This is a genomic window from Niabella soli DSM 19437 (genome assembly GCF_000243115.2).
Taxonomy (GTDB): Bacteria; Bacteroidota; Bacteroidia; order Chitinophagales; family Chitinophagaceae; genus Niabella; species Niabella soli.
Window position 1 is genome coordinate 519044 of the sequence record NZ_CP007035.1, and the last position, 57237, is coordinate 576280.

Genomic DNA, 57237 nt, shown 5'->3' on the forward strand with positions numbered 1-57237 from the left:
CTTCCATGGCCTCTCGTGTGGACACATATCTTGAAGATGATTAAAATATCCTGCTATTTTTTCATTACCGGAGAAGCAACAATTTAATAAAGAATATTTATTGAAATAAAACAGATGTAGCCCGGAGGGCGTAATGTGAATAACTCCGGGCTAAAGCCCCGGGTGGGAGATGTGTAGAGCAGGCGGCCCCGGAAGGGGTCGAATGTAATGAGAACGGGTTGAAATTTTTAAAATTCAATGTACATTAAAGTTGTCAGAACTGTATTCTATAACCTATGGAATGAATATCATGAGCTACCGCCAGATTTTCTACCAGATTATTTTGGATGCGATTAGAACGTGTAGTGTATAAGAATAAATGCAGAGAGGTGATGGCAGAAAAATAGCCCCTGCTTTATCAGGAGGCCCAATTGTTTTTATGACGTTCTTTTAATTGCAGCCGGTAGGTTTTGGGGGTGATACCGGTGGTCTTATGAAAGATCCGGGTAAAATAGGAGGCCGACTGATAGTTTAATTCGTATGCCACTTCCGAAATTTCCTTGGCCAGGTCCTGCAAAAGGATCTGGCTGTGCAGGATGCTGATCTCCTGTATCCACTGCTTGGGTGGTTTGCCGGTGGTCTTTTTAACGCATTTGTTCAGATAGGTTTCTGAAAGCTGCATTCTTTTGGCGTAGAAGCTGACATCCTTATGAGCAAGATGATGTCGCTGTACTTCGGTCCGGAACTGATAGGTTATTTTAAGCTCTCTTGTTAAGGTATGAGCACCCCGGTTGCCGGATTGCATAATCTTAAGAAGCGTGGCTGAAAACAGCGCCAGGCATATGTCCTGGGTACTGTTAGGAGTGATGCCGTCCAGTTCTTCTTTTAACAGGAAAAATGATTGCTCCAGCCATTTTATTTCCCTGGGAGAAAGCTGAACATAGGGCGCTGTGAAAAAAAAGTCTACTTCGTTATTATTCAAAAATAGATTCGTAATTACATCATTCTCGTAGATCAGGTAAAAACCCTGCAGGTCAGGAGAAAGCTCCAGGGTACGGGTGATACAGCCTTGTTTGATATTGATCGCCTGTCCTGCCGTTACAATATAATTCTGAGTCTCCAGTTGTTGCTGAATATATCCTTTTGTGACCACCAAAAGAAAATTAAAAGAAGTCCGGTAGGGCGGAACAGGAATAAGGATGTCTTTCAGATAAGATTCTATTTTATAAAGCTGGATCTTTGAATGATCGTGTAATACATTTTCCGGAATTTCCGGAAGGAATTGTTTTTTGTATTCATAATTACTGATCATTTTTATGGAATACGCCATACATGTCTATTGGGGTACTTAATATTGCATGTTAAAGGTACTCATAATGATACAGGTTGGGTTAAAATATTTGCATACGTACTACTCAGAGAAACTGATACTGTTGCGGGCAACAAGATACCGGGGGTGCCAATCTGCTATTCAACCGGTGCGACCGCTTTTTGGGGTACAGGGATCCATTTTTTTAACAACAGGGTGACCCAGCTCGCTGCTACAAACGGGAAGGTGAGCACCGACCAATGCACGCGGATCATGGCAATGTCAATAGCTACGGCCAACACTACTGAGAATAGAACAAAAATGCCGTCAACAGGATCTTCGCCCGCAAAGGTGATGGCGCATAGTAAAGCGTTAAAACTGAACAACCCCATTTCAATGTCGGGTGTTGGCTCTGCTAAATGAATAGCAATATACGCGCTAAGCATCGCCCCTGCCAGGCCGTATAAAGCCGCAAGGGGCTTATTGATAAATACGCCCAGGAAGAACAGGAGCCCGCCCACGACGCTGTCCTGGAAAATAACTTCTCCAAATCCGTGCAAACTGGTGGCAAAGTCGTCTTTTTCGGCCAGTTCATTCGCCAGCGTAACAGAGTGGGGCTCGGGAATCACCTGGTGGAACAGGTAAAGCAATATCCAGGTTACCACAATAAAGGGGAAAGTAAAGCCCGGTAATTTTTTTTCGATAAAAAAATGTTGCAGCATAGCCGCCAGTGCGGAGCCTACAATAACGGCGATCCATATTATTGGAGCCGGTCTGAAGTAAAAAATCAGGGCCACACCCACCAGGGTAGCGCTAAAACCATACAGTCCCCGTTCAATTTCCTGCTGGTCATATTTTAGCAGACAGGCGGTAAGCGTACCCACAAGAGTAGAGAGTAACGCAGCGAGGCCTCCTAAAAGAGAACCATAGAAAATGCCGGCCAGGAATAAAAGCCCGGTCCATGCATTTTCCTGCAGCATGATCTGGCCAACGCCTCTGAACAGGGTACGGATAAAAATGAATGATTTTGATTGCATAGTTTTTTTAAATTTATAGCCAATATCTGATTACCATCCTAAGAATACAATGCCAATACCGCAGAGCGTCACCACACCGCCGCCGATGGCATGCATATACCGTTCCAGCCTGCTGGTATTAAAAAAAGAATATCCATAAATGCCGATAAGCACCATAGCCAGCATAGTGATAACGGTACTGATGGTGAATACGGTAATGAGCACGACAATCTCTGTTATCGACCGCTGGGTGCCGGAGTAAAACAGCAACGGTACCAAAGGCTCACTGGGCCCCATCACAAAAATGGCGAAAAGCACCAGTGGCGTTACTTTTACGCGGCCCCCGGGCATAACGGTTTGCCCGTGCGTATGCTCATAAACATACACATCGCCACCCATAACGTCAAAATGCTTATGCGGCTTATTGAGATAGGCCTGGCGGATGCCATATAACAGGTACAGGACACCAAAGAGCAATAGCGCCCATCCAGAAAAGTGGCCTCTTACATCCTGCAGCCAGGTAATTTTAGTCAATTGCCATCCCAGGAAAACGCCCACAAATCCGATCAGCACGGAACTGAGGATATGCCCGATGCCGCAAATAATGGTCAGGAAAATAGTCCGGGAGCGGCTCCATTTCCGCGACCGGGAAAGTACTACAAATGGCAGGTAATGATCCGGGCCGGACGCAGTATGCAGGCAACTGATGGTAATGGCGGTCAACGCCAACGCTATTAATTGGGAATGTTCCATAGAAGCTCCTGTATGTTTTGAAAAAGCGTAAATAATTGTTCGCCGCCATGCCCCAGCACGCGCACCACGAAACCCTTATGATGGAGTTGAGATACCCCGCCAAGAATGTCTTCCTCCCGCTCCAGCAGTTCATTTATTTTGTCTACAAGCTCAGGAACAGGCAGGGCATCAGTTGTGGCGGAATAAATAAGCGTGCCCTGGTGGGTGAAATTTTCCAGCAGGCCCATTGCCTGCAGCGGGTTTTCTTTGGGCTGCAACAGGATGTTATCTTTAAGCACCAGCCTGTCGTTATGGAACACCTCAAAAAGATTGTGGAATTTGGTAAACTCAAAAACCTCTCCATGATGTTTGCGCCCGCAGGTGATGATCTCGCTCATCAGCAGTTCACAATGCTCCGCCATATGAATGCGGCTACGACTGATAAAAGTGGAATTTTTATGCGGCACAATGGGGTGGGGCACATAGAAAAAGGAACTTCCTTTTTCCATAATAACCTCCATTTGCTGTCGGGCACTGGCTTCCATATTATACAACCGCTGGTAGGATTGCGATTGCAATTGAAGGCGGGCGTTTTCCTTTACCCGTATTGAAAGCTCGTGTTCATCTCCGCTGAGGATGCCGGGCGATGAGCTCATGATCATCAGGTAGGCATGGTCATCCGGTTTATGCTGTCCAACAGGGATCACCCGGAACGGCTGTGTAACATACACATCCCTCAGGAACGATCTTTTCTCGTTTTTTTCAACCGTGATATTTAGTGTATTGATCATGCTACCTAACTAATGCAGGTTCTTCAACCGCTTCTAACAATGCATATTTTTTGATCCAGCCGATCACCGCATCTAAGCCTTGCATAGACATTAAATTCGTGAACACAAAGGGCGCGCCCTTGCGCATGCGCCGGGCGTCGTTTTCCATTACTTCAAGACTGGCGCCCACATAGGGGGCCAGGTCGATCTTGTTGATCAGTAAAAGATCGGAACGGGTAATGCCGGGCCCGCCTTTCCGGGGGATCTTTTCTCCTTCAGCCACATCAATTACAAAGATGGTCACATCGGCCAGGTCCGGACTAAAAGTGGCAGAAAGGTTGTCGCCGCCGCTTTCAATAAGGATCAGCTCAATATCAGGAAAACGGCTCACCAGTTCATCCACCGCTTCCAGGTTCATGCTGGCATCTTCCCGGATGGCGGTGTGCGGGCAGCCCCCCGTTTCCACGCCAATGATCCTGGTCTGTGGTAATAAACTGTTCTTGGCCATAAACTCGGCATCTTCTTTTGTATAGATGTCATTGGTGATTACGGCCAGGTTATATTCGTGCAGCAACCGGCGGCTCAACCGCTCCAGCAGGGCCGTTTTTCCCGATCCTACCGGGCCGGCTACGCCTATTTTTACATATTTTCTTTCCATTTGTTTTTGTTTATATTTTATTTTTTATGTTCCCGGCGGAAGAACAGGTCTCAGCCAAGTTGCGTCGCACTCTTCAGCTATAGTGCTACTATCATCGCCGTCACCCCGAGTGAAGTGTAACGGAACCGAGGGGCCTCGCGCTAGCAGCAGATGGTTCGGCTTCGCTGCGCTCACCATGGTGTAGCGGCGACTTACGACATATACAACCTCGAATACAACCGCTCGTGCCGCATACACCGGATGTCAAATGCTACGGCACAAAGGCCCAGCATTTCATCCGGAATATCGACAGTCGTTTCGCTTAACTCTTTTAGCAAAGGCTGGATCTGGAACAGGATGTCCTGCCCGTCCAGTTGCCCCAGCGGCACCAGTTTCACGCTATTGGTGATCATGCCCACAGCGGCATTGTAATAGAATGCAAACAGGGCCTCGGGTAATGGAATATCCAATAGCCGGGCATAGCATCCAAATACGATGCAATAGTGCGGATCGGCTTCTTTTTCCCGTATCGCCCGCTCAAACTGCGTTACCAGCTCAAAGGGCTGCTGGCGCTTAAATATTTTGATCAGCCGCAGTCCCAGTTTAATGCTGGCCTGGCGAATCTCCATCGGCGATTTCAACGCCGTGCATTCCCCGCTCAGTCGTTGCAGTTCCGGGAGGTCCTGCTGCGCGGCGGCCCGGTAGGCGCTTACCATAAAAGCGGCATCGTTGTACAGGATGTTTTGCTGCAGCATATTAACCACAAATGCCTTTGCTGTAACTGCGTTGTTTACGATGCCTTCCTGCACATAGGTTTCCAGCCCGTTGCTGTGGGTGTACCCGCCAATGGGGAGGGTGGGATCGGAAAGATGAAGCAGGGCGCCTAAAAAATAAGATTGCATGAAGTGTTGTTTTTGTTGATCGGCAAAGCCGATAAAATAAGGGTATGAAGCGTGGACGCTTCATACAGTCCATACGTTATTCTTTTGATGCCAGGTTTAAAATTTTTGAGAAAAGCGAATTGTTGTTGCCGTGACTATGCGGCTCTACATTTGATTTAAGTATGCTGAGCAGACGGACCACTTGCTTTTCGGGCCGGTAGCCGCTGCTTTCCAGCCACCGGAACATGGGCATTTCAAAAGGCATCATTACTTTATCATCCTGGATAAAAAGCGGCAGATGCTTGTTGCCGATCTCATAACAGATCGTCCCCATCTCTAAAAGTGTTTGCGGCGCAAGTACAATCGCCTCGCAGGGCTTAATGTCTACGGTTACAATGGAGTTCCCTTCCCTAAACAAGATGTCTCCCTGATGGAGCCGCTGCCCTTCGCGCAAAAATTTTATGGCAATCTCCCTTCCGGCACGGGTATGTTTCCGCTGGATGCGCTTGGTGGTTTCATACCACTCCAGTTCCAGCAGATCCTGCTCCAGGCCGTCCGCGGGCATGTCGGAACTATTACCGATGATTTCTCTTACGATCATGAACTGTGTTTTTTGAAAAGAAATGTTTTATTGAAGATGTTATGCTGTTGCTGTCTGCTCTGCAAAATCAATGTGATGATGAAATCTTTATGTCGTCACCCTGAGCGCAACGAAATGGAGCCGAAGGGTCTCTCGATTATAGAAAAGTTCGATATTACAGAGATGCCTCGGCTGCGCTCGGCATGACGAAAGTATAGTTGACTTCCAATGCATTGATAATTATGAAAGCTATGTGCCTATGTGGTTTTTTATTGAATATTGACGTGATCATTAAAACAGGAAATACCGCTGCCCGAGCGCTACTTCTGCTATTGGTTCGCAGGTGATCTTTTTGCCATCCACCCGTACTTCGTAGTTTTCCGGGTTTACGGTGATCTCGGGCAACCCGTTGTTGTGCACCATATCTCTTTTGGAAATATTGCGGCAGTTCATCACCGGCAACAATGTTTTTTCCAGTCCGTATTCCTCTTTGATATTCTTTTCCAGAGATGCTTTCGACACAAAGGTGAACGCGGAGCGGGTTACGGCCTTGCCATACGCCGCAAACATATTACGGATGATGATGGGCTGCGGGGTAGGGATGGAGGCGTTGGCATCGCCCATTTTACTGGCGATGATCATACCTGCCTTGATGATCATTTCCGGCTTGGCCCCGAAAAGTGCGGGCTTCCAAAGAACCAGGTCCGCAATTTTACCGGTTTCTATCGATCCTACATAGCTGGAAATACCATGGGCAATGGCGGGGTTGATGGTGTATTTGGATACATACCGCTTTGCGCGGAAGTTGTCGTTATTATTCTTCTCGTCCTCCTGCAAATGTCCCTTTTGTTTTTTCATTTTATCGGCGGTCTGCCAGGTGCGGGTGATCACTTCACCCACACGGCCCATTGCCTGCGAGTCGGAGCTCATAATGCTGAATACGCCCATGTCCTGCAGAATGTCTTCTGCCGCGATGGTCTCCGGCCGGATCCGGGAATCAGCGAAGGCCACATCCTCTGGAATGTCCTTGCTCAGGTGGTGGCATACCATCAGCATATCCAGGTGCTCATCAATCGTATTTTTTGTATAGGGGCGGGTAGGGTTGGTGGAAGCCGGCAGCACATTAGGATACATGGCCGCTTTAATAATATCCGGAGCGTGTCCGCCGCCAGCGCCTTCTGTGTGGAAGGTATGGATCACCCTTCCGTTGATGGCGTTGATGGTATCTTCCAGGTAACCTGCTTCATTCAGGGTATCCGTATGGATCGCCACCTGCACGTCATAGGCATCGGCTACTTTTAAGGAAGCGTCAATCACTGCGGGGGTGGCGCCCCAGTCTTCGTGGATCTTTACGCCCAACGCGCCGGCTTCAATCTGCTCGGCTATAGGTGCTTCTGTAGCACAGTTCCCTTTGCCAAAGAAACCAAGGTTCATTGGAAAGGCTTCTGCTGCCTGCAGCATCCGCTGGATATTCCATTTACCCGGGGTTACCGTAGTGGCATTGGTGCCATCGGCGGGGCCGGTGCCACCACCGATCATGGTAGTGATGCCGCTGTACAGCGCTGTTTCTATCTGGGTAGGGCTTATAAAATGAATATGGGTGTCGATACCGCCGGCGGTAAGAATATACCCCGCGCCGCCATGTACTTCCGTAGAAGCGCCAATGATCATATTGGGTGAAATGTTATCGGAAGTATCCGGGTTGCCGGCACAGCCCACCCCCACAATTTTTCCGTCCTTAATGCCCACATCACCCTTTACGATACCCCAGTGGTCAATCACAATTACATCGGTAATAACCAGGTCCAGCACGCCCTGATCGCGCACCGCGGTAGACGATTGGCACATGCCATCCCGGATGGTTTTACCGCCACCGAATTTCGCTTCATCACCGGCGTGTGTAAAATCTTTTTCAATTTCGATGATGATCTCGGTATCCCCCAGGCGTACTTTATCGCCTTCAGTGGGGCCGAATATATTGCTATGCGTTTTTCTGCTTATTTTAAGACTCATAGTGAATCGATTTTTAAATGATAATAGAATGATTATTTCACTTCTTTGTTTTTAAACTGAAGCGTTTCCACTTTCTGCAGGGCCGCCAGTTTGTTTTTGGGCAGGGTGGTATCTCCGTTTACCAGGTTGTTATGCCCGTATACGCGGCGCATGCCTCCAAGTTCCACCAGCTCCACTTCCTTGGTTTCGCCGGGCTCAAAGCGCACAGCGGTACTGGCAATGATGTTTAGCCGCATGCCAAACGTCTTTTCACGGATGAAGGACAGGGCGCGGTTTACTTCAAAAAAATGAAAATGGGAACCTACCTGTATCGGCCGGTCGCCGGTATTCGTTACTTTGATCTTTGTGGTTTTGCGGTCTTTGTTGGCGATAATGTCGCCTTTTTTTATAAAATATTCTCCTGGGATCATGAGTTCAGATTTATATGTTTAACGAATGGGATCATGTACGGTTACCAGTTTGGTCCCGTCAGGAAAGGTGGCTTCGATCTGGATGTCGTGGATCATTTCAGGAATGCCCTCCATAACATCCTTCCGGCCAAGGAGCGTAGCCCCGTACTGCATCAGTTCGGCAACGGTTCTACCATCCCTGGCGGCTTCCAGCAGTTCACTGCTGATATAGGCGATGGCTTCGGGGTAATTGAGTTTCAGGCCACGGGCCTTTCTTTTCGCAGCTAATTCTCCGGCCAGATGGAGCATTAGTTTTTCCGTTTCGCGAGGCGTTAAGTGCATAATAAAAGATTTATGTAATGGTGATTGAAAACCGATAAGGATACCTGTGGTTGTACCCATAGGAGCAGGGCTGATCCGAAGGGAATAACAACAACAGGGTTGATACTACTGCAGCAGTTGCTTAAATGTAGGGTATACGAAGGGTGTGGTGCAATAAATAGATCGGCAGTTTTCGAGTGATTAATTCCGAAAGACGGATCTGGCTTTCATCCGGCTGGACAGCTTGTTGCTGTAGCCGGTAATCCTGATGCAGGCTCCTTAAAAATAAGGCAGGGAAATAAAGGTATTTGTCAATTGAGAAATCATCCTCTGCCAGAAAAAGAAGTGCATCGTCTTCCGCGGGAGCGGCTTTGCTAAAGCCTGCGTTAGCCGGGGCGGTACCTAAAGGGGGATGGTTGTGGATTTTGTTAATGGGCCTGTTGTTGGTCGCCGGATGATGACCTGCAGCATGCGCCGTCAGGATAAAGGAAAAGAAAACAACAAAAATCCACACTAAACGTTTCATACCAATGTTTACACATCAAAATTACTATCATCTGCTATTTAAAAATAGCACAAATCAGGACAAAATTGTTACGTATCTGGTTTTTGTTTTTTGATAACAGGTTTCCGGGAAACAGCGCTTACTTTTTTACAAAGACCAGTGGTGGTAACGGGGTTAAAAAAATAACTGAAATGAAAAGAGGCAACAAATTTAGCGTTTGGAGTAAACGCAATGGCATCCGCAGGAGCCTTCGTTCTCTAAATAGGAAGGGTTTCAAATTGAGTCTTCTTCTAGCTATACGGCCAGCGATTTGTTTGAAATGTAAGCTGATCTGTTGCGATGGTGGGAAGCATACGGTGCAAAATAAATGAGGACCGAGGTACTCTTTTAAAACACGGAGCCACTGATCGACACATCGCTGTTTTCAAATGCTTTTGCTGCCTGCTGTTGCATTTTTGCGGCGCCGCTTTTTTGTCCTTGCTTTTGAAACGCCATAGCCAATCCCAGTAGCGACCATCCATTTTTGGGATTTATTTCCAGGTCGCGTTCGTATACCCGCTGCGCGTCCCCGTAACGTTTGGCTTTCAAAAGGGCCGCACCAAGGTATTGTCGCGCCGGCAGTGCCCAGTCTTTCGGTTCACTGTAAGCCATGTTGTCTTCCTTCTTTACCGCCTGCTCCAGCAGCACTATGGCTTGTTCCAGGTCATTTTGCTCTTCAGCAATAACGCTTGCTAAGATCTTCTCTGCAATTTGTGCACCGTGAATGGCGGGGTTGTTTCCCGGTGAAGCGGGTGCAGTTAATTGCGGATCCGACAGATTTTTTCTGAGTAGCTCCAGTTCACGGCTTGCCATCCGGGTTTGGTATGTTCTGGCATAAGCCATTCCGCGCCCGTAATGGGCTATTATACTGGCATAAATATAAGTATCGGGTACTTCAGGGGCAGAAAGAATGGTTTCCCATTTACCAAAACGGATCATCGTAAGCATTGGGGTCATGTAGATATATTGCGCGAAAACGCCATCGAACCCTGGTTGCTTCAGCGCACTGCTGTCAAAACTTTCCCTGCATTCTTTTGCAATCCGCAAGGCGTCCCCGAACCGGCCGGCCATGTTGGCACAGGCAGCCTGCATATGCAGGGTATGAACCAGGTAAAGGGGACTGGCTTCTTTTACGGCTGCAAACGTATGGGCATAGGTATAATAGCTTTTAACTGCAGCTTCATTCACCCGGTCGCCCTTATCATAATAGCCGGTGCGTATATAAATGTGAGAGGGCATATGTACTAAATGTGCGATACCGGGCATCAGCGCCGGCAATTGGTTGGCGGCCATAAGTCCCCTTTCGGGATGCGTTGAAGCTTCTACTGCATGTATATAATAATGTAGCGCCCCGGGGTGGCGGGGTTCGTTCTTTAAGGCCTTTTCCAATACGTCAATAAGTTCCGGCGTCCAGGGCCGGGGCTGGTAATCTGCGGTGTACAAATCCCAGGGGTGGAGTTGCATCAGCGCATCGGCATATAAAACGCGGACATCAGTTTGCCGGGGATAACGCGTCATTATTTTTTTTAACGCCGTGGCGTAAGCCTGATAAAGTTGTTGCTGTCCGCCCGTTGGGTCTGGCGTATACCGCTGCAGCATGGAGGCGATCAACTCCTTTTCGACAGGGGTGCAATGAGTGCCTAATGCCCTGGCTTTTTGCGCGGCAATGAGCGCATCGGCCGGTGTATTGTAATTTGCCCCGTTTATATTAGGCCCCATAGCCAGTGCCTGCCCCCAGTAACCCATTGCAAAAGAACTGTCAAACAAAGTAGCTTTTGCGAAGGATGCCAGCGCTTCTATGATATGAAATCCATAATACATATTAATGCCCTGGTTAAAATAAATACGGGCGCTGTCATTGGCTGTTGTCACGGGCATACGATAGTTGCCCCAACCTTTCAGCAATGGGATAGCAGAAGCATTGGCGGACCCTTCATTAAAAGACGGCGGAGCACAGCGCAACACCACCCGTTTTTGATGCTGTGCAGAACGGCCACTGGTTTGTGTAACGGACATGCCCGTTATTTTTTTATAAGCCAGACTGGTGGTAATAAGTGCAGCAAAGATTAAAGTGATAAACAGTTTCATAGCACATAGTTTAGTTGTGTTCATTTTCTAAAGCACTGTTAGGAAAAAGTGATAGACGAAGAACCCCGTTAGTATACCTGTGTAAAGTAAGTATAAATGCATGCACCGGCTATCCCTAATTTGAGGTATATAGGTAGGATCGTCCGGATGTATGTGCTGCTCCTGTTATAAAATCCAGTACCCTAAACAAGTTTATTTTCCACGGCAAAGCGGATCAGCATAGCGGTGTTGTTCACTCCGAATTTGGTAAGCAGGTTTTTGCGGTGCGAATCTACGGTTAGCGGGCTTATATAAAGCTGGTCGGCAATCTGGTTATTGGTCAGTCCCGCGGCAATGAGGCCCAGGACTTCTTTTTCACGCCGGGTGAGCACCGGGATCATACCGGGTGCGGCGGCGTTAGGGTGAAGCAGCAGTTGCTCCATAGACAAACTAAGATAAAGCCGTCCGCTCATCACCGTATGGATCGCTTCTTTTATTTCTTCTGCTGAAGCGCTTTTGATCAGGTAGCCCGAAGCGCCATTGTCGATCATGCGGGTGATATAGCCCCGGTCGCTGAAGGTGCTGATGGCAATCACTTTCAGGGCAGGGAATTCTTTTTTAACTTTTTTGCAGAGCTCAATGCCGCTGATGTCTGGCAGGTTGATGTCCATTAAGACCAGGTCGACCGGATTTTTTTTCAGAAAGGGCAGGGCGTCGATGGCGTTGCCGCAGGACCCTGCCACGTTTACTTCGTCTATTTCTTCCAGCAGGCTGCGTAATCCTGCAACGATCACGGGGTGGTCATCAACAATAAAAATAGTGGTCATGTTAATGGTATTTCAATATGAATAGATGTGCCCTGACCGGGTGCTGTATGGATATCCAGCTTGCCACCCAGGTAGGCTGCCCGCGACCGGATATTGGATAAACCCGCGCCGTTGCCGGCCATTGCGGCATCGAGGATAAAACCTTTGCCATCATCTTCTACAGTGAGGTCAAAGCGTTTCGCCTCGCGGATCAGTTGCACCAGCACTTCACGGGCACCCGCATGCTTCAGGATATTGTTGAGCAGTTCCTGGAGGATCCGGTAAATGATGATCTCGCTGCTTTCATCCAGGCGCTGCTCCAGTCCGTACGATTGAAAACGGATCCGGAGCGGACCATTTTGATTGATCTGCGCGCAATAATTTTCAATGGTTTCGCCCAGTCCGAATTTGATCAGCGATTCGGGCATCATATTATGTGACACCCGTCGCAGCTCGGTAATGGACTGATCCAGTTGCTCCAGCACCCGTTCCACTGCCATTGCATTTTTCTCAGATAAAAATACGTTTCCTTTCATGGTGGATAATGATAATTTAACGCCCGATAATAAACCGCCCACCCCATCGTGCAGGTCTTTAGCCAGCCGCCCCCGTTCTTCTTCCTGGCCCTTTAATACAGACTGCATGGCAACCAGTTGGTGCTCTTTTTCCAGCTCGCTGATGCGCCGGGTATGTAATAATTCATTTTGCTTCAGGATATAATGCCGGTGCCGGCTGTTACAGTAGAGGAGGGCACCCATAAGTCCTGACAGTAACAGGCCAGTCAATAAGACAATATTTAAATTTCTTTTTTTGTGCAGGGCCAGTTGCTGTATGTCGTTATCCTTTTGAAGCACCAGAATACTGTCCTGCCTTTGTTTAGCCTGGTATTTGTTCTCAATTTCATTGACCTTTTTTTGTATGTCCGATTCATTCAGGCTGTCACTCAGTTGCACATATCGCTGGTAATATCGTGCCGCCTCATGATCGTTATGTAGGTTCGTTTCCACCCATGCCAGTTTTTTTAATAACTCGGCCTCCAGCCTGTAATTTTTTAATGCTTTAGTCAGTTCCAAAGCGTTTTTTAAGGCAATAGCGCTTTTGGCATAATCCTTCATATCGCGGTAAGCAAATCCCAGCATCCGGTAAGCATTCATGATATCAAACCTGCTGCCTTTCTCTTTTGCATACTGCAGGGATTGTTTAAAATTAGCAACGGCTTTTGGCCGCTGGGCGGATTTTTGATAAAATCTTCCCCACTCATTATACAGGCTGTAATAAAAGCCGGAGGAATGCAATGCTGTTGCTATGGATTCCGCCTGCACCAGGTGCGAGCGGGCCGCTTCCTTTTTTTTTAAACTGGTATAATCGCTGGCTACGTACAGTTCAAGCATGCCCGTGAGTAATAAATTGTCCGGTTGTTTTTTATGCGCTGCCAGCGCTTTTAAATCATAATCGAGCGCTTTTTCAAACTGCGCCATGTCGTGATAAACATTTGCAATATCTGCATAAAAATTACCTATTACCTTCCATTTGTTACCGGCATTGCTTTGGGTCATAATACGGACCCCTTCCATAAAATAACGCATGGCCGTTTCATAATTATTTTGCATCACTGCTATATTGCCCATACTGGCTTTATTGGATGCTTTTGATTCCCTCGCGTTTTCAGAGGGATCCGTTGCATAAAGACTGTCTGCCCGCTGGTAATAATACAGCGCGCTGTCATAGTTGCTTTTTTCGTAGTAGCTGTTGCCTAATCCGCTCAATGCTTCCCCTTTGTAATAATTGCTTTTATTAATTTGCCCGATCCGGTACACTTCCAAAAAGTATTGTGCTGCGGCCGACTGGTCGGAGAGGTAAAGGGTATTTCCCAATTCAAGCAGGAGTTCCACGCGACTGCTATCCGGCAGCGTATTTCTTTGCAATGCTTTCTTCAGGCTGTCTGTATAGCTGTTTTGCGCCTGTGCGAGAGCGGTCGCGCTCCAAAACAAGATCGTTATATAAAAACTGCGCATGCAAAAAGGATAGCCGTTCAAGGTGATAAATTTTTAAACAGTTTGATGATAAAATTCATCAAAAAAAAAGATCCGGCCAAGCCGCTGGTAAAAATTCCCCTTTTTCGGGGATTTTTAAAAAACCCTGTCAGAGCGGGATTGACTCTGATGGTAAGCTGGCAGAACTTTGTAGCCTGGTTATGCCCATCTGAATGCTATTTATAAATCATTAATTCTTATTTGAGATGAAACAACGGTTACTGATACTGCTATTCTTTTTTATTTCGGCTTCCTTACACGCCCAGTTATGGAAGCGGATCGGCAGTGAAGTAAAAAACAGGGTAGCGGACAAAATAGTGCGGCAAAGCGGCAACGCCGCGGAAAAAGCAGTTGACAAGGCGGAAAATAGCGCCGCGGATGCTGTAAAAAATAGCGGCACCGAAAAACGGGCATCCCCCGTTGCGGAGAGCGATGTTGTTACGGCAAGTGGAAGTCCTGCTCCTGCAAATTATAAAAACTATGATTTTGTGCCGGGCGATAAAATTATCTTCCAGCCCGATCTGAGCGGCGAAGCGGATGCCGAGCTGCCGGCGCGGTTTACCATAAAAGCGGGTACGGCCGAAATACAATCTTTTGAAGGGGAGAAGGTGCTGCACCTGGAGCCCAACGCCAGAACGGCAGTGGAGCCGTTAATGCGTTCAGATAAATACCTCCCGGAGCAGTTTACCCTGGAGTTTGATGTGCTCTATGAAAACAGCGAGGCGTATTTTAAGTATGTGAGCAGCTTCAGGGTGGGCTTTAGCAATCAGCATGATCAGAATTATTACAACGGCGGGCTGTACGCATTTGTTATTGACGGCGTTTCCAGGTGCTCTTTTGGTACAGCAAAGGGACAAGATCTTCCCGGAGCCTTGCAGCAATCATTTGGCACCGGCAATACCTGGCACCATATAGCTATTTACGTGCGTAAAAATATTGGCAAGGCCTATATAGATGGTTACCGGGTATGCGCTACCAATGCGCTGCCGGAGGGCGCTGACAAGTTTTATATTAAGGCTGACCGCTACGGTGTCCGGATCAAAAACCTGCGCCTGGCGGCCGGTGGTGATGATAAATACCAGAAGCTGGTTACCGATGGAAAAATCATTACCCATATTTTATTTGACGTGAATAAATCAACGATCAAACCCGAATCCATGGGCACCTTAAATGAGTTGGTTAAACTGATGAAAGCGCACAGCGACCTGAAATTTGAAATAGATGGTCATACGGACAGCGATGGCAATGACGATGCCAATATGAAATTATCACAGGCCCGTGCAGATGCCGTAAGGGCACAACTGGTGGAAATGGGAATTGAGGGAAGCCGTCTGACGGCAAAAGGATTTGGCGAAACAAAACCGATCGACAGCAATGCCACCTCCGAAGGGAAAGCCAATAACCGCCGCGTAGAATTTATAAAAATGTAAAATCGATGAAAGCTTGTTACAGGAATCTATGGATGGCCGCCTGTGTGCTGCTGTTTTGTACGCCCGCCCGTGCACAGGGAAAAATTGAAAACGTACCTGATGCATGGGGTATATTGAAACGGAGCGATAATGTCCGGCAATTTATCAGCAATTTTAAGGCGTTGCCGGCAACAAAAGTCGCCTCGCTGGCACGCACAGCTAATGCGGTAATGGATATTATCTGCCGTTTGCCGCAGGTTAATGCCCCTACAGGATACAATACGCATGTAAATGTCAGTGCGGCAGACCAGGGTATGAAAGAGCGGGCGCCTTCGCTGAATGTGTTTTGTTATTTGCGCAACCTGACCCATGATCCCCGGTATACCGGAATAAAAGAATCGATGGACGGTGCCGACCTTTATTTTAACATAAATGGATTTGACTTTTTTAACCAGTTCGGCAATTTCTGGCAGGATTGTGATAAAGCTAAGGTCCCTTTGTTCTTTGAAGCACCGCTTATAACCGATTCCACCGGTGATTACCTGGAGATCAGGCGTGACGGCACACCGGTTCGTTTTGTTTGCGCCGGCAAAAAGCCTTTGCTGATCCCGCTGACCCGGCGTGAATATGTACAGTTTCTTATCGCCCGGGAGAAATTCTATATCACTGATGATGAAAAAAGTATCCGGGAGCTGGAAAATAATCAGAAAGAAACACAACAAACGCTTGCGCATCCGCCATCCTATCTTACGGCTGATGTACGGACTGCGTTGGCTGCAGGGGCAAAAACACAGGAGCAACAGGAACGCCAGTTTCAGGACCGGGTAAAAAAGGGACAGGAAAAACTGAACCGGTACCAGGAATACCTGAAGAACCTGCAACCCCCTGAGGCGGCAGCTCCCGCGCGACTGGACAAGAACTGGAAAAGCGATGAATTTGGAGGGCTGGAACAACTGTTGCCGGCGGGGCGCAAAGAGGGGATTTTGCTCAATAAGATCAACCCGGACTATTATACCGGGGCACCCGCGGCCCGGATGATCCTGGTCTACTACGCCTGGCCCACGGCAGGATTTGAAAAAGATCCGGATTATGTGCAGCAGGCCGCCCTGGATATTTTTAAAGGCCTGGATTATCATGCGCTGAAACTGAGTATGCAGTAAGTGAAAATAAACCGTTAGAATCTTGTTTGCTATGGTAAGGAATAAATTTTTTAAGGCTTGTATTTTTCTGCTGCTATTGCATACGGCCATACAGGCGCAGCAACCCGGCAGCGTTCATAAATTGCTGGAGCAACAAAAGAAAGAAATTGAAAACGACCCGGACATGGATCCTGCAATGAAAGCGAAGTTCCTTAAAATGATGAACAGCAAAACCACGAAAAATGCAGAAAACTGGATGGATAAGCACCCGGAGGAAATGCAGGCAGCCGCGCAGCGCGATGAAAAAATGACCGGATTGCCGGCGCCGGATCTGAAGCGCCTGGCGGCGTTGCCGGCCAAACCCTTTACCAAAGCACAGATGCTGCAGTACGTACAGACGCTTAACGGAAAGCTTAAAGCGGCTGTCAAAACTGAAGACCGGGATCAGGCAGACGGGATCATAGGGCAGGCACAGGGCAACAGTGGGAACCTGAATGCAGCTTCCGTTGCAGCCTGGTATAACGGCAATCCCCAAGCGGGGCTGCTGTTGTCCGCAAAAGCAGTGGCCCTATCGGCCGATGCCAACGCGATCAATAATCTCAGCGCCATGCTGAACCTCAGCGGGTACCCGGAAAAAGCGATCCCGCTGCTGCAATATGCGCTACAGGTTGATTCGCTAAACACTTCCCTGTACAATAACCTGGGGGAGGCCTGGCTGCAGTTGGGCGAAAAAAAGAAAGCCCGCCAAATGTTCTTAAGCAGTGTTCATTATGCGCCCCATAACCCCGAAGCCAATAATGCACTGGGCTGTTTGTACGAAGCGGAAGGGGATACAAAGCATGCGGTTTCCAGTTTTGAAAATTCCCTGAAAGGCGCGTACAATCAAAATGCAGACGAGCAGTTATCGAAACTGAAACCGGATTATGATCTGCCCAAACTGATGCAATTCCATTATAAAGCGCCGAAATATTTTGATCAATGGCATATTGAAGTGCCGGGGGAATGTATGGAGGTACTGCAGCAGGACTCAATGGGGAAAATACACGATGCCTTCCGGGAAGGACTGGTAAAGCTATCTGATGAATATGTGGCAATGCGGCGGCAGGCAGAGGAAGAACTGGATAAGGAGCGAAACGCGTTGGGAGATGCGCTGGTGGACGCAATGGACAAAGTGCATCCTGTAAAAATTGCGATCGCCCCTTTCCAGTTAATAGCCATGAAGATGCAGATGAAACTGGGTTATAATTATCGAAGCAGTAAGGATCTTATCATTAAGGAGTATAAAAAAAATTATGACCAGTTGATTGCAGGTTTTAACGCCGCAAAAAAAATGCTGGATGATCAATTCAATGCGGCAAAATCAAAATTGGTATCTGATGGAGAAGGCGGCAGGAACGATGAAGCAGAGCTGGAGCGGCTTCGTAAAAAATATTGCGGGGATAGCAAGAAGCTTGCCGATAAAACACAGTACGAAGCGGGGCAATTGCATATCGAATTTAAAAAGAAATACCGCCGCCTGGTGCTTGATTATTTTAATGACCGTGTTTATTGGGCGCAGCAGATGTCTACCTTTCCCGCAACCGTAAATGTAGAAATTTACAATGCCATTGATGATTTTATTAGTGAGCTTAAGTATATGTCTGCTACTACTCCCTATATCGACGGCGGCTTGTGCGAATTGTCTTTTGCTGACGGCAAACGGCTGCCACCGGATGCATTTGATCTGAAGCAAAAACCGGATTGTCCGCTGTCTGTAAATATCGCTTTCCTGGTGGGTAAGCTCAGCCTCGATTGTACGTCCTTCAGCATCAGCGGCGGGGAAGGCATCAAACTGGGCTATAAAAAAGATTTTTCAAACGGGCAATCAACCCTGTCGGTTGGCGCAGGCGTATCAACCCAGATAGGTGCCGGCAATGTGAATGCGGGCATAAGCGCCGATCAAAGTATTTTTATAACGTTTAACGGCGATGGGCAGCCTTGTGATGTGGGAATGAAAACGGGGATAAGCGCGGGGCTGAATGCCGGGGCGGTCAGCGCAGGTGATGAAGCAGGGTATACCGTAAGCATGAATTCCGGGTTTAATTTCACCCATAGCGGATTGGGCGGTAGTCTGAATTTATAAAAGGAACGGCCCATAAACCCACACGCGGAGTGCATAATATTTTTACTGGGAGCAGGGCGCCGTGGCAAAAGCGAATGCATTTTTGCGCTCCGTTTTCATTTTGAACGTCAGGCATCCCGCAATCTTTTTTACGCGGCGCCATACCGGCTAATAATAAATCGGCATTAAGATTATTTTTATGGGGTGTACCTATGGCACGCCAAATGATCTGCGGCTGTAACCAGTCTGCCAACAGGTTTAGTATAAAACCAAATTTTCTATAAACACGCGGCACCACCGGCGCTAATCGTTTGACCGATGATCTGGCCGGACGGACCGCCATTTTGTTACCGGTGCGAATTAAGCTTTGTTTATTTACAAAAAAAATAAATAAAAGAAAAAATGCTATTTCTCCTGCTTCTTTTGACCCTGAATATTTCTTATATTTAGGGAACTAATTGCAGTAAGTATGAAACGGGGGAAATTTATAGCAGGTATATTCGCATCAATACCCTTACTGTCATTTGCAAAGCGCAAAGCAACAGTTCGTATGCGTACCGGCAACCCGTTTAAAGTAAACGCGGGTGCGGCCCGGTTTGGCACGCACTATAAAATGAAGGGGGTAACCCTTAACACACTTGATATCAAAATTTCAGGAAAAGATACAGACAATGACCTTGCCGTTTTTGAACAAACGGGCCAAACCCGTGATGGCGGACCGCCCCTGCATATACATATCGACCAGGATGAATGGTTTTTTGTGACTGAAGGTGAATATCTATTTCAGTGCGGCGATGAAAAATTTTATTTGAAGACGGGCGATACTATTTTCCTGCCCCGGAATATTCCTCATGCATTTGTACAGCTTACGGAGAAAGCCAGGACCCTCGTATCTTATATGCCTGCGGGAAAAATGGAAGCTTTCTTTGCTGCCACGGATCAATGGATTACTCCGCCCTCGAAAGCAGAGATTGCCAAAGTGTTTGCTGAGCATGGAATGCAGGTTGTTGGCGGGCCGCTGAAGGCGGACCGGTAAGGTGCCGGAATGAATTATTTTTAATAAAAAATATACAAATGGCCACCTATACTGTTAAGCCCCTTGAATGGGAACATATCGATAATGCCTATTGGAATTGTTCAGCGCTTGATACCGTATTTGTTATTACCCCTGAAGGAGACCGGTTCAACCTTGCCTTCTATTTACAATTAAATACTCCCGGATCCAGCGCTGAAGGGATCTTTCCGACCCTCACTGCGGCACAGGAAAAAGCGGATCAATTATGGGAGAAGCATTTACAAAAATACCTGGAGGCTGTTAAATAAAGGACTTTTCAGAAAAAAAATCCTTTGTGAATATAATTGTGGAGCGACAAATCAGGAACAACAAAAAAGGCGGAACTATAACCGGCAGTTCCGCCTTTATAATCGAATGGCGCCCGTGATTTGCAGCATTCACCGCCACTGCCCACCCGGTCTATTGCACTTTTATCCGTCCCTTCATAACCACATGAATGCTGCAAAAATAATTCTCATCCTTTTGCGGCGCAAAACGCCAGGAGCTCCCGGGATCCAATTTCCCGGATTTCCAGCCTTCGGTTGCCTCTGTAATATCATGAGGCACTATATCCTTATTAATAAATGTAATGGTATCGCCCTTCTTAACCGTAATGTTATCAGGCACAAATTTCATCTGTTCAATTACCACTACCGGTGCCTGCTTAACAGGGGATGCCGTATTTATTGTTTCTGATTTTGAAGCACTGTCGGCGCCATGGTCCTGCATCTTATCCGGGTTGGAATTACAACCGGGAACAATGGCAAACAGCAGAACAACTGCCCATACATATGATAAAACCTTCTTCAGCATGGAGATCATTTTAATTCTTTTTGAACCATTTTGGCATGCTCCAGGTGTGTTCTTAATGCTGGCAGTATATTGGTAAGTAAAGCCTTGAGTTCTGCATTTTGTGCCTGTGGAATTAAGACGTTTTCCACCGCGTTTATTACCGCTTCATGATAGACTACTTCATTATCAATATACGCCTTGTTAAAAGCCTTGCCAGCCTTGCTGTTTAAGGTAGCTTTGGTCTTCTTTTCACCTTCCAGCAAGGATTTTGTAACCGCATTGGTCCTGGGCGTAACGTGTAACTTTTGTACCAGCTTGGTGGCCATGGCAATTACCCCAAGGTGATCTGTCTTCATGGTTTTGGCAAAATTGAGAACGGCGGCATCCTTGGATTTTCGTTGTGCAATGGTTGCGTAGTTTACATCAATCTGGTTGGCAGTTACCGCTACTGACGCTATTTCCGGGTCGGTGAGCTTCGGCGCATTTTGCGCAAAACTGCTCAGGGGTAATAATAATGCGCTCATCAGCGCCGCTGATAGCCATTTTAGGGTTGTTATTGTTTTCATTTTTTATTGTTTAAATTTTAGTAGGCTCCTTTTTGTGATGCAGGCTGTTAGTAAGCCCGGCGGCACCATCCCTGCGCCGATAAGACCGGCATTGCTATAATGCCGCTGTTTCTGCAGGTCTTTATATTGTTAGAGTAAATGAGTAACCCAAAGGTTACAAAACAATCAAAGTGTATTGGTGCAAGGATGTGGAACGGGGAAAGTGATAAAAGAACATTATTACTGTAGGTCCCTATAAGAGGAACGAGGCCAGGTGTCGGAAAATTTTGTTAAAACCATGATAATATAATTGATATATCAATTATATTCATATATTTGACATATCAATTATAGATAAATCAAATTTTTGTGTGGAAGTACTGAATAATATTGTTTTCTATAGCCTTGATAAGGCAATAAAAAGTTATCGCCAATTTGCTCAAAAACAGTTAAAAGCTGCGGGATTTACGATTACTATCGACCAATGGCTGGTATTGAAAGCGATTGAAGAAGACAATAGCATCAGCCAGCAGGAGATTGCCGCGCGGGTGTTTAAGGATGTGGCTTCTATTACGCGTATCATAGAATTGCTCGTAACGAATAATTTATTGTCCAGGCACTTTCATCCTGCAGACAGAAGACGTTTTGAATTGAAGCTTACCCCCGAAGGAAAGAAAACGATGGAAAATTTAAAACCTTATATACAGGCCAACCGGAAGAAAGCGTTAAAAGGCATCGCTGCCGGTGACATCAGCCGGCTTCAAAAAACGCTTGACCAGATCATCAAAAACGTATCATCATAATATTAATCATTGTTCACATTCCGATCACTATTTGCTTATGAAACCTTTTATTTTTTTAATAGCGTGGTTTTTTTCGACCCTAATTTCGTTTGGCCAGGGGGCCGGGTTGGCCGGCAGGGACAAAGACAGGGTTGTTGACAGCCTGACAAAAAAACTGTACGACAATTATATATTTGCGGATGTTGCGCAGGCAGCGGGGCAGCACCTTCGTAAACTTCAAAAAACCGGAAGCTATAAGAACGTCGGCAACCCGCAACAACTGGCGGCATTGCTTACGAATGAGTTGCGTGGAGTGGCGCACGACAAACACCTGAACCTTTGGTATTCGAAAGAAAAAGCTGCGGCTGCGCCCATGGATCCGGCGGCGGCAGCGGCGCAGGAGGCTGCATTTATGCGGCACATGCAGCGCATGAACCTTGGATTTCCCAAACTGGATATACTGGAAGGTAATGTGGGCTATTTTAAGATAGATGGCTTTGGCCCGGTTAACAAAGTAGGGGAAACCTGTACCGGAGCAATGTTGTTTCTTGCCAATACCGATGCGCTGATCCTGGACCTGCGCGGTAACCAGGGCGGGGAGCCCGAAATGGTGCAGTACCTGGCCAGTTATTTTTTTGATACGGTACCGGTACATCTGAACGATCTGTATTACCGTAATAAAAATAAAACGGATGCGTACTGGACGATTCCGGTAAAGGGAAGCCGATATCTGAATAAACCGATATACCTCCTTACTTCGAGTGCCACATTTTCGGCGGGTGAAGAGCTGGCTTACGACCTGCAGACCCAAAAACGAGGAACGGTGGTGGGTGCTACCACCGGTGGCGGGGCAAATGATGGTGTAGTAATGGACCTGGGTGACGGCTTCTTTGTTTACATGCCAGAGGGCAGGGCTATAAATCCTATAACTAAAACCAATTGGGAAGGAACCGGTGTTCAGCCCGATGTAGCGGTGCCGGCGGAAACCGCCCTGGCCGCAGCCCACAAAATGGCACTGAAGGCTATTATTGACAAAACGCCGGAAAAAGAAAAACAGTTTTATACCAAAGCACTGGAAACAATTAAAAAGTAAAGACTAGTTGCGCGATTCTCCTGATGCTCCGGCATTTTCTCCGATTTTATAGGCTCGGGGCAGCCTCTGATGCGGTAAAGGTAATGTATGCTTGTACGATGCCTTACTATCATAAGACCAAAACATATTCATTTTAAAAAAATAGTTGAAGAACATGAAAAGAAAGAGCACTTATTCAGGATGGAGTTTATTAACAGTTGCCGTTTGCACCCTGCTACTGGCATCCTGCCAGAAAAATAACGTAACCATTACCCAGTTTTCCGGCAACAGGGTAGCGGGAACGTTTTCTGTTGTAAATGCCGGCTATGGCCCCAGAATGACCGATAAAACTACCATTCAGGGAAAATTTAAAGCAAAAGTATTTGCGCAATAAAATCGGCAATCAGTATTCCACAATTTAATAAAAATAAAAAATGAAAAAGTTCCTTGCAGCACTTTGTTTCGGTTGCCTGTTTTTTGCAGTGCGGGCAGATGTTTATTCAAACAACCCGGCACTTTACCGGAAGCTGGTGCTGGAAAATATACAATTAAAAATAGCCATGAAAAAAGTGTTCCGGCAATTCAACCGCCTGACGGATCATGCCTTTGGCAAACTGCTCGCACAGGCCGGGGGCAACTATTATTATAAAACCCAACAATCAGTAGTATGAAGCAATTGCTTATTTATGCAGTAGGGTTGCCCCTTTTAACGGGCGTTATTTCCGGTTGCAGCAAGCCCGCGGCAGAAACCCCTGCTACCAGTAAAATTGCCTGGAACCGCCCTGTAGTGTATGATACGCCCTTTACTGTAGATATAGATGCTAATGGCGAAGCGGATTTCAGGTTGGTGGTGGTGCTTGTGGTACAGGACGGCTTGCCGCGTAAACAATTTAAAGTTACCACGGTGAAGTTGAGCAGGGTGGGTTGTGATACAAGCAGGACGCCATTGTTGTGGGAGAAAACTGCAATCCCTCCCTCAATGGAAAGCACTGGTTTTAAATGGACCGAAGGCGGGGTTGTTTTGCTGGAACAAATTGAGGGCAACGTTTCCTATTGGCAGGGGCCCTTAAAGGATAAACAATCAGCGGCCGTTGCCATCCGTCTTATAAAAAACGGGAAGCCTTATTATGGGCATCTTTATTTTTCAGGTGGCGGAGAAACGTTGTTGTTGGATAAATCAGTTGTGGCGGCAAATCCGTATGTGACGTTTTCTGTAGAATAGGTGTTCTTGCTTTCTCCGAAACAAAAAGATCAGTAACCTTGCCAAGGCTGAAGAGTGCGACGCAACGATGCTGAACCATGTACTGAAGCCGAATCTATAATAAAGGATAACAGATAAGTTGAATTCATTTCAAAAGGATCCAATTTATAAAGTATTTTTAGCAAATAATACCAATGTTAAGGGGTCATAAATGAAACAAAGAAATAAAAAGATCTCCCGCCGCGCATTTATCCGGAAAGGGGGCTTGGCCGGTGCCGGATTAACCCTGGCGGCGCAACTGCCTGTATTGGCCGGTTCTTCATCAGCCGGTAAAAAAGCACTGCCGGTACGGGCCTTATATGAAAGGGGCGCGGCAACTGTTTATCTCAAATCAAAAAACGAATTACAATATATCGGTATGCCGGTAGGCGGCATCAATGCCGGCGGTATGTACCTGAGCGGCGATGGCCGGCTTTGGCTGTGGGATGTATTCAATTTGAACCAGGAAGGGATTAACCCCGTGGATATTCCCTGGAAGACTTCCGTGCAGGGCGAACTGCGAAAAGTTCGCTCGCGGGATGGAGGTAGTTATATTGCCCCTCCGAAAGCAAAGGAGCTGCGCCCGCTGGATCAGGGTTTTGCTCTAAAGCTGGAATATGAGGGCAAAGAACAAACCCGCCAATTGAGGGAAGAAGATTGGGACGAAGTGCGTTTTGAAGCTACTTATCCGGTAGCTACCATCACGTACAGCAGTAAGGATATTCCCGTGCAGGCGGTGCTACAGGCGTATAGCCCCTTTATCCCGCTGGATACCGATCGTTCGGGCTTGCCGGTATCGGTTTTTACGATAACCATCAAAAATGCCGGGAAGCATCCCGTTAAAGCCACGCTTGCGGGCTGGTTAGAAAATAAAGCGGCCCTACACACGGCGGCGGTCAACCGGCTGGGGCGAAAAAATACCACCTTTAAAGAAGAACAAATAACAGGCGTGTACAGTACCTTGGAAAAAACGGCGTTTGGTAATCAGCAGGCAGACAAAAGCTTTGACTATGGCACGCTTTGCCTTGCCGCCCTGGACAGGGATGCTGTAGCTATCGCGGATATTGAAGCTATAGATAATGCCCGGTTGTTTACTTCAACAACAAAGGTGGATCAGGCGGTGAAGGCCGCACAGCAAACACTGACGGGGAGCGTGATAACTACGGTAACCGCAGCGGCGAATGAATCAGCCACTGTATCGTATATTATAAGCTGGCATACGCCCAACCTGATGATCGGTGACGGTAAAGTATTGCCCGAAAAAGACCGCGGGCAATATTATGACAACCAATTTAAGAACGCCAAAGAAGTGGCCAGTTATGTGGCGGCAAATTTTAAAGAGCTGTCAGGTACGACGTTGCTTTGGAGGGATACCTGGTATGATGCAACGTTGCCCTATTGGTTTTTAGACCGCACCTTCGTAAATATCGGTAACCTTGCCTCCACCACCTCGCACCGCTTTAAATCGGGGCGTTACTGGGCCTGGGAAGGCGTGGGCGCCTGTCATGGGAATTGTACGCATGTCTGGCACTATGCGCAGGGAACGGGAAGGATTTTTCCGGCCATGGAACGGGATAACCGGGAGCGGGTAGACCTGGGCCTCTCTTTACAGGAAAACGGCGGCATCTGGTTTCGCGGAGAATATGAAAAACGCCCGGCCATCGACGGGCAGGCGGGGCGGGTGCTGGGCTGCTATCGCGAGCACCAGATGAGCGCTGATGATGGCTTTTTGAAAAGGAACTGGGATAAGATAAAACGGGCTACACAATTTATTATCAACCAGGACCGGAACAAAGATGGCATGGAGGATACGCCGCTTGAAAATACGCTGGACGCCATCTGGGACGGGGAAATAGCCTGGCTGGTGGGCCTTTGCATTGCAGCGGTAAAAGCGGGGCAGGCAATGGCGGAAGAGATGAATGATACTGCTTTTGCCGCGGTTTGTAAAGATTATGTACAGAAGGGAAGCAGGCATATGAGCGACCAATTATTTAATGGAGAATATTTTATTCATCGCCCCGATCCGGTAAAAGGAAGGAAAGGATTGGGGTCTTACAATACCTGTCATATCGACCAGGTATTGGGACAAAGCTGGGCTTTCCAGGTAGGACTGGGCCGCGTTATAGATCAACAGCAAACCCTTTCGGCATTAAAAGCTTTATGGAAATATAATTTTATTAAAGACATGGGCATATATGCTGAAACCCATACGGATGGCAGACCCTATGCGTTGTATGGGGAGTCGGGATTGGTAATGAACACCAACCCGAAGAATGAACCCAAACCTTTTGGTGACGGCGCCGCCTGGCAAATAGGTTATTTTAATGAATGTATGACGGGTTTTGAGCACCAGGTAGCCAGTCATATGATGGCCGAGGGAATGACCGATGAAGCATTGACTATAACCAAAGCGATACATGATCGCTACCATGCCTTCAAGCGTAATCCTTTTAATGAGATTGAATGTAGTGATCATTACGGGCGGGCCCTGGCCAGCTATGGAACCTTTATTGCTGCCTGTGGATTTGAATACCATGGCCCCAAAGGATATATTCGTTTTGCTCCAAAACTGAACAGAGAAAATTTTAAAGCGCCTTTTACGGCAGCAGAGGGCTGGGGGAGTTACGCGCAACAATTAAAAGGGAATAAACTGGACGCTGCACTAACGGTGAAATATGGAAAGTTGTCGCTTCGTCAGGTCAGCGTTGAGCGGAGCACGGCTAAAGAAATAGGAAAAGTAAGCGTAATACTTGGTGATAGCCCGGTGGCTGTAACGGTGCAAACCCGCGGTGCTTTTGTAGATATACGGTTCTCTGAAAAGCTAAAGATTCAACCCGGCACACCATTAAAAATTTCTATTGTGTGAGATAAGTGTGCCGAAGTTTTGTGAAGGTGTAGTTCCTGCCGTCCAATGTCGTTAAATTAGTTGTGTTGCTCCGTCAGGAGCAGCGCGTTTATAGTGCGTATTGGGTGTAGAAGATTTGGGCTCCATCGGAGCCTCATGTTTACGCCGCGGCTAACGGAGCTACGCTCTTATACCAATTGGACATAAAAAACACTGTCATCCTGAGCCTGACGAAGGGTGAATAGGCTTCGTCAAGCTGTTAATGACAAGCGCTGCAAGTTGTTGAAAATGAATCTATATAAGGAGCGTCATCCGATAGTTATCGGATCTGACCGAAGTTTTGTCCCTAAAGCAAAACGAGCGGAGGATTCTCTGCAAAAGTCAGAGACCTCTCGGTTCCGTCCCGAAAGTGTTCGCATGTGCGTCAAGCTAAGCGCGACATTCAATCTGCTGAAACTGCAACTACACCAGCATTTGAGCCATTTTCGCTCCGTTAGGAGCGTTGTGTTTATAGCAATCGCAATGGTATTTGCTCGGGCTGTTTACGCGGCATCCCGCTAGGCGGGACAGGCTCTGACGGAGCCGATGCGTTGCGTAGATGATCATGAATACTATAAACACGCGGCGCTTACAGCGCCTGAGTCGCTTCCCTTAGCTTGACGCGCATGCGAAAGTGTTCGGAACTCCACTCGAGGTGACGGCGCAAATAATAATTTGTCACTCCAAAGAACTTAATTTCCTTTATTTGTGCCTCAGCCTGACCTATCTTTCTTTGGATGTAATTTAAAAGACTGATTGGTATAACAATCATTCTACAATCGCAATGCTTCTGCCGGAGCCAAATGGAAAGGGAATAGCGAAGTTTTCATTCGCTTACTTGCTGGCAATGCCCGCTGCCAGATAGTGCTGAATAAAATCTTCCAGTTCCTTTCCGTGTATATTGATCGCCAGGATCTTTTTTTGTCCGTCGATCAGTACATTAAAAGGCAGCTCCTCAATACCGTAATCCTTTGCTACCGGGCTTTTCCAAAACCGGAGATCGCTTATTTGTATCCAGTTTATTTTAAGACGGGCGACTAGCTGCTGCCAATTCTTTTTTTCCTTGTCGAGCGATACGCCTACTATTTCAAATTTTCCTTCTTTAACAGCAGCGTCAAATTTTTTATACAGGGCTTTTAATTGCGGCTGCTCTTCCACGCAGGGAGCGCACCAGCTTGCCCAGAAGTCGATCAGTACTAACCCGGTTTTTAATGAAGCAAGCGAAACGGTGTCGCCCCTGCTGTCAGGAAGCCTTATTTCCGGGGCGGTCTGGCCCACTTTAAGCAGGGTGTCCTGGGCGCAAACAGAATTTGCGACAAGAGCACTTATCAGCAGTATGTACAGTAGCTTACCCATCTTTAATCGTTGGTGGGATAGTTCTTATCCAGCCAGTCCGTTTTAATATTTTTTGCGAGATTCAATAACCGCACATTTTTGAATCCCATAGCGGTGATTGTTGTAAATGCCGGGCGAATATTGGGGCAGCGGTCAAAAGGACAGCAGCCGCAATAAATAATGATCTCCTTATTTTTCGGAGTGTTTTTCAGTATGCTTTTTAGTTGCTTTAAATGTTCCGCTTCATGGGCCGGGCCTGCATTCACCGATCCTTTTATAACGGCATCCGGACCAACCGCCACAATCAGGGCATTACCGGCCTGGTCATTGGTGATGCGTTTTGCAAGAATATCCGGGGCGACTAATTGCTTTTCATTCCAAGGATTTACGGTGTTTTGCGCCCGGAGCGGGGCCTTGGTTGCACACAGCAAGGTCAGCAGGAAAATTAAATACTTCATAATCTGTTTTTACGAAGATACGGCGGATGCGTGTTTTTTATAAAAAATATGCCGTATTCGCGCATTCTGTACAACAAAGCCGTTCAAGCTATGGACGCAGTAAAAATTATTGCATTTAAGGCAGCATGGATTAAGAATGATTAAGAATTTTTTTGGCCCGCAGATTCACGCATGCGATAAATCGGGGGCCGGTAGCGCGGCGCGGATTTACCTTTCCTCCTTCTGCGAAAGTCTGCTTCCGATAAATCGGAATGCGGAAGACATTTTGGCTGCTGATTTGTGGGAATCACTTTCGTTGTATTCTTAAATCATACCGCAACGCAGAGCGATGGAATTCGTAACGGTATCTGTTTCCTTGTTTATAAGCGTCGGGCATCCGTTCGCGAATAGCCCTGCGGAATGTCGCATACAGCCTCCTTTAAAACCAGATATTAGGCGCATCTTTGTTGTATAATTTTAAACACAAAACCTTTTTTATGTCAGACAACAAAGTTTCATTCCACCGGGTGCTTAAAGCATCCCCCGAAAAAGTATACCGCGCTTTTACCGACGCGCTGGCGATCGCCTCCTGGCTGCCGCCTTATGGTTTCCTTTGCACCGTGCACGAAATGAATGCGCAGGTGGGCGGAACCTATAAAATGTCGTTCCAGAATTTTACAACGGGCCATAGTCATTCCTTTGGTGGAACGTATTTGGAACTCAAACCCAATGAGTTTTTAAAATATACCGACCAGTTTGACGATCCTAATATGCCCGGAGTGATGACGACTACTGTTTGGCTGCAGAAAACATCAGTGGGCACAGACCTGAAAGTGGAGCAGGAAGGTATACCTGCCATGATACCTGTGGAAATGTGTTACCTGGGTTGGCAGGAATCATTAGAAAAGCTCACCAAGCTGGTGGAGCCCGAAATACCGGACGCTTAAAAATACAGGGTTTATCCGCTGATCTTTTTAAGGCATTTGAGCATATCGATGCCCTTGCCCAGTACCGGGGCAAACAGATCGCCCGTTTTAGCGAGCCGGTGCTGCATGGTTTGTAGGGTAAATTGCTGCGGCATAAGCCCGGGCTTTACCTCCTTCCAGTGTAAAGGGGCCGATACCGTTGCTCCCGGCCGGGGCCGCACGCTGTAAGCGCTTGCAACGGTTTGCCCTCTCCGGTTTTGAAGATGGTCGATATATATTTTTTGCGTACCTCTTTTCTTAAGATTCCGTTCAAGGGTTGTACTATCCGGTAGTAGTTCGGTTACATGCAAAGCAACCAGATGCGCAAAGTCTTTCACCTGTTCATAAGTATACTTATTGCCCAGCGGTACATATATATGCAGACCGGTGGCTCCGGATGTTTTGCAAAAGGCCGGCGCTCCGCAATCATCTAAAATTTGTTTAGTGGCAAGTGCGGCATCAATAACCTGGTCAAAGGTATTATCTTTTGAAGGGTCGATATCAATGATCATATAAGTGGGAGTATCCGGTTTTTTTGCCGTGCTGTTCCAGGGGTTTAATTCTATACAGCCGAGGTTGGCAAGGTACAGGAGCGCAGCCCGGTCATTACATATAATATAATCGATCTCTTTTTTTGTGCTTTCAGAGTAGATCTGAATGGTTTTGATCCACTCCGGAACAGCATCCCCCGCATCTTTCTGATAAAAACTTTCGCCGGTGATGCCGTTGGGATAACGGTTCAGGCTTTCGGGCCTGTCTTTAAGATAAGGCAGTATAACGGGCGCTGTTACATTGTAATAAGCGATAAGATCGCCTTTTGTAAAACCATCTTCGGGCCAGTAAATTTTATGCTGGTTAGTGAGCTTTATCGTTTTCCGGCCTTCTTTAATGTTATATTCGTTTTGTGCCGGTGACCCGGGCTGCGCCGTTTTTTTATCCGCCATAACTACTTCGTTTTTAGGGATGACAATTTCTGTTGCCGCTTTGTCTTCTCTGAGCCCCTGGAAGACCGGTTGCCTGAAGATATGATCTTTGGTCAGTTGGGAAAATTTAATGTTGCAGACCAGGCTGGGGCGCAGCCATACAGCGGGCATATTGGTTTGGGGAGTGTGGGCAAACGGCGACCGCTCCGTTACCAGCGGCTGCATTTTTTCATATAATTCGGTTAGCGATCGCTCGTCAAAACCTGTTCCGGTGTGACCGGCATACACCAGTTTCCCCTCGTCATATCTGCCGAGAATTAAGGCTCCGAATTTTTTCCGGGAGCCCCTGGGGGCCGTATAACCCGCAATAACAACTTCCTCGGTATGATGGTGTTTTATTTTTAGCCAGGAAGTAGTTCTTATTCCCTCCGCGTAAACGCTGGTTGCGCTCTTGGCGATCATTCCTTCCAGGTTTTTCTTTTGAATGGCCCTGAAGAATTTTTCACCGTCTTTTACCACATGATCGCAATACTTAATGACGGCATTTTCGTTAAGGGCCTCTTTAAGCAGCTCCTTGCGTTGCAGGAGCGGCAGCGCTTCTGTACTATGCCCGTTGAGGTGTAGCAGATCAAATACCTGGTAGGTTAGCGGCATATCCGGTGCTTCTTCAAAATGCTGCAAGGTTTGAAAATCGGGCATTCCTTCTTTGTTGTAGGCAACAATTTCTCCATCTAATATCATTTCATGTTGCTGTTGCGCCAGGGCCTGTGCCAGTACTCCGTACCGGTTGGCAAAGTTGAGACCGTTGCGCGAGTAAAGCCTGAGTTTTTTACCTGTTTCGGCTATCGCCCGGTAGCCATCCCATTTAATTTCAAATACCCAATCTTTATCTGTAAAGGGTTTATCTGCAATGGTCGCCAACATAGGTTTTATATAATGGCGGTGTTTTTTCTCAGTGGAGACGGGTAGGGGCGTTGCTTTTTTTTTTACGAGCGGCCCTTGTGGTGCTGGTTGTTTTTTTGGGGCCGGAATATTGCTGCTTGCTTTTACTGTTCTGGCCGCCTGTTTTCTGGGCGAACGCTCCGCGTCGTACGCTCCGTTAACGGCAAAGGCATCCTTATGCTTTATCAATAGCCAGGCGTTGTCTTCCGTCGCGTTTTTCATGCGGACCAACGCAAATTCCCCGTTTAATTTTTTCCCATGCAGAACGAATTTCAGGGACCCGTTTTTAAGCTCCTGCAATAAAACCGCCTCATCATTTTTCCCCGGTTGCTGCTCCAGCGCGGTATAAGTTCCTTCGTCCCATATTTCAACGTTTCCTGCGCCATAATTACCCTTTGGAATAGTGCCTTCAAATTTCCGGTAGGCATACGGGTGGTCTTCAACCATTACCGCCAACCTTTTGTCGGCCGGATTCAGGGAAGGTCCTTTGGGTACGGCCCAGCTTTTAAGCACACCAGCCATTTCCAGCCGGAAATCGTAATGCAGCCGGGTGGCATCATGACGCTGTACTACAAAATGCAGTTTCCTGCCCCCGGTTTTTTTTATTCCTCTGGGTTCGGCGGTTTGGGAAAAATCCCTTTTGGTATTATATTTTTTTAGCGGCATAACCTCTTACGGGGTATATAATTAAGTGGCCCGATGGCAGTATCGGTTGCTTTTAATAAAAGGTTTCAAAGAGCCCTACATTCTTTTCCAAGCGGAGCAGGTATTCTTTGTCTTTTTCAAAATAGCGGGCTTTCTCAAAATCATTTCCCGCAAAGTTGATGACGCTCTCTTTATTCATCCATTCGCTTATCGTAAAAAAATGACAGATATCGCCCTCCACCTTCCGGAGGATCTTATCCGAAACGTTGCCGATGGTTGATATACAGGCCGTGTGACCGGTGTGAATAATATAATTCAGGTAGGCATCTGCCTGATCGGCTTTTGTTTGGCCATGCCAGATTCTTGTTATCATGATTAATTGTTTTATCCGTTACGAAACTTTTTTCTTTGCAGAAAGACTGGCTTTTAACTGTTCCATCAGGTCCTGGGATTTGTTGTATACGATCTTCATTTCCGGAACGTTTATCTTCCTGCCTTTTGCTTTTGATTCAATGATCTTCATAAGCTTTTCAGAATAAGTATCTTTATAGGCGGCTATGTTCAATTTTTGCGACAACTGTTCTATGAGCGTTACCGCCATTTTTAACTCCGCTGGTTTTACGTTTCGCTTGGGAATAGCGAGGTCATCGGCTTTTCGCAATTCCTCCGCAAACCGGAGACGTTGAAAAATGATCAGGTCCGTATAGGGTTTTAGCAGGCCCAGCACTTCTTTGTTCCGCATTACAAAAGTACCTAAACCCACCATCCCCGTTTTTACCAAAGCATCCCTCAGTAACGCATAGGCGGCTTCCCCGTTCTTCTGGGGCTCCACAAAATAGGGCGTTTCATAATAAACGCTGTCAATCTCTTCTGCTTTTACAAACTGGTCTATGGAAATGATTTTTGTTTTTTCAGGCTGAGCTTTTTCAAAATCTTTATCATCCAGCACTACATACTTTCCCTTATAGTTAAACCCTTTTATAATATCCGTCCACGCTACTTCTTTCCCGGTTTTTTCATTAACCCGTTTGAATTTGATATGACTGTGGTCTTTTTTATCCAGCATATCCAGATCCAGGCTGCTTTCTTCAGTGGCCGAATACAGTTTTACCGGAATATTAACCAGGCCAAAACCAATGGCGCCCGTCCAGATTGCTTTCATATTCGATTAAGGTTTTCCTGTGAAAAAAGCTGAGAAATCATTTTATACTAAAAAGTAGTAAAAATGATCTGTTGTATTATATCAAAAATCGTGCGTAGCGTGCGTTAGATCAATGCTTCTTAACAATATTTTTCTGTTTTTCCTTTTTGATGGAATAATGGGGAGCAAAAACAACCCATACCAGCGTCCGGGTAATTTTTTCCCCATCCGGGTGGGTTAGTATTTCCCCGTTTGACGCTGCTACCCTAAAAGGAAGCGCCTGCCCCTAACGGGCAGGCGGTTTCCTCATTTTGATGTATATGACCCATGCTTTCCCTTCGGCGATTTTATTCAGCCATTGCCTGTTCATTTACAAAATTTTCCGCTATTTCCGTCAGGGCAGTGTCCGTCTCCTTTTCATTATCCAGTGTCTGCTGCAATAGTTTCGCAACTTCTGTATGTTCCATTTGTTCCGCAAAAGCCCGCAGCGTGCCATAGGTGGCTATTTCATAGTGCTCTATTTTTTGCGCCGCCAGAATAAGCCCTGCATCGCGCGTAGCGGTTTCGCTTTCCGTATCAGACATAATTTCATTTGCTTCTTCCACCAGCCCTTCCATTGCTTCGCATTTTTTGGCTACCGCTTTTTCATCCAGCAGGGAAAAGACCTTTTCGAGCGTGGCTGCATGCTCCTCTGTTTCGTGCGTATGCTTTTCAAATGCCGCTGCCAGATCCTCGCTGTGACTGGCTTTTTGCATTCTGGGAAGCGCCTTTATCAAATGTTTTTCTGCCCAGTAAATATCTTTTAACTCGTCAACGAAAAACCGGTGAAACTCACTGCTTTTCATTTCCGGGGACAGATGGTTTGTTGTAGATTTTCCTGATTTGTTTGTTGTCATAACTTTAATTTTTTTGTATCGGTTTAGAAATAGTTAAAGCTCAATAGTGTTTTTTTTTTGAACATTGCTTCCATATTGTCTTCAAAAAAATCAGGCCAAAAAACAGGAAGTTGGCTATAAATTTGTTTTAAAAATAGTATGAAAAAAAATCGGGTTGGCGTTTTTGAAAGGGTTGCGACAAAAATTACGTACTGGACCGGGAGCTTTACTGCATTTGGATTAGCGGTGGCGCTGGTACTGTTGTGGCTGATAACCGGACCGCTTTTTCATTATTCAAATACCTGGCAGCTAGTGATCAATACCGGCACTACCATTATTACTTTTTTGATGGTATTCCTGATTCAGAAAAGCCAAAACAAAGATTCAAAGGCCATTCAGCTTAAATTAAATGAATTGATCGCTTCCAGCCAACTCGCCAGCAACCGCATGGTTGATATTGAGGGACTGAGTGAAGAAGAGCTGGAAATATTGCACAGGTTTTATAAATTATTATCAGACAAAACAAAAGAAGCCCGCAATATTCATGATTCGCATTCTATTGATGCGGCTACCCGGTTGCATAATGAAAAAGAAGTTGCTGAAAAGATGAAAGGCCAACCGGAAATTTAATCCGGCCAATTTTCGCTATTCTTATGCCGTTCCCTTCCGGATGGCAGAAGGCCGTTCGTTAAAAGTTGCAAAGGTTGCCGGTTGGCACGCAAAAGTGATATGTTAAAATGGAGCCGGATGCCCCGGCGAAAATCTGAATGGCACAGATATCGGTTGTCAAAAATATTCGTATCTTGAAAGTCCTTTTAAATCATTTCGGGGGAGGCCTTTACGACGGCCTGCTGAATTATTGGTTACTTATATAACTTTTACCGTCGATGATGCTATCATTAAATAAGATCCGGTTGGGTTATGCGCTTTCCTCTTTGTTGCTATTGGTTTCTTACGTCCTCATTTTTTATACCAACCGCCGGTTGCAGCAGGAAAAGGATTGGGTGGTTACCAATTATACATTAATCAATAAACTGGGCGATATAAAAATGGCGATGAGTGAGGCCGAATCGAATGTGCGGGGTTATGTTATCAACAGATCGCCCCAGTTTGTGACCGGTTTTGATAAAGCCCGCTCCAATATTACGCTACTGCATACCCAGGTGAAAAAGCTTATTGGAAAGGATGCGGCCCAATTGGTCAATGAAGATCAGTTGCGGTTGATGACGAACACAAGTCTGTCGGAACTTTCTGCAACACTCGATTTATTCCGGGCCCGGCCGGAGTCATTAAAAGCATCCACCATTCAACCGGCCAACCTGGAACTTTCAGATAATATAAATGCGTTGATCCGGAAAATGATCGGGAATGAGCAGTTGCTGATGCAAAAACGAATGTTAAAGCTGAATCATTTTTATTCCAGCACGGAAGCCATGACGATACTATCGCTGTTTATGGCCCTGATTGCTGTATTGTACGCAGTTATTACGTTTAACAGTCAGTATAAACAAAAAAAGAGAGCTAATAAAATTGCGGATCTATATAGGATTACGCTGGAGGGTAATGTGAAGGAGTTAAGCGAAAAGAATGTGGAGCTTAACGAATTAAAAGGAGTGGAAAAATTAGCTTCGATCGGCCGGGTGTCAAGGGTGATGGCGCATGAGGTGCGTAACCCCTTAACCAACATTGCACTGGCAGCCGAACAATTGCGGGATGTTCCCGGTTTTGCAAAAGAGGAAGAGGCCGAACTGCTGATCAATATTATCAACAGGAATTCGGCCCGTATCAGCCAGATGGTGGCTGATCTTTTGAATGCAACGAAATTTATGGAGCTCGACAGGCAAAAAGAAAATATTAACCAGTTGCTGGACGAAAGTCTTTTAATGGCGAGAGACCGGTTATTGCTCCGGAAAATACAGGTTATAAAAAATTATTCAACGGATTTGTGCGATGTAATGGTTGATAAAGAACGGATTCGCCTGGCTTTTCTGAATATTATTGTAAACGCTATTGAAGCAATGGATGAAGGCGGAGGTATTCTTGAACTAACCACACTGAAGCAGGAAGACAAGTGTATCGTTGAGGTCCGGGACAATGGGAAGGGGATGGACGAGGATACGCTGCAAAATCTTTTTGAGCCTTATTTTACTTCAAAAAGTAAAGGCAACGGACTGGGGCTTACCCATACACAAAATATTATATTGAATCATAAGGGAAGCATAAAAGTACTGAGCGAGCCGGAGCGGGGCAGCCGCTTTATTATTTCGCTGAACCTTGTATAAGGCAACACATAGGTTTCAGGAAGTGCGTTGTAGAAGTGTTTGATCAATCATCTTTAATATGGTTTCCTTTGTAAAAGGCTTGCCAATAAAATCATCGGCGCCGTTGTTCAACGCCATTTTCCGGTCGTAACTGGTGTCGTAAGCCGTCATCATTACAACGGTAACGGCGGTTATTTCTTTTAACAAAGATATACATTGAAATCCCAGCCCATCGGGCAGCCGGTTATCAAGGAAAACCAGGAAAGTGTCCGGGTTTGCTTCCAATACCTGTAACCCTTCCTCAATCGATCCCGCAAACAGGGCTTCTATACCTCGCTGTTTCAGTATGTTACGTAAAAGATAATACATATCACTTTCATCGTCAATGACCAACGTTTTTAACGGACGAGTAGGAGACGGAGATGCAGAATTGTATTCGAAAAAACTACTTTTCACTGTGAAAAAACGGGCAATTATATTGCCAAAACAGAGAGGCAGATGCGGAATATTTTATGTGACTAAAAGCCGGCACGATTTGAGCAGTACAATGGGTAAGAAAAACCTCAATATATGCCCCAAAAATTGCTCATAATCGACGACGATGCTGATCTATGTCAACTGTTGTCCCGTTATCTTAAAAAAAATGGCTACCAGGTAGAAACCGCTTATTCCGGCAATAAGGGAGTAGCCCGGTATAAAGCTGAAAATTTTGACGCCGTTATTGCCGATTACCGGCTGGGCGATATGGATGGAACTGCATTGGTTAAAGAACTGAAACAATTAAATGCTAATGCTGCTATTTTAATTATTACGGGTTATTCAGACATCCGGCCGGCGATTGAAGTAACCCGGCTGGGCGCGTTTGATTATATTCCTAAACCGCTCGTTCCTGAAGAGGTGTTAAAACTGCTTAAAAAAATGACAGATCCTGATTTTGCAACAGGGCAGGCCGCCCGGAATGTGCAAACCGATACCGCCTCTTTTTTACAGCAATATTATGTAGGTAAGTCAAAGACCGTCCAGGATGTATACCATCAGGTATCGGTAGTAGCCCCCACAAACTACAGTGTTATTTTATATGGAGAGAGCGGCACAGGTAAAGAGGTTATAGCGCGAACCATACATCATAGCAGTACCCGGTCCGATCAACCTTTTGTGGCCCTGGATTGTGGAACGCTTTCGCGGGAACTGGCGGCCAGCGAGCTTTTCGGTCATGTAAAAGGCGCTTTTACCGGGGCGCTGCAGGACAAGGAAGGTCATTTTGAAATGGCAAACGGGGGTACGCTTTTCCTGGATGAAATAGGGAACCTGACGCCCGATATCCAGGCGATCCTGTTGCGCATCATCCAGGAGCGGAAATTTAAACGCGTGGGTGGAACTAAAGAAATTTCCATTGATATCCGGATCATTGTAGCATCAAATGAGAACCTGAAAGCTGCCTGCAGCAATGGTAAATTCCGGGAAGACCTGTTTCACCGCCTTAACGAATTTGCTATCCACCTTCCGGCGTTGCGCCACCGCAAGGACGACATTGGCCCCCTTGCCGAATTTTTTCTAAAAAAATCCTGCGAAGAAAGTGCAAAAACGATCACGGGATTTTCCGAAGCGGCTTTTGCTGCCTTTCTGCGTTACGATTGGCCGGGCAACCTCAGGGAATTGCGGAACGCCGTTCGCCGGGCTGTATTATTAACGGAAGATAATGGAACCGTAAATGAAGAAGCACTGTTAATTGAGGGGGCTGATCCAAAGGAAATAACTGACAACCCCGCGGAGAACGGGCAGCAGCCCGATTCCGAGAAAGACCTTTTAAAAGAAGTTGCGGGACGTGCGGAATATAACGCTATCATGACTGTTTTAAAGAAAGTGAACTTCAATAAGAAAAAGGCTGCCGAAGTACTGAACATCGACCGGAAGACCCTGTATAATAAGTTGAAATTATTTTCAGGGAACTAAGGAGCCTTTTATTTCCAATATTTTGCCTTTATGCTTTTAGCCGAATCCAGGTGCTCCTGCAAATGAGGCAGCGTCTTATCGGCAAACGCCTTTATGTCCGGGTCCTGCGCGTATTTGACCGCATCTTCAAATCGCTTAACCGCATCTTTGTGACCATCGATCACTTCGTTAATATAATCTTTGTCAAATGTGCTTCCCTGCCGGGTAGATAATTTGTTCATTGTCTTTTGATCATCAGACATGGGCGGGATGGTGATATTCTTTTTTCCTGCCAGCTCTTTTACAGATTCATTGAGCTGTTGGTGCTCCTGAGCTAACATTTTTGCAAAACTTTTTACAGTGGGTATCGTAGCCTTTTGTTCGGCCAGCGTTGCCAGATCCGCTTCGCGGAGCTCGTTGTCTGCGGCTCTTACCAGGAAGGCGGCGCTCATGCTGTCGACTGTAACGGTAAGATTGTTAGCAGCGCTGTCCTGCTTAACATTGTTGGCGGAGTCCGCTTCGGCTACCGGGGTCTTAGGCTGCTGATTACAGGACCAAAAAAATATAGTTGTCAAAAGGAATATGCTTACTGTTTTCATTTTTTATATTTTAGAATTAGCTAATGGATATAACATCTATCAATAGCTAAAAAAATGATGCCGGTTTGGGTTCTGTTTATCCCGGGGTTTGCATTCGCTGATACGGAGCATTTAATTCCTTTTAGCGGGGTATTATTTCCACACATCAACCGGATGAAGCGTTTCTTAACGCTCTTATCTGGTGCTCCGATTCGGTGAGGGTAGCTTCCTGTGCGATCAGGAGGTTAGAAAGTTCGTCTGGTAGCCCGGGCTCATTTAAAGCCTCTTTATAGGCATTGCGTGCGGCGCTCTCCACTTTTTCGGCAACTTCAAGGACCGTTCTTTTGTCGGTAATACCGGTGAATATTGTTTTAACGTCCAGCCATAAGCGGTACAATTTTCCTGCGCCGGTAGTGCCGGTAGTGGCTTCGCCTCCAAGGAAATCGACCAGCCGTGCAAGGTCGGTATTATGGTCATGGCTGATAATTATCATTTTGCCAAAAATAGATTTCAGGTAATTATCCTGCTCTTCTTTTAGTTCAGCCACTGCCTTTTCATAACCTGCAATGCGGTCGTTATTGATCCGTATCAGGTCATTTAACAAATCAATAAAGTTATGATAAACCATGACGCTGTTTTTATCCTAATGGTGCTTAAAATAATGGATCTCCCTTTCGTGATTTTTGGCCGCCTCCAGTGTGTCGAAAGTGCCCAGGTTCCTGCGCTTGTTTGTTTTCTTGTCCGGCATTCGGGAGTATAAGCGGTACTTGCCGGATTTTAATTTTCGGATCATTGTTTATTTTTTTATTAAAGAAAGATTACATCGCTGTCTGCTGCATTTTCCTGCTGCGCGCAGCTTTTTTTGCGGCCATTGATCTGCCGGTTGTTCCTTTTGTTCTTGCCGCTTTTTTTGCTGCGGCAGTACGTGCTGCAGCGGTTCTTTTTTGTGCCGCTGTTTTCGCCTGGCGCGATAAGGCTTCATGAGATACTGTGGTGGTAGGTTCTTTTTGCAGCGCCTTTTCCCTGGCGGCTGACCGGGTGCGTGAAACAGGCTCATGCGCCTGCCCTTTTTTATAGGCACTTTCCGCGCTTTTCCTTGTTTTTTCAGAGACCGTACCTTTCTTTGGCGGTTTTAAGTCAACACCGGCCCTCCGGGCTTGTGATAATCCAATGGCAATAGCCTGTTTGGCAGAGCGTGCGCCATGTTTCCCTTTTCTGATTTTTTCTATCTCTTCCTGAACGAATGCGCCGGCCTGGGTAGAGGGGGCTTCCCCTTTTCTTTTAGCGGCGGCTGCTTTTTTAATGGTACTTTTTAAAGGCATAAAAAATGTTTTTGTTACTGATAAGGAGCACAAGAAATAAGCCGAAAAAGAAAGATCTTACGGATGGGTACGTCCGGCCGTCGGAATTTTAACGAATAACCTGCGATACGGGCGGGGCGGCAGCCAGGTTTGGCCTGATCTTGGCATCCTTAGTAAATAAAAGCTATGGAAGATAGTAATAACATATTCACAATAGCGGTTACCATTAACGGCAAGAGCCAGCAGGTAGAAGTAGTTACGGCCGAAACGACGGATGGCGTTGCATTTTATAAATGTAATATAGCCAGTGAAGAAATAACCCAGGTACGAAAAGATACCGATCGCTGGAAACAATTATGGGGGTCGTTAACTGAAATGGAAATTGAAAGTATTGGCGCCGCTATTGACGCTTATTTCGAAAAAAATAAGATCACCTCATAAATGACTTTTATGTCTTATACACTTGATGGTGAAATATTGAACGACCTGTTGCTTATTAATAATGACCGCATCGCCGGCTATAACAGGGCTATTGACGAATTAGAAGATGCGGAAGATGCCGGACTGAAAAATTTATTCCAGCACTATATCGATAACAGTAACATTTTTATTACAGAGCTAACGGATGAATTAAAAGCATCGGAACAGCCCGTTGCTACTGGTACAACCGGCAGCGGCAAAATTTATAAAGCCTGGATGGAGATCAAGGCTTTCTTTACGGGTAATGACCGGCAAACAATCCTGAACAGTTGCGAAGCCATTGAAGATGCCGCCAAGAAAGCCTACGAAACTGCATTGAATCAACCCGGCTTATTGCCTGAAACGTTTTTACTTATCGAAAGACAAAGCAACCATTTGGTGAAGGCGCACGATCAGATAAAAAAACTCAGGGACGCATAAAAGAAGCGGTTATTTATGGGGGAAATTGCCTGTTAATTGTTGGCGGGTTATCTTTAGAAAAATTTAGATACATGCGCCTGAAAAAAATGATTGCTTTTATTGGTTTGTTATGGAGTTGTGGTCCGGTTTTATCACAGGAGCATCCTTCCATCTGGTTTGCCAAACCCGGGTTGAAATGGGATGCCGAAGGATTGCCTATCGGCAACGGGCGCCTGGGCGCGATGATGATGGGAGGCGTGGCAAACGACACGATCCAGTTTAACGAGCAAAGCCTTTGGAGCGGCGATAACAACTGGGACGGCGCCTATGAAACCGGCGACCATGGCTTTGGAAGTTACCGGAATTTCGGTGCACTGGTGGTTAATTTCGATGGAGACAAAAGCAGCTCCGGTTACAGGAGGGGGCTGAACCTTACCGATGGGATCTACACGGCATCCCTTACAATTAATAAAACGCAATACAAACGTGAAGCTTTTGCCAGCCATCCGGACCAGGTGATGGTATTCCGGTACACGGCTCAAAATGGACGTTTGTCCGGGCGCATAAGCCTTCACTCCGCGCAGGGCGCCAGCGCGCGGGCAACCGGCAACAGCCTGCAGTTTGCGGGCACGATGCCCAACCAATTACAGTATGCAGCAAAAATGCTGCTGCAGCAGGAAGGGGGAACGGTTACGACGCTCGACAGTCAGTTGGTTTTTACCGGGTGCAAAACGCTTACCCTTTATTTGGATGCCCGTACGAATTACAAGCCTGATTATACTGCCGATTGGCGGGGTGCTGCCCCCCGGCCCGTTATAGAAAAAGAACTGGCGGCGGCGCTGCGGAAAACCTATGAGCAATTGCGTGCGGCACATATAAAAGATTTTACAGCACTGGCGGCGGCGGCACACATTGATGTAGGTACCACGCCTGTTGCTTTGCGGGCATTGCCCACCGATCTGCGCCTGCAAAAATATGCAGCCGGCGGCGCTGATCCGGATCTGGAAGAAACTGTATTCCAGTTTGGCCGTTACCTGCTGATCAGCTCCTCACGGCCCGGTGGATTGCCGGCGAATTTGCAGGGGCTCTGGAATAACAGTAACACACCTCCCTGGGCCAGCGATTATCATAATAATATCAACATCCAAATGAATTATTGGGCTGCCGAAAACACCAATTTGTCTGCCTGCCATATACCCCTTATCGATTATATTGTGGCCCAGGCGGAACCCTGCCGCATCGCTACCCGCAAGGCTTTTGGCGCTGCTACCCGTGGGTGGACGGCCCGCACGAGTCAGAGTATTTTTGGCGGCAACGGGTGGGAATGGAATATTCCTGCAAGCGCCTGGTATGCCCATCATGTATTTGAGCATTGGGCTTTTACCAAAGACAGGGATTATCTTAAAAAAACGGCATACCCTGTTTTAAAAGAGATCTGTAATTTTTGGGAAGACCGGCTAAAGCAATTGCCCGACGGAAGCCTGGTAGTGCCCAATGGCTGGTCGCCGGAGCATGGCCCGCGCGAAGATGGGGTGATGCACGATCAGCAACTGGTGTGGGACCTGTTTCAGAATTACCTGGATGCGGCTAAGGCGCTGAACACCGACCCCGCATACCAGTTAAAAGTAGCAGACATGCAGCGGCGCCTGGCGCCCAATAAGATCGGCAAATGGGGACAGTTACAGGAATGGCAGGAAGACCGGGATGATCCCAATGACCAGCACCGGCACACTTCTCATTTGTTTGCTGTATACCCGGGCCGGCAGATCAGCCTCACCCAGACGCCGGAACTGGCAAAAGCGGCCATTATTTCTTTGCGCAGCCGCAGCGGCAATTATGGGAAAAACATTGATAAGCCTTTCACTGTGGCTTCAACAATAGGCGATAGCCGCCGCTCCTGGACCTGGCCCTGGCGTTGTGCGCTATGGGCGCGGCTGGGTGAAGGAGAGAAGGCGGGAATGATGGTACGCGGATTGCTTACCTATAACATGCTGCCCAACCTGTTGGCAACCCATCCGCCCCTGCAGTTGGATGGTAATTTCGGCATCAGCGGGGCTATTCCGGAGATGCTGTTACAAAGTCATGCCGGCGAAATAAGCCTGTTGCCGGCGATCCCGGAAAGCTGGAAGCAGGCCGGTTCATTTAATGGCCTGCGGGCCCGCGGTGGATTTACGGTAAGTTGTAGCTGGAAAGCCGGCCGGGTGACCGGCTATCATATTGTTTCAAAAACGCGCCAAAAAGTATGGGTGCGTGTGAACGGAGAGCGGAAAGAAATAGTTTCGGAGCAATTATAAAAGATCAGACGGGCGCTGCTACCCGTTTAATAATGTATTTTTTCGAAAAGCTGGCTGCACTGCGGAAGGGACTTGACTTGTGGTGTAATTAATATAAATTCGTGGAGGGATCACCAATATTGTTTTTTTAACCGGTTTTCTTTTTAAAGAAATAGTTATATTCCCGACCTTCTCAGGAACCTAATAAAAAATATATGGGGCACTTGCCAAAATTAATAGAAGACCTGGCTTTGATCCTTATTGCAGGAGCATTGGTAACCCTGCTTTTCCGTAAAATAAAACAACCCCTCGTGTTGGGTTATATAATTGCCGGTTTCCTGGTGAGCCCGCATTTTATATTTACCCCCAATGTTGTAGACCAGGAGAACGTAAAAACCCTTGCGGACATCGGCGTTATTTTCCTGTTATTTAGCCTGGGGCTGGAATTTAGTTTTAAAAAACTGGTGCGGGTAGGCGGCACTGCTTCGATCACAGCATTTACCGAAATTATTTTTATAACGGTAGCGGGATACTGCACCGGCAAACTGATGGGGTGGAACACAATGGACAGTATGTTTCTCGGCGGTATGCTGGCCAGTTCTTCCACTACTATTATTTTAAGAGCGTTTGATGAACTGGGCGTAAAGACAAAACAGTTTGCCCGTATCGTATTTGGCGTACTGATCGTGGAAGATATTGTGGTGATCCTGTTAATGGTATTGCTGTCTACCATAGCCGTTACCAAGAATTTTGAAGGAACACAAATTCTTTTTACTGTATTGAAATTATTGTTTTTCCTGGGAATGTGGTTTATAGTAGGTATTTTTTTATTGCCCACTTTTTTGCGGGTAGCGCGCAAGTTGCTTGACGAGGAAACCCTGCTGATATTGGCGCTGGGCCTGTGTTTGGGAATGGTGGTGTTGGCAACCCAGGTCGGCTTTTCAGCAGAACTGGGTGCTTTTGTAATGGGCTCGATCATGGCGGAAACAACATTGGCGGAGAAAGTGGAGCACCAGATCAAACCGGTAAAAGATCTTTTCGGAGCTGTTTTTTTTGTTTCGGTAGGCATGATGATCGACCCCAAGGCCATAGCTGCGTATGGGGTACCCATCCTGATCGTTACCCTGCTGACGGTATTGGGGAAACTGATCAGTACTACCATTGGCGCGCTGATTTCCGGACAGCCTTTAAAACAGTCGGTACAGGTAGGTATGAGCATGGCCCAGATCGGGGAGTTTGCTTTTATCGTGGCTACCCTGGGGCTTTCCCTGGGAGTTATTTCGGAGTTCCTTTTTCCAATAGCAGTAGGCGCGTCTGCTCTTACAACCTTCAGTACGCCTTACCTGATCAAGTTTTCGGAACCTTTTTATAACCGCCTTGCAAAATTGCTGCCGGTGAAATGGGTGCAGAAATTGAATCGTTATGCAACCAGCACCCAGCAGATACAGGCCGAGAGCGACTGGAAGATCGTTTTAAAAACCTACCTGCGCATCATTGTTACCAATACCATTATCCTGATCGCCTTATTATTGCTCTGCAAAAACTTTTTACTTCCTTTTGTTGCAGCGCGCGTGGAGAACGGGCAGTTGCGAAACAGCATTATACTGGTATTTGCCCTGGCTATTGCCGCTCCGTTTTTCTGGGCCTTTATGGCCGGGAAGCCCAAAAGCCAGGCCTACAAAGAATTATGGGTAGATAAAAAATATAACAAGGGCCCCCTGCTGATCGTGGAAATGCTGCGGCTGACATTAGGGATCTTGTTTATTGCCTTTTATGTAAACCTCCTGGTGCCGGCTCGCATCGCGCTTTTTGCCGGGATCCCGATCACCATTCTTGTGATTGTTATTTTTTCAAGCCGGATACAGCGGTTTTACCAGCGCATGGAAAGACGATTTATGCGGAATTTAAATGAGCGGGAACTGGTGGCTGCTGAAGCCACTACAGTGGAAGATACACTGCAATCAAAGAACAGGGAAATGGGGTCTAACATGGAGACCTGGGATGCCCATATTGTTGAAATGGAAGTAAACCCGCAGGCCACGGCGATTGGCGTGGCGTTAAAAAACCTGAGGTGGCGGGAACAGTTTGGGATCAACATCGTTTATATCAGGCGTGGGGAAAAAATAATTCATACCCCGGGAAGGGATAACCGCTTATTGCCTTTTGACCGTGTGGGCATCCTGGCAACCGATGAACAGGTTGCTGCCTTTAAACCGGTGTTTGATGCAAAAGAAGTGATGGGAGAGGAACTGACCAATATCACGGATATTGTGCTGCAAAAAGTGCTGGTAGATGAGCACACGCAGCTAAGAGGGTTTACGATCCATAACTCCGGCATCAGGGAAAAAACAAATGGATTGGTAGTGGGTATCGAAAAAGAAAAGGAACGGATATTGAACCCCGAATCTTCAACGGTGCTCGAGTGGGGCGATATCGTTTGGGTGGTAGGAGACCGGAAAAAACTACAGCGACTGATTGTCGACTAAGGGTAAGACCTTTATTTTACATTTTTATATTTCCTTCGGCGCATATACTTCGTGTATGGGGCTGAACAGGTACAGTTTGCCTGTTTTCATTTCGGTACATTCAAACCGCTTGGTGCGCTTTTTCCCTTTTTTAAAAACGCGACCGTCCGGTAAGGCAAACAAGGTTCCCTGGGGCAGTTCTTCCACCAGGTAATAATGTTTTTTATGCGCGTCGTAACGGTACAAAACCCGTTGCAATCCTTCCTCCGAACAACTGGAGGCTCCAGGATTATGGAGGGAGCGCTGCAGCTCCGCTTCAATATCCTTCGGGAAGATCTTTTTTTCGATGAACTGGGCCAGCAGTTGCCCGTAATTGTTTTTCCACTCGCGACCATGTGATGCCACGCGCCTTCCGTGCCGTTCAAAAGTAACCAGGTGGGCCAGCTCGTGCAATAAGGTTATCAGGAATGCATACCGGTTCAGGTTGCCATTTACACTGATCCGGTGATGTTGCGTATCGATTTTATGCCGGTAATCGCCCAGGACGGAGGTCCGGCTTTTGGCAATAGTAAGATGCACCTTATATTGATTGAGATATGCCAGCACCGGCTCAAAAGTAGCATCCGGCAGATAATCGGCCAGTTGCCCCATAGGGACTTGTTTCTTAGGCATAGATTCGACCTTTGTTTCTTTTATTCGCCTTTATGCGAAATTTTTTAGCGAAGCTAACTATAAAGCTAAACATTGTGCAATTGGGGATAAAAAGAGTTTGTTGGAATGTTTGCAATAAAACGAAGGAGTAAAAAATAAAACGCCTGAAAAAAATTAGTATTTGTTTAAATGTGTAACTTTAAGTGCCTAAAAATTAAACAATGAGAAAGGATGCCCATCTGCCAAAACATTACCCCGGTAAAAACTACCGGGAAGTTTTTTTATTAAAATGGATATTGGGGATTTTAATTGTTTTAATGCTTTTGTTGTTCATCTACGGACTAACGATATTCAGAAAATAGTGCGATAGACTACAGCCGTAAATTACTTACTCCGGCGTTTTTTGTTTGTCGTTAAAAATACGTTTGAGCGTAGTGGTTTCAATTAATGAATAGATAATATAAATGCCCAGGCAAATAAACAGTGCGGGCTTATTTATTATTCCCTGCTGGGAATAAATATAGACGAAGGCTGCAGCGCCGCACACCAGGAGCCGGATAAGAAAGCCTCCATAAAAGGCGCGTACAAAAACCTGCGGATTGGGGTTGTCAATAGCGCTGGCGGAACGATAGGTATTGAACAGGCTGATCAAAAAAAGCAGCAGGTTGCCCGTTAATACCACCGTATCGTCAATGTTGTTTTTTCTAAAAGCGTCCTTGCCAAATAAGAACAGGCAACTGATAAGAATAAATACGGCGATCATCAGACGGACCGGTTTTTTTATGGCAGCTTTGGCACTGTAATTACTCATCGGGATTTTTCTTATTCGTTTCTTTATAAAGATTGTAAAAAGCACCGCCCAAAACAGCCAGAGGTAGTACGATCAGGAAAAGCGGCGATACCTGCAGCTTTTTGTCCAGCCACAGACCTGCATACACTGAAAACAGGATCAGTGCCAGCAACTGTGCGGTAAGACCGATATATTTTAACCACGATCGGGGTGAGCCTTTTTTCAATGCATTTTTTTCGGTACGGCGCAAAGATAAAGGATTGTACAATCGTTTGCATCGATAAAATGAGCTTCAAAATAGTAAGTTTAGCCACAGGCGGTTACATTTGCAACAAGGGTTGTTTCAGCAGTAAAGGCACAGCATTTCTAAGTTTTTATTATATCAAAATGGATTGTTTCAAAGTATTGATTTTTTTTATGGCGCTACAGCTTGCGGCAGGGGCAGGCGGGGCGCAAACCAGCCGCAGGGTACTCTCCTTTAACGACGACTGGGAGTTTAAAAAAGGCCCGGGGAATTTTGGGAAGGATACCTCATACCTGAACCAGGAATGGGAAAAAATAACCGTGCCGCATACCTACAATCGCACTGATATGCAGCTCGATAAAAATTTTTATACAGGAGATGCTTTTTACAAAAAGAAATTTTTAATAGGGAATGCGTTGAAGGGCAAACGTATCTTCCTGCGTTTTGAGGGAGTGGGCTCCGTGGCTACTGTTTATATCAACGGGCGCTATCTTACAGAGCACAAGGGAAGCTTTGCCGCTTTTTCATTTGAAATAACCCACTCGGTAAAATACGGACAGGAAAATATTATCCTGGTGAAGGCGAATAATGCGCCCCGGAAAGACGTGATCCCGGTAAACAATTTTCTGTTTCCTCTGTATGGAGGTATTTATCGCCCGGTAGCAATGATTATCACCAACCCGGTAAATATTACCGTTACGGACTATGCATCGCCCGGAATTTATATCACCCAAAAAAATGTTTCGGCAAAAAGTGCAGCAGTGAACGTAAAGGCGAAGCTGGAGAACAGGGAGCGTACTATTCAGTATGTTATCATGCAAACATTAGTAAAAGATGCGGGTGGAAAAGAAGTGTTGCGCACGCGTAAGGAGATTGCCGTAAGTCCGCAGGGAACCACTTATGCGGAGCAGTCCTTTTCAATGACAAATCCTCATTTATGGAATGGTATTAAGGACCCTTATTTATATACGTTAACAACTTCATTGATACAGAACGGAAAAGAAACAGACGCAGTAACACAGCCTCTTGGCCTGCGCCATTTTGAATTAAAGGCAGGAGAGGGGATGTACCTGAACGGCGTTAAATACCCCATGCACGGTGTTACCCGGCACCAGGATCGCTGGCAATATGGCAATGCGCTCACCCACGGGCAACATGTGGAGGATATGAATATTATTAAAGAGATCGGCGCCACAACCATTCGCCTGGCCCATTACCAGCAGGCGGAAGATATGTATGCGCTCGGCGATAAAATGGGTTTTCTGATCTGGGCGGAAATTCCGTTCGTAAATACCACTTCTTTTGAAGAAACGGAAAATGCCCGCCAGCAAATGACGGAGCTGGTGCGCCAGAATATGAATCACCCATCGATATATATATGGGGATTGCACAATGAAGTGTATGCTAAAACACCCGATGAGCATGTACCGGTGCTGACGCGTGAGCTGAACGATATTGCAAAAACAAATGACCCCGATCGTTATACCGTTTCTGTTTCGGGTTATGGCGAAATGAACCGCCCCGCGAATCTTGCTGCCGACGTGCAGGGAATGAACCGCTACTACGGGTGGTATGAAGGAAAGATCGGCGATCTGGAAGGATGGGCAAAGGGGCTTGAGAAGAATTACCCCGATTATAAGGTGATGCTATCTGAATATGGAGCCGATGGTAATATGGATCAATCTTCCGAACAATTGCCCGATCCGTCAAAGATCAACCCGGTGAGCGGTCAGTTTTTCCCGGAGAATTATCAGACGGAAACCCATATACAACAGTGGGCGATTATTGAAAAACATCCATATATCCTGGCTTCTTATTTATGGAATACTTTTGAGTTTGCCGTGCCGATGTGGAACCGTGGTGGGGTGAATGCCCGTAACCTGAAGGGGCTGGTAAGCTTCGACCGCAAGAGGAAAAAAGATGCCTTCTATTGGTATAAAGCCAACTGGAACCCTGAACCAATGATCTACCTGGCCAACAGGCGTGATAGCATACGTACCCATGAGCACACTAAGGTGCAGGTGTTCTCCAATCTTGACCACGTAACGCTTACGGTTAACGGGGCAACAGTAAAAGGAACGAATGGGGTGAATAAAAGACATTGGGTCTTTGAACCGGTAATACTTAAAAAAGGCATGAATAAAATTGTAGCAACGGGGGTGTCAAATGGGAAAACACTCAGGGATGAAATGGAATGGACGTTGGAATAATGTATAATGTATGATGCCTGATGTCTGACGTTTCACGTTTATCGGTAGATGTTTGAGGAAAGCAAATGGTCAATAGTTAATGGTAATGCACTATAAACCATAAACGACAAACAATAAATAAAATAATGAAATTAAATATTTTTAAAGCCACGGTCATATTGTTTTTATGCTGTACGTTGTTGCAGGCTAAAGCGCAATCCTGGAGCGGCCCGCAGGAGAAACCCAAAGAACATAAAGAACTGAAATATGGCCCGCTGCATCATGGCAAACGGACCGATGCGGCTATGCAGCGTTTCAGAGAGTATGGTCTGGGGCAGTTTATCCACTGGGGCGTATACGCGATCGCCGGCGGCGAATGGAACGGAGTGAAAACAAACCAGGCGTCAGAATGGATCCGCGCCTGGAACGGACCTACGGCACCAAAGGATTGGAAAAATACATATGATAACCTGTACAAGCAGTTTGACCCCAAAAACTTTGACGCCAAACGATGGGCCCGCCAGGCAAAGGCGATGGGCGCGCGTTACGTGATCTTTACTACCAAGCACCATGATGGTTTTTGTATGTGGCCCAGCAAATTTTCAGACTATACCGTAAAAGAAACACCGTATAAAAAAGATATTGTAAAACAGATCGTGGATGCCTACACGGATGAAGGCATTGATGTGTACCTCTACTTTTCGATCATCGATTGGCATAATATAGATTACAGGAGCGGGGCTCCTAAAACGGACGAAGAAAAAGCATCCTACCAGCGCTTTCTCACCTATACCCGCAACCAGCTTTTTGAGTTGATGAGTAATTATCCAAAGATGAAAGGCTTTTGGTTTGACGGTACCTGGGATAAGGCCTGGATCGATTCCTATGCTTTTACTTATCAGTTGGAAAAGGATCTGCGTGCGGCGCATCCTGGCCTGATCATTGGTAGCCGCTTTCGTAATGATGAATATGGTAAACGGCATTTTGATTCAAATGGAGAACTCCTGGGTGATTATGAACAGGGATGGGAGCGCAAGTTGCCAGCCAAATATGAATGGTTGGACGGTAACGACTGGGATTGTGTAATGACGATACCTCCAAACGGTTGGGGCTATATTAAAGACTGGTCGCGGTTTTATACAAAAACATCCTACGACCTGATCGATATGCTGATGCATTCCGTTTCTATGGGTGGCAACTTTGTATTGAATTTTGGTCCGGATGGCAACGGGAATATGAGCCCGGGGGAGGATGTGCTGGCCAAACAGATCGGCAATTGGATTACCTTAAATAAAGAGGCGGTTTATGGCGTAACGCATGCGCCGCTGGAACCCTGTAACTACGGCTATTATACGCAGAAAGAAAATAATTTGTATTTAACAGTATTTAACCGGCCGGTAAATAATATGGTCCGGATCAAATTACCCAAAACAGCTACCGATGTTCCGGTTACAGCAAGCCTGTTAGTGAACGGAGCTTCTTTAAAAATGAAATTTACTGATATCGGTCTGGACCTGGACCGTAACGTATATTTTGATATTACCCTGCCGGATAATTTTGTAAGCAAAGATCCTTTTGTGATAAAGATCACTACCCGCAAAGGAAAGATCAATGCTGCCGAACTGGAAAAGGCACATATGTAAGCTGTTGGAACTACGCGCCTGCATAAAGTTCCTGGGCAAGTTGTTAATGACAGCTAAGAAAATTGTTGAAAATGAATCTTAATAAGGAACCGTCATCCGATAGTTATCGGATCCGACCGAAGTTTTACCCCAAAGCAAAACGAGGGGAGGGCTCTCAAGACCTATCGGTTCCGTCCCGAACGCTTTCACTTGTGCGTCAAAATAAGGAACACGATTCAGACGCTGTAAGCTTATAGTATTCATGACCATCTACACAACGCATCAGCTCCGTCAGGTGCTGCGTAAACACGGCGCGTCCTGCCCAAACAAATACCATTGCTATAAACACAACTGCGAATGCTTTCAGGACTGCACGCAAGGTGACGACACAAATAATAACTTGTTTGTTATTGTCTTTTGTATTGCAGATAGAGAACAGAAATCTATTATTAAAAATTGGGTTAACGCTGGCCGCGAATCTTTTTTCTGACTATCCAAAAAACGATGTATCTATGTGGTTTATTAATTAAATTCATTACTTATAAACAACGAAATGCGCTGTATTCTTTTTTTATCCCTGTTTTTATTTTCCGGGCTTATAAATTTTGCCCAGGAGCAATGTCCCCTCATCCCCAAGCCCCTGGAAGCGGTCAAAACAAATGAAGGCTTTGTTTTAAATAAGTACACCGGTCTTATTGTTGATGTCCCTGAGCTGAAGGATGCCGGCACTTATCTGCAACAGCAACTGCTACGATTAAAACAGTTGCCGGTGGGCCGCGCCAGCAGTTCAAAAAATACTATACGCCTTTCTATAAAAAAGACTTCGAAGGCAGATGAGTCCTATGAACTGATTATTGCAAAAGAAGGCATTACGGTTACCGGTAATTCATTAGCGGGTGTTACCAATGGCGTTTCCAGTCTGCTTCAGCTCATCGTTCTTCAAAAAACGGAAAACGGAGACCTGCACCTTTCCGGTTGGAAAATCAAAGACGCTCCTGCCTATGGCTGGCGTGGCTTTATGCTGGATGAATCGCGGCATTTTATGGGAAAGGAAAAAGTAAAGCAGTTGTTAGACTGGATGGCCCTGTACAAGCTGAATCGGTTTCATTGGCACCTTACCGATGAACCGGGCTGGCGTATTGAAATAAAACGCTATCCAAAGCTGGCCTTGCTGGGCGGGCTGGGCAATTATACCAACCCAACTGCTGCCGCCGCTTATTATACACAGGAAGATATTGAAGAGCTGGTGCACTATGCGGCTTTGCGGAATATTACCGTGATCCCTGAAATTGATATGCCGGGCCACGCAACGGCTGCAAACCGGGCCTATCCGCAATACAGTGGCGGCGGCAATACACAGCACCCGGATTTTACTTTTGACCCCGGGAATGAACGAACCTACGGGTACCTGACCAATATTTTACGGGAAGTGAATGTGTTGTTCCCCTCCGGAATGTTGCATTTGGGCGGTGATGAAGTAAGTTTTGGTACCGATAAATGGCTGCAAAACGAAGGCATAAAAAAGCTGATGCAACAGCATGCCATAAAAGACCTGAAAGGAGTAGAGCATTATTTTATGGAGCGAATGGCTGATTCGGTATTCAGCATGCATGCGCGCCTGCTTGCCTGGGATGAAATGGCGGATCTGAATCTGCCCAAAGATAAAACGATTATTTTCTGGTGGCGGCACGATAAACCCGGGCAATTGAAAATGGCTCTTGATAAAGGATACCGGACGGTGATCTGCCCCCGGCTGCCTTATTATTTTGATTTTGTGCAGGACAGTGCACATCGGATGGGGCGAAAGTGGGGGAAGGGATTTGCGTCGTTGCCGGATGTGTATAACTATAAGGTGACCACCGTTGTAACAGATAAAAGACAGCAGGCGCAGGTATTGGGTATACAGGCAAATTTATGGACGGAAACCGTAACCAATTTAAACCGCATGGATTATATGGTGTTTCCACGTATTGCGGCTCTGGCGGAAGCTGCCTGGACAAAAAATGAGCTGAAAAATTATGATGCATTCACCGTACGGTTAAAGGAACAACTGCCTTTATACAGGGCTGACGATATTTATTTTTACAACCCGTTTAATCCTGCAGAGATCCCTGAACCGGTCTTTTTTAGGAAAGACACCCGGAACCTGTCGGCGCAGGAGAATTGAGGCAGGAATAAAAAAGATAAAATAAGGAATAAGAAAGGCAAAAGGAACATTCCCTGAACCTGCAACCAGTAACCTGTAACCAGTTGCCGCGTTCAGTTAATCATCCCCGAAATAATATTAATGGTAAGCGCCACCAGGAACGTATTAAGCGCAAAAGAAATAAGGCCATGGTACATGGTCACATACCTTAATTTTTTAGAGGTAGTATCCACATCGGAGACCTGGAAGGTGCACCCCATACAAAGCGAGTAATAAGCAAAATCAAGATAGTTGGGTTTGTTATCTTCCGGGAAACGCAGACCGCTGCCGGCGGATCCGCCCTGGTAATAAAGATGGGCATAATGAAAAATATAAATGGTATGCACCAATAACCAGGACAAAATGATGCCGCCAATGGATACCGGCATCCACAGGAATTTGCTGAGGTTGTGCTGTCTTGCATTAACGATAATGCTCAATACCGTGCCCAGGCAGGCGAAACAGGTGATCAGGATAAAAATGAAAACAAAGGCCCGGCCTCCGTCTTCAATAGCGGCTTTTTTTACAATATATTCATGCGGTGTGGTGTAGATCACATACCAGCATATGGAAAGATAACTGATGCAAAAAAAGATCCAGCCAATCAAAATGTCCATCATCAGGGGTAATGTGAACCTGCTGGCCGCAAAGCCAATAAGGAGGCCTGCAATAGTGGAGAGAAAAAAACGGTGTATGGCACGCAACCGGTGAAGGATGGTGGCCCGGAAAGGAGGCTTATTTTGCATAATGAAATATAGGACTTCTTCAAAGGTCAGAAAAATAAACTTTAAATGAGTTCGTTTCCCGCTTTTATGTGTAAATCTATATAATCCGGGCTGACTAAAAAAGCCGCCAGTTGGGATTCTGGCAAAGAAGGCTTTTCGGATGTTGCTCCTGATATGAGTCTCCTGCATTCCGATTTATCGGAAGCTGATTATCACAGAAGAACGAGAACTAAGCTTATCTGTGCCTCGCCATCGGCAAGGATCAGCGTATTCTGCGGGCCAAAAATATTTTTTAGCCAACACCAATTACATTTAAGCCTCTTCGTAATCCAGGTCTTTATGAAAGGTTTCCGGCAAGGTTATAACGGCAGCCGTTGACACCGCCATCACAATGATAGAAGTTATAATAGCCCCGTTTACATAGCCCACACCATTCAGCGAGCGGATCTCCTTAAAGATAAAAAGCATGGCCGGCAGCAGCCCCCGCACAAAATTGGGAACGGTTGTGGCCGCCGTAGCCCGCAGGTTGGTGCCAAATTGTTCTGCTCCTACTGTTACAAAAACGGCCCAAAAACCAATACTGAACCCCATTAAAAAACACAGGGTATACATACCGGAAGCCGTTCCATTCCATTGCAGCGTAAAATAAAGAACGATGGAAATAATAGTAAACACATAAAAAATATAAAGTGCTTTTTTCCGGCTTTTGAGCCACTGGCTGATCAGGCCAATGCCCACATCGCCAATAGCTAAACCGATATAGGCATACATCACTGATTTCCCAGGGTCAATATCTTCTGCTATGCCAAACTGCTTGCCAAATTCACTGCTGAAAGTGATCAGTATCCCGATGACCAGCCAGGTGGGCAGCCCAATTAAAACACTCTTCAGGTATTTGGTAAAACGTTCCCAACTGCTAAAGAACATGAAGAAAGCGCCTTTTTTTGATGCCGTCTTGCTCATTTCGTGGTACATCCCCGATTCCAGGGCGGAGATCCGCAGCAAGAGCAACACAATACCCAGCCCGCCGCCAATAAAATAGCAGGTGCGCCAATGGAAGGCTTCTTTTATGAAGAAGGCTACCGCAGCGCCCAATACCCCAAAACCCGCCACCACAGCCGTTCCCAGCCCACGCTTGTCTTTAGGAAGCGATTCTGCCACCAGGGTGATGCCGGCGCCCAATTCTCCTGCCAGTCCAATGCCTGCAAGGAACCGCACCAGCACATATTGCGGTATTGAGTGCACAAAACCGTTGCAAATATTAGCAATAGAATAAATGAAGATCGATCCGAATAATACTTTAGCGCGTCCTTTGCGGTCGCCCAGGATGCCCCAGAGAATGCCGCCCAATAATAATCCTGCCATTTGCGCAGAAAGGATCAGTTCGCCATCGGTTTTGATCTGCTCTGCAGATAACCCCAGCTCCTTTAAACTGGGGATGCGAATGATACTAAATATCAACAGATCATAAATGTCGACAAAATAACCCAGGGCTGCAACAACTACAATCAGACTAAATATTGATGCCTGTTTGGAAGCGCTCATAGGACCGTTAATTTTATTTTTTAGAATCGATGAAATAGGTTAGGGCCAGTTCATAGCCTTTTAATCCCAGCCCGATAATACTGCCGGCTACCTTTGCGCTCACGTGCGATAAATGCCGGAAGGCTTCCCGGGCATGCACATTGCTGATATGTACTTCAATCACCGGGGTTTTTATTGCGGCAATGGCATCCCCGATGGCAACTGATGTGTGGGTATAGGCAGCGGGATTTAAAATAATACCATCATAGCCGAATCCATATTGCTGCAACGCACTCACCAGCTCTCCTTCAATATTGCTTTGAAAATAGTAGAACTGTATGGCAGTATATTTTTTTTTCAGCTCGTTAAAAAAATCCTCAAAGCTGGAACTGCCATAAATACCCGGTTCCCGCTGTCCAAGCAGGTTCAGGTTGGGGCCGTTAATGATTGCTATCTTCATAATGATTTAGTTGTAACCGGTTGCTAATATATATAAATATTGTTGCTTTTACACGTTGGGTACAACAGCAGCATTCCCAAAACAGCTATAGCTGAAACAGCGCTTTTAACTCTGCGGCATCATTGGGTTTCATTTTGCCGCCCAGTATCAATCGTAATTGCCGGCGGCGTAGAGCGCCTTCAAAAAGCCGGAGCTCGGCTTCAGTAACGGGTTCCAGCGCAGGAACGGCCGCCGGTTTGCCAAAAGGGTCGAGCCCCACAAAGGTATAATAGGCCTCATTGCTTTTATAACGATACCGGTTCACCAGGTCTTCGCCGTGCACCATCATATGCACTTCCATTGAAGAATTAAAGGCCCGGGTAACTTTTGCCTCAATATGAACCGAATTGCCAAGTTTGATCGGGTTCTCAAAAGATATATTGTCAACAGAAGCCGTAACCACCGGCAGGTTCGCATGTTTTTGAGCCGAAAGGGCGGCGGCAATATCCATCCAGTACATCAATCGCCCCCCCATAAGATTACCAAAAGTATTGGTATCGTTGGGTAACACTAATTCAGTCATCACAATTAAGCTGTCCGCAGGGTTTTTTGCCATTTTTAGAAATTTGGTGCAAAAGTAAACGGACGGAAGCAATTTAAAAAGCCTTTGCTTTTTTTAACTGTTGGAACAGGCGACACCTTACCTTTGCGGGATATTTCTTTGGTTATATGCAAGACAAAAGCGCACCCGTATCGTTTGATAACACAGAATTCGCATTTAAATACAAAACCGATAAAGAGCTCCGTAAGGCCAGGTTGCT

The 57237-nt window shown here is 46.3% G+C and carries 57 protein-coding genes (1 of these 57 running past the window's edge); 23 read left to right on the forward strand and 34 right to left on the reverse strand.

Features of this window, described 5'->3' with window-relative positions; all coding sequences use genetic code 11:
- Positions 1-397: 397 nt before the first annotated feature.
- From NIASO_RS02050 to NIASO_RS02120, 14 genes are all read right to left on the reverse strand, one after another.
- Positions 398-1309 carry a helix-turn-helix domain-containing protein gene (locus NIASO_RS02050; RefSeq protein ID WP_008583932.1) on the reverse strand — a complete coding sequence of 304 codons (912 nt, stop codon included), beginning with the start codon at positions 1307-1309 and terminating at the stop codon, positions 398-400.
- Positions 1310-1446: 137 nt separating this feature from the next.
- Complete coding sequence (locus tag NIASO_RS02055) at positions 1447-2325, reverse strand: urea transporter (protein WP_008583930.1); 879 nt, start codon at positions 2323-2325, stop codon at positions 1447-1449.
- 30 nt (positions 2326-2355) lie between these two features.
- Complete coding sequence (locus NIASO_RS02060) at positions 2356-3057, reverse strand: membrane protein (protein WP_008583927.1); 702 nt, start codon at positions 3055-3057, stop codon at positions 2356-2358.
- Positions 3039-3827: an urease accessory protein UreD gene (locus NIASO_RS02065; protein WP_008583925.1), complete on the reverse strand. Its 789-nt coding sequence runs from the start codon at positions 3825-3827 to the stop codon at positions 3039-3041. Before NIASO_RS02065 ends, NIASO_RS02060 begins: the two co-directional genes overlap by 19 nt.
- A 1-nt stretch (position 3828) precedes the next feature.
- Positions 3829-4464, reverse strand: coding sequence for an urease accessory protein UreG (gene ureG / locus NIASO_RS02070; RefSeq protein ID WP_008583923.1), 636 nt, complete (start codon positions 4462-4464; stop codon positions 3829-3831).
- A 191-nt stretch (positions 4465-4655) separates the two neighbouring features.
- Complete coding sequence (locus tag NIASO_RS02075; RefSeq protein ID WP_008583922.1) at positions 4656-5345, reverse strand: urease accessory protein UreF; 690 nt, start codon at positions 5343-5345, stop codon at positions 4656-4658.
- A gap of 76 nt (positions 5346-5421) precedes the next feature.
- Entirely contained in the window at positions 5422-5925 is a 504-nt protein-coding gene (ureE, locus tag NIASO_RS02080) for an urease accessory protein UreE (RefSeq protein WP_008583920.1), read from the reverse strand.
- Positions 5926-6195: 270 nt separating this feature from the next.
- Positions 6196-7917: an urease subunit alpha gene (ureC, locus tag NIASO_RS02085; protein ID WP_008583918.1), complete on the reverse strand. Its 1722-nt coding sequence runs from the start codon at positions 7915-7917 to the stop codon at positions 6196-6198.
- A gap of 32 nt (positions 7918-7949) precedes the next feature.
- A complete protein-coding gene (ureB, locus tag NIASO_RS20475; protein ID WP_008583916.1) occupies positions 7950-8327 on the reverse strand; it encodes an urease subunit beta in 378 nt (125 codons plus the stop codon).
- Positions 8328-8345: 18 nt separating this feature from the next.
- Positions 8346-8648, reverse strand: a complete 303-nt coding sequence (gene ureA, locus NIASO_RS20480) for an urease subunit gamma (protein ID WP_008583914.1) — start codon at positions 8646-8648, stop codon at positions 8346-8348.
- A gap of 121 nt (positions 8649-8769) precedes the next feature.
- Positions 8770-9153, reverse strand: coding sequence for a hypothetical protein (locus tag NIASO_RS02100; protein ID WP_008583912.1), 384 nt, complete (start codon positions 9151-9153; stop codon positions 8770-8772).
- Positions 9154-9519: 366 nt separating this feature from the next.
- A complete protein-coding gene (locus NIASO_RS02110) occupies positions 9520-11259 on the reverse strand; it encodes a tetratricopeptide repeat protein (RefSeq protein WP_008583910.1) in 1740 nt (579 codons plus the stop codon).
- Between the two features lie 182 nt (positions 11260-11441).
- Entirely contained in the window at positions 11442-12065 is a 624-nt protein-coding gene (locus tag NIASO_RS02115; protein WP_008583908.1) for a response regulator transcription factor, read from the reverse strand.
- Complete coding sequence (locus tag NIASO_RS02120; protein ID WP_025298630.1) at positions 12062-14059, reverse strand: tetratricopeptide repeat-containing sensor histidine kinase; 1998 nt, start codon at positions 14057-14059, stop codon at positions 12062-12064. The genes NIASO_RS02115 and NIASO_RS02120 overlap by 4 nt, the downstream gene beginning before the upstream one ends.
- A 224-nt stretch (positions 14060-14283) precedes the next feature.
- On the opposite strand from NIASO_RS02120, the gene NIASO_RS02125 reads away from it, so the two are divergent.
- The 5 genes from NIASO_RS02125 (at position 14284) to NIASO_RS02150 (ending at position 20049) form a co-directional block, all read left to right on the forward strand.
- Positions 14284-15507 carry an OmpA family protein gene (locus tag NIASO_RS02125; protein ID WP_008583904.1) on the forward strand — a complete coding sequence of 408 codons (1224 nt, stop codon included), beginning with the start codon at positions 14284-14286 and terminating at the stop codon, positions 15505-15507.
- Positions 15508-15512: 5 nt separating this feature from the next.
- On the forward strand, positions 15513-16646 hold the full coding sequence (locus tag NIASO_RS02130; RefSeq protein WP_008583902.1) for a hypothetical protein: 1134 nt from the start codon (positions 15513-15515) through the stop codon (positions 16644-16646).
- Between the two features lie 31 nt (positions 16647-16677).
- Entirely contained in the window at positions 16678-18747 is a 2070-nt protein-coding gene (locus tag NIASO_RS02135) for a tetratricopeptide repeat protein (RefSeq protein ID WP_008583900.1), read from the forward strand.
- Between the two features lie 448 nt (positions 18748-19195).
- Positions 19196-19762 (forward strand): cupin domain-containing protein, encoded by a 567-nt coding sequence (locus NIASO_RS02145; RefSeq protein WP_008583897.1) that lies wholly within the window; start codon positions 19196-19198, stop codon positions 19760-19762.
- Positions 19763-19800: 38 nt separating this feature from the next.
- The gene (locus NIASO_RS02150) at positions 19801-20049 is read left to right on the forward strand and encodes a hypothetical protein (RefSeq protein ID WP_008583896.1); all 249 of its coding nucleotides are present in this window, start codon (positions 19801-19803) and stop codon (positions 20047-20049) included.
- A 151-nt stretch (positions 20050-20200) separates the two neighbouring features.
- Here the strand turns inward: NIASO_RS02150 and NIASO_RS19560 are convergent, their stop codons facing one another.
- Complete coding sequence (locus NIASO_RS19560) at positions 20201-20593, reverse strand: plastocyanin/azurin family copper-binding protein (protein WP_008583893.1); 393 nt, start codon at positions 20591-20593, stop codon at positions 20201-20203.
- Between the two features lie 5 nt (positions 20594-20598).
- Complete coding sequence (locus NIASO_RS02160; RefSeq protein WP_008583891.1) at positions 20599-21138, reverse strand: DUF4142 domain-containing protein; 540 nt, start codon at positions 21136-21138, stop codon at positions 20599-20601.
- Between the two features lie 350 nt (positions 21139-21488).
- On the opposite strand from NIASO_RS02160, the gene NIASO_RS02165 reads away from it, so the two are divergent.
- The 6 genes from NIASO_RS02165 to NIASO_RS02190 all read left to right on the forward strand — a co-directional run bounded on the left by NIASO_RS02165 (position 21489) and on the right by NIASO_RS02190 (position 27077).
- Positions 21489-21920 carry a MarR family winged helix-turn-helix transcriptional regulator gene (locus NIASO_RS02165; protein ID WP_008583890.1) on the forward strand — a complete coding sequence of 144 codons (432 nt, stop codon included), beginning with the start codon at positions 21489-21491 and terminating at the stop codon, positions 21918-21920.
- A 37-nt stretch (positions 21921-21957) separates the two neighbouring features.
- Positions 21958-22992, forward strand: a complete 1035-nt coding sequence (locus tag NIASO_RS02170; protein ID WP_008583888.1) for a S41 family peptidase — start codon at positions 21958-21960, stop codon at positions 22990-22992.
- Positions 22993-23146: 154 nt separating this feature from the next.
- Entirely contained in the window at positions 23147-23365 is a 219-nt protein-coding gene (locus NIASO_RS02175; RefSeq protein WP_008583886.1) for a hypothetical protein, read from the forward strand.
- 40 nt (positions 23366-23405) lie between these two features.
- Positions 23406-23642 carry a hypothetical protein gene (locus tag NIASO_RS02180; RefSeq protein ID WP_008583884.1) on the forward strand — a complete coding sequence of 79 codons (237 nt, stop codon included), beginning with the start codon at positions 23406-23408 and terminating at the stop codon, positions 23640-23642.
- A complete protein-coding gene (locus NIASO_RS02185) occupies positions 23639-24193 on the forward strand; it encodes a hypothetical protein (protein ID WP_008583883.1) in 555 nt (184 codons plus the stop codon). Before NIASO_RS02180 ends, NIASO_RS02185 begins: the two co-directional genes overlap by 4 nt.
- A 190-nt stretch (positions 24194-24383) precedes the next feature.
- A complete protein-coding gene (locus NIASO_RS02190) occupies positions 24384-27077 on the forward strand; it encodes a GH116 family glycosyl-hydrolase (protein WP_008583881.1) in 2694 nt (897 codons plus the stop codon).
- A gap of 852 nt (positions 27078-27929) precedes the next feature.
- On the opposite strand, the gene NIASO_RS02195 is transcribed toward NIASO_RS02190, so the two are convergent.
- On the reverse strand, positions 27930-28451 hold the full coding sequence (locus tag NIASO_RS02195) for a TlpA family protein disulfide reductase (protein ID WP_008583878.1): 522 nt from the start codon (positions 28449-28451) through the stop codon (positions 27930-27932).
- 2 nt (positions 28452-28453) lie between these two features.
- Positions 28454-28888 carry a rhodanese-like domain-containing protein gene (locus tag NIASO_RS02200; RefSeq protein ID WP_008583876.1) on the reverse strand — a complete coding sequence of 145 codons (435 nt, stop codon included), beginning with the start codon at positions 28886-28888 and terminating at the stop codon, positions 28454-28456.
- Between the two features lie 476 nt (positions 28889-29364).
- Here NIASO_RS02200 and NIASO_RS02205 point away from each other — a divergent pair, with 476 nt between their 5' ends.
- Positions 29365-29814, forward strand: a complete 450-nt coding sequence (locus NIASO_RS02205) for an SRPBCC family protein (RefSeq protein ID WP_008583874.1) — start codon at positions 29365-29367, stop codon at positions 29812-29814.
- An 11-nt stretch (positions 29815-29825) separates the two neighbouring features.
- Here NIASO_RS02205 and ligD read toward each other — a convergent pair whose 3' ends face one another.
- The 4 genes from ligD to NIASO_RS02225 all read right to left on the reverse strand — a co-directional run bounded on the left by ligD (position 29826) and on the right by NIASO_RS02225 (position 34379).
- Positions 29826-32363 (reverse strand): DNA ligase D, encoded by a 2538-nt coding sequence (gene ligD / locus NIASO_RS02210; protein ID WP_008583872.1) that lies wholly within the window; start codon positions 32361-32363, stop codon positions 29826-29828.
- A gap of 52 nt (positions 32364-32415) precedes the next feature.
- On the reverse strand, positions 32416-32715 hold the full coding sequence (locus NIASO_RS02215; RefSeq protein WP_008583870.1) for a hypothetical protein: 300 nt from the start codon (positions 32713-32715) through the stop codon (positions 32416-32418).
- 18 nt (positions 32716-32733) lie between these two features.
- Positions 32734-33504, reverse strand: a complete 771-nt coding sequence (gene ku, locus NIASO_RS02220; RefSeq protein WP_008583869.1) for a non-homologous end joining protein Ku — start codon at positions 33502-33504, stop codon at positions 32734-32736.
- A 326-nt stretch (positions 33505-33830) separates the two neighbouring features.
- Positions 33831-34379, reverse strand: coding sequence for a YciE/YciF ferroxidase family protein (locus NIASO_RS02225; protein ID WP_008583868.1), 549 nt, complete (start codon positions 34377-34379; stop codon positions 33831-33833).
- A 138-nt stretch (positions 34380-34517) separates the two neighbouring features.
- Here NIASO_RS02225 and NIASO_RS02230 point away from each other — a divergent pair, with 138 nt between their 5' ends.
- Complete coding sequence (locus NIASO_RS02230; RefSeq protein ID WP_008583867.1) at positions 34518-34988, forward strand: low affinity iron permease family protein; 471 nt, start codon at positions 34518-34520, stop codon at positions 34986-34988.
- Positions 34989-35245: 257 nt separating this feature from the next.
- A complete protein-coding gene (locus NIASO_RS02235) occupies positions 35246-36640 on the forward strand; it encodes an ATP-binding protein (protein ID WP_008583866.1) in 1395 nt (464 codons plus the stop codon).
- A 15-nt stretch (positions 36641-36655) separates the two neighbouring features.
- On the opposite strand, the gene NIASO_RS02240 is transcribed toward NIASO_RS02235, so the two are convergent.
- Positions 36656-37075: a response regulator gene (locus NIASO_RS02240; RefSeq protein ID WP_245605213.1), complete on the reverse strand. Its 420-nt coding sequence runs from the start codon at positions 37073-37075 to the stop codon at positions 36656-36658.
- 114 nt (positions 37076-37189) lie between these two features.
- On the opposite strand from NIASO_RS02240, the gene NIASO_RS02245 reads away from it, so the two are divergent.
- The gene (locus NIASO_RS02245) at positions 37190-38572 is read left to right on the forward strand and encodes a sigma-54-dependent transcriptional regulator (protein WP_008583864.1); all 1383 of its coding nucleotides are present in this window, start codon (positions 37190-37192) and stop codon (positions 38570-38572) included.
- A gap of 8 nt (positions 38573-38580) precedes the next feature.
- On the opposite strand, the gene NIASO_RS02250 is transcribed toward NIASO_RS02245, so the two are convergent.
- The 4 genes from NIASO_RS02250 to NIASO_RS02260 form a co-directional block, all read right to left on the reverse strand.
- Complete coding sequence (locus NIASO_RS02250; protein WP_008583863.1) at positions 38581-39150, reverse strand: DUF4142 domain-containing protein; 570 nt, start codon at positions 39148-39150, stop codon at positions 38581-38583.
- A gap of 145 nt (positions 39151-39295) precedes the next feature.
- A complete protein-coding gene (locus NIASO_RS02255) occupies positions 39296-39757 on the reverse strand; it encodes a PA2169 family four-helix-bundle protein (RefSeq protein ID WP_008583862.1) in 462 nt (153 codons plus the stop codon).
- A 15-nt stretch (positions 39758-39772) separates the two neighbouring features.
- Positions 39773-39922, reverse strand: a complete 150-nt coding sequence (locus NIASO_RS20285) for an AP2/ERF family transcription factor (protein ID WP_008583861.1) — start codon at positions 39920-39922, stop codon at positions 39773-39775.
- Between the two features lie 25 nt (positions 39923-39947).
- Complete coding sequence (locus NIASO_RS02260) at positions 39948-40451, reverse strand: hypothetical protein (protein WP_008583860.1); 504 nt, start codon at positions 40449-40451, stop codon at positions 39948-39950.
- 165 nt (positions 40452-40616) lie between these two features.
- Between NIASO_RS02260 and NIASO_RS02265 the strand changes: the two genes are divergently transcribed.
- The 4 genes from NIASO_RS02265 (at position 40617) to NIASO_RS02280 (ending at position 46068) form a co-directional block, all read left to right on the forward strand.
- Positions 40617-40871, forward strand: coding sequence for a hypothetical protein (locus NIASO_RS02265; protein ID WP_008583859.1), 255 nt, complete (start codon positions 40617-40619; stop codon positions 40869-40871).
- A gap of 9 nt (positions 40872-40880) precedes the next feature.
- Positions 40881-41330: a PA2169 family four-helix-bundle protein gene (locus tag NIASO_RS02270; protein WP_008583858.1), complete on the forward strand. Its 450-nt coding sequence runs from the start codon at positions 40881-40883 to the stop codon at positions 41328-41330.
- A gap of 71 nt (positions 41331-41401) precedes the next feature.
- Positions 41402-43603: a glycoside hydrolase family 95 protein gene (locus NIASO_RS02275; RefSeq protein ID WP_008583857.1), complete on the forward strand. Its 2202-nt coding sequence runs from the start codon at positions 41402-41404 to the stop codon at positions 43601-43603.
- Between the two features lie 194 nt (positions 43604-43797).
- Positions 43798-46068, forward strand: coding sequence for a cation:proton antiporter domain-containing protein (locus tag NIASO_RS02280; protein WP_008583856.1), 2271 nt, complete (start codon positions 43798-43800; stop codon positions 46066-46068).
- A 24-nt stretch (positions 46069-46092) separates the two neighbouring features.
- On the opposite strand, the gene NIASO_RS02285 is transcribed toward NIASO_RS02280, so the two are convergent.
- The 3 genes from NIASO_RS02285 to NIASO_RS02295 all read right to left on the reverse strand — a co-directional run bounded on the left by NIASO_RS02285 (position 46093) and on the right by NIASO_RS02295 (position 47714).
- Positions 46093-46719: a SprT-like domain-containing protein gene (locus NIASO_RS02285; protein ID WP_008583855.1), complete on the reverse strand. Its 627-nt coding sequence runs from the start codon at positions 46717-46719 to the stop codon at positions 46093-46095.
- Positions 46720-47086: 367 nt separating this feature from the next.
- Positions 47087-47509, reverse strand: a complete 423-nt coding sequence (locus NIASO_RS02290; RefSeq protein ID WP_008583854.1) for a hypothetical protein — start codon at positions 47507-47509, stop codon at positions 47087-47089.
- Positions 47502-47714, reverse strand: a complete 213-nt coding sequence (locus NIASO_RS02295; RefSeq protein ID WP_044046406.1) for an AtpZ/AtpI family protein — start codon at positions 47712-47714, stop codon at positions 47502-47504. The genes NIASO_RS02290 and NIASO_RS02295 overlap by 8 nt, the downstream gene beginning before the upstream one ends.
- 191 nt (positions 47715-47905) lie before the next feature.
- On the opposite strand from NIASO_RS02295, the gene NIASO_RS02300 reads away from it, so the two are divergent.
- The 3 genes from NIASO_RS02300 (at position 47906) to NIASO_RS02310 (ending at position 53710) form a co-directional block, all read left to right on the forward strand.
- Positions 47906-49942, forward strand: a complete 2037-nt coding sequence (locus tag NIASO_RS02300; protein ID WP_008583852.1) for a glycoside hydrolase family 2 protein — start codon at positions 47906-47908, stop codon at positions 49940-49942.
- Positions 49943-50067: 125 nt separating this feature from the next.
- On the forward strand, positions 50068-51564 hold the full coding sequence (locus NIASO_RS02305) for an alpha-L-fucosidase (RefSeq protein WP_008583851.1): 1497 nt from the start codon (positions 50068-50070) through the stop codon (positions 51562-51564).
- Between the two features lie 532 nt (positions 51565-52096).
- A complete protein-coding gene (locus tag NIASO_RS02310; protein ID WP_008583850.1) occupies positions 52097-53710 on the forward strand; it encodes a beta-N-acetylhexosaminidase in 1614 nt (537 codons plus the stop codon).
- A gap of 92 nt (positions 53711-53802) precedes the next feature.
- On the opposite strand, the gene NIASO_RS02315 is transcribed toward NIASO_RS02310, so the two are convergent.
- The 4 genes from NIASO_RS02315 to NIASO_RS02330 all read right to left on the reverse strand — a co-directional run bounded on the left by NIASO_RS02315 (position 53803) and on the right by NIASO_RS02330 (position 57032).
- Positions 53803-54474 carry a DUF1345 domain-containing protein gene (locus NIASO_RS02315; RefSeq protein ID WP_025298636.1) on the reverse strand — a complete coding sequence of 224 codons (672 nt, stop codon included), beginning with the start codon at positions 54472-54474 and terminating at the stop codon, positions 53803-53805.
- Between the two features lie 291 nt (positions 54475-54765).
- Entirely contained in the window at positions 54766-55998 is a 1233-nt protein-coding gene (locus tag NIASO_RS02320; protein ID WP_008583848.1) for an MFS transporter, read from the reverse strand.
- A gap of 13 nt (positions 55999-56011) precedes the next feature.
- Positions 56012-56437 (reverse strand): type II 3-dehydroquinate dehydratase, encoded by a 426-nt coding sequence (gene aroQ, locus NIASO_RS02325; protein WP_025298637.1) that lies wholly within the window; start codon positions 56435-56437, stop codon positions 56012-56014.
- A gap of 85 nt (positions 56438-56522) precedes the next feature.
- Positions 56523-57032 carry an acyl-CoA thioesterase gene (locus tag NIASO_RS02330; RefSeq protein ID WP_008583844.1) on the reverse strand — a complete coding sequence of 170 codons (510 nt, stop codon included), beginning with the start codon at positions 57030-57032 and terminating at the stop codon, positions 56523-56525.
- A gap of 113 nt (positions 57033-57145) precedes the next feature.
- Here NIASO_RS02330 and NIASO_RS02335 point away from each other — a divergent pair, with 113 nt between their 5' ends.
- Positions 57146-57237, forward strand: the 5' portion of a protein-coding gene (locus NIASO_RS02335; RefSeq protein ID WP_008583842.1) for a proline dehydrogenase family protein. 1141 nt of this gene lie beyond the right edge of the window; only the first 92 of its 1233 coding nucleotides appear in the window; it begins with the start codon at positions 57146-57148; its stop codon lies off the right edge, out of view.

What these genes read in the sequence shown, in the direction of transcription:
- NIASO_RS02275 (WP_008583857.1), top strand. Translation starts at nt 41,402, where the DNA reads ATGCGCCTGAAAAAAATGATTGCTTTTATTGGTTTGTTATGGAGTTGT.
- NIASO_RS02300 (WP_008583852.1), top strand. Translation starts at nt 47,906, where the DNA reads ATGGCGCTACAGCTTGCGGCAGGGGCAGGCGGGGCGCAAACCAGCCGC.
- NIASO_RS02305 (WP_008583851.1), top strand. Translation starts at nt 50,068, where the DNA reads ATGAAATTAAATATTTTTAAAGCCACGGTCATATTGTTTTTATGCTGT.
- NIASO_RS02330 (WP_008583844.1), bottom strand. Translation starts at nt 57,032, where the DNA reads ATGGCAAAAAACCCTGCGGACAGCTTAATTGTGATGACTGAATTAGTG.
- NIASO_RS02290 (WP_008583854.1), bottom strand. Translation starts at nt 47,509, where the DNA reads ATGAGTAATTACAGTGCCAAAGCTGCCATAAAAAAACCGGTCCGTCTG.
- NIASO_RS02065 (WP_008583925.1), bottom strand. Translation starts at nt 3,827, where the DNA reads ATGATCAATACACTAAATATCACGGTTGAAAAAAACGAGAAAAGATCG.
- NIASO_RS02180 (WP_008583884.1), top strand. Translation starts at nt 23,406, where the DNA reads ATGAAAAAGTTCCTTGCAGCACTTTGTTTCGGTTGCCTGTTTTTTGCA.
- NIASO_RS02320 (WP_008583848.1), bottom strand. Translation starts at nt 55,998, where the DNA reads ATGAGCGCTTCCAAACAGGCATCAATATTTAGTCTGATTGTAGTTGTT.
- NIASO_RS02185 (WP_008583883.1), top strand. Translation starts at nt 23,639, where the DNA reads ATGAAGCAATTGCTTATTTATGCAGTAGGGTTGCCCCTTTTAACGGGC.
- NIASO_RS02255 (WP_008583862.1), bottom strand. Translation starts at nt 39,757, where the DNA reads ATGGTTTATCATAACTTTATTGATTTGTTAAATGACCTGATACGGATC.
- ureB (WP_008583916.1), bottom strand. Translation starts at nt 8,327, where the DNA reads ATGATCCCAGGAGAATATTTTATAAAAAAAGGCGACATTATCGCCAAC.
- NIASO_RS02115 (WP_008583908.1), bottom strand. Translation starts at nt 12,065, where the DNA reads ATGACCACTATTTTTATTGTTGATGACCACCCCGTGATCGTTGCAGGA.
- NIASO_RS02230 (WP_008583867.1), top strand. Translation starts at nt 34,518, where the DNA reads ATGAAAAAAAATCGGGTTGGCGTTTTTGAAAGGGTTGCGACAAAAATT.
- ku (WP_008583869.1), bottom strand. Translation starts at nt 33,504, where the DNA reads ATGAAAGCAATCTGGACGGGCGCCATTGGTTTTGGCCTGGTTAATATT.
- NIASO_RS02205 (WP_008583874.1), top strand. Translation starts at nt 29,365, where the DNA reads ATGTCAGACAACAAAGTTTCATTCCACCGGGTGCTTAAAGCATCCCCC.
- ureE (WP_008583920.1), bottom strand. Translation starts at nt 5,925, where the DNA reads ATGATCGTAAGAGAAATCATCGGTAATAGTTCCGACATGCCCGCGGAC.
- NIASO_RS02110 (WP_008583910.1), bottom strand. Translation starts at nt 11,259, where the DNA reads ATGAAACTGTTTATCACTTTAATCTTTGCTGCACTTATTACCACCAGT.
- ligD (WP_008583872.1), bottom strand. Translation starts at nt 32,363, where the DNA reads ATGCCGCTAAAAAAATATAATACCAAAAGGGATTTTTCCCAAACCGCC.
- NIASO_RS02285 (WP_008583855.1), bottom strand. Translation starts at nt 46,719, where the DNA reads ATGCCTAAGAAACAAGTCCCTATGGGGCAACTGGCCGATTATCTGCCG.
- NIASO_RS02100 (WP_008583912.1), bottom strand. Translation starts at nt 9,153, where the DNA reads ATGAAACGTTTAGTGTGGATTTTTGTTGTTTTCTTTTCCTTTATCCTG.
- NIASO_RS02120 (WP_025298630.1), bottom strand. Translation starts at nt 14,059, where the DNA reads ATGCGCAGTTTTTATATAACGATCTTGTTTTGGAGCGCGACCGCTCTC.
- NIASO_RS20285 (WP_008583861.1), bottom strand. Translation starts at nt 39,922, where the DNA reads ATGATCCGAAAATTAAAATCCGGCAAGTACCGCTTATACTCCCGAATG.
- NIASO_RS02265 (WP_008583859.1), top strand. Translation starts at nt 40,617, where the DNA reads ATGGAAGATAGTAATAACATATTCACAATAGCGGTTACCATTAACGGC.
- NIASO_RS02270 (WP_008583858.1), top strand. Translation starts at nt 40,881, where the DNA reads ATGTCTTATACACTTGATGGTGAAATATTGAACGACCTGTTGCTTATT.
- NIASO_RS02310 (WP_008583850.1), top strand. Translation starts at nt 52,097, where the DNA reads ATGCGCTGTATTCTTTTTTTATCCCTGTTTTTATTTTCCGGGCTTATA.
- NIASO_RS02225 (WP_008583868.1), bottom strand. Translation starts at nt 34,379, where the DNA reads ATGACAACAAACAAATCAGGAAAATCTACAACAAACCATCTGTCCCCG.
- NIASO_RS19560 (WP_008583893.1), bottom strand. Translation starts at nt 20,593, where the DNA reads ATGCTGAAGAAGGTTTTATCATATGTATGGGCAGTTGTTCTGCTGTTT.
- NIASO_RS02195 (WP_008583878.1), bottom strand. Translation starts at nt 28,451, where the DNA reads ATGGGTAAGCTACTGTACATACTGCTGATAAGTGCTCTTGTCGCAAAT.
- NIASO_RS02315 (WP_025298636.1), bottom strand. Translation starts at nt 54,474, where the DNA reads ATGCAAAATAAGCCTCCTTTCCGGGCCACCATCCTTCACCGGTTGCGT.
- NIASO_RS02190 (WP_008583881.1), top strand. Translation starts at nt 24,384, where the DNA reads ATGAAACAAAGAAATAAAAAGATCTCCCGCCGCGCATTTATCCGGAAA.
- NIASO_RS02245 (WP_008583864.1), top strand. Translation starts at nt 37,190, where the DNA reads ATGCCCCAAAAATTGCTCATAATCGACGACGATGCTGATCTATGTCAA.
- NIASO_RS02135 (WP_008583900.1), top strand. Translation starts at nt 16,678, where the DNA reads ATGGTAAGGAATAAATTTTTTAAGGCTTGTATTTTTCTGCTGCTATTG.
- NIASO_RS02055 (WP_008583930.1), bottom strand. Translation starts at nt 2,325, where the DNA reads ATGCAATCAAAATCATTCATTTTTATCCGTACCCTGTTCAGAGGCGTT.
- NIASO_RS02175 (WP_008583886.1), top strand. Translation starts at nt 23,147, where the DNA reads ATGAAAAGAAAGAGCACTTATTCAGGATGGAGTTTATTAACAGTTGCC.
- NIASO_RS02050 (WP_008583932.1), bottom strand. Translation starts at nt 1,309, where the DNA reads ATGGCGTATTCCATAAAAATGATCAGTAATTATGAATACAAAAAACAA.
- NIASO_RS02160 (WP_008583891.1), bottom strand. Translation starts at nt 21,138, where the DNA reads ATGAAAACAATAACAACCCTAAAATGGCTATCAGCGGCGCTGATGAGC.
- aroQ (WP_025298637.1), bottom strand. Translation starts at nt 56,437, where the DNA reads ATGAAGATAGCAATCATTAACGGCCCCAACCTGAACCTGCTTGGACAG.
- NIASO_RS02075 (WP_008583922.1), bottom strand. Translation starts at nt 5,345, where the DNA reads ATGCAATCTTATTTTTTAGGCGCCCTGCTTCATCTTTCCGATCCCACC.
- NIASO_RS02170 (WP_008583888.1), top strand. Translation starts at nt 21,958, where the DNA reads ATGAAACCTTTTATTTTTTTAATAGCGTGGTTTTTTTCGACCCTAATT.
- NIASO_RS02130 (WP_008583902.1), top strand. Translation starts at nt 15,513, where the DNA reads ATGAAAGCTTGTTACAGGAATCTATGGATGGCCGCCTGTGTGCTGCTG.
- NIASO_RS02250 (WP_008583863.1), bottom strand. Translation starts at nt 39,150, where the DNA reads ATGAAAACAGTAAGCATATTCCTTTTGACAACTATATTTTTTTGGTCC.
- ureC (WP_008583918.1), bottom strand. Translation starts at nt 7,917, where the DNA reads ATGAGTCTTAAAATAAGCAGAAAAACGCATAGCAATATATTCGGCCCC.
- ureA (WP_008583914.1), bottom strand. Translation starts at nt 8,648, where the DNA reads ATGCACTTAACGCCTCGCGAAACGGAAAAACTAATGCTCCATCTGGCC.
- NIASO_RS02150 (WP_008583896.1), top strand. Translation starts at nt 19,801, where the DNA reads ATGGCCACCTATACTGTTAAGCCCCTTGAATGGGAACATATCGATAAT.
- NIASO_RS02235 (WP_008583866.1), top strand. Translation starts at nt 35,246, where the DNA reads ATGATGCTATCATTAAATAAGATCCGGTTGGGTTATGCGCTTTCCTCT.
- NIASO_RS02260 (WP_008583860.1), bottom strand. Translation starts at nt 40,451, where the DNA reads ATGCCTTTAAAAAGTACCATTAAAAAAGCAGCCGCCGCTAAAAGAAAA.
- NIASO_RS02125 (WP_008583904.1), top strand. Translation starts at nt 14,284, where the DNA reads ATGAAACAACGGTTACTGATACTGCTATTCTTTTTTATTTCGGCTTCC.
- NIASO_RS02145 (WP_008583897.1), top strand. Translation starts at nt 19,196, where the DNA reads ATGAAACGGGGGAAATTTATAGCAGGTATATTCGCATCAATACCCTTA.
- ureG (WP_008583923.1), bottom strand. Translation starts at nt 4,464, where the DNA reads ATGGAAAGAAAATATGTAAAAATAGGCGTAGCCGGCCCGGTAGGATCG.
- NIASO_RS02060 (WP_008583927.1), bottom strand. Translation starts at nt 3,057, where the DNA reads ATGGAACATTCCCAATTAATAGCGTTGGCGTTGACCGCCATTACCATC.
- NIASO_RS02200 (WP_008583876.1), bottom strand. Translation starts at nt 28,888, where the DNA reads ATGAAGTATTTAATTTTCCTGCTGACCTTGCTGTGTGCAACCAAGGCC.
- NIASO_RS02215 (WP_008583870.1), bottom strand. Translation starts at nt 32,715, where the DNA reads ATGATAACAAGAATCTGGCATGGCCAAACAAAAGCCGATCAGGCAGAT.
- NIASO_RS02280 (WP_008583856.1), top strand. Translation starts at nt 43,798, where the DNA reads ATGGGGCACTTGCCAAAATTAATAGAAGACCTGGCTTTGATCCTTATT.